The following is a 57,671-nucleotide window of genomic DNA, read 5'->3' as shown; positions in this document are numbered from 1 at the left end:
TTACATTTTAAGCAAACTGGTTTTATTGCTAATAATAACCAAGCTTGTGTTATTTGGGAAAATGAAGGACGTCGTAAAAATAGTGATATTTACAGCAATATGGGCGTGACATTAATCGAAATCATGGGCGATAAAATAACTCTCCTCAGCGATTACTTTAAATTTGAAGTACCTCATTAAGCAGGATATCGCTGTAATAAAAACTTGGTGCTTTTTGGATGTTGTATTTGGTTTAGATATTATCGCTACGCTCTTGTTTTATTAGTCAGCTTCCAAGGAGAAGGTGAAACGGTGGCTATAATAAGCTGTTTCACCTTTAGTAATAGTTGCCATATGTAACGACATGGATGGCAACAACCTGATTACCATATTTAGCAATTTTCCAATAAATTAACTTCTCCATAATACTGACAAGCGTTTCATTCAGTGCTGTCGGCATAAAATCAACCACAAATGGCAGATAAACGTCTTGCAAAGTGCCAATATTCCCTTGATATTTTCCTCAGTTGGTATAAAGAAGCTGATCGCGATTTCTGACATTATTCATTTCCAGAATTAACCTGCTTAACAACCATAAACAGTTGGCTTTCATATAAAATTGCCAATTTTCCCTCAAATTGATATTTATCCACCAGCATTTTTAATCTTCCGATAAATAACTCACCGTGGGCAGCTAAAGCACGTTGCACTTGAGTCGATGAACGACTCATCCCGATAAATGCTTCTCCGGGAATAGGCATACTCCAGCAGGTATTGAGTGTAATATGGAGGGCATTTTCATGCAGGAATGCAGTATTCAATTCCTGCGCATAATCAAAATCCCGATAGTGACGGCTATAGTTAGGGCTTAATTCCTCCAGCAGATTTTCATACTCACTCAAGAATTCACTATGTCGGTAATCTCGGTTATTTTGCAGGATCGCTATGATGCCATTATCTGCCAGACTGTTTCTGACCAGATTTAATACCGTTGTCCGACCCATCCATTGAAAAGATTGTGCTGCCATGACCAGAGCGGGATTACCCACATTGGCGAGATGCTGTTCAGCGCTGCCATGTAACCAACTGACCCACGGCAATTTCTGTTTACCGGTGTCGATCATATCCTGCGAAATATCAATGGCAGTGTAGTGGTGTTGCTGACCAAGCAGATTTGCCAGCCCTTCGAGAGCAATGCCGGTTCCGGCACCAATATCGACAACAGACAATACCCTGTCTTTAGGCAGCCAATGGCAAATTTCACGGAAAAGTGCCTGCGGGTAACGAGGGCGGTAGCGATCATAATCTTTAGCCAAACCATCAAATTTTTCTTTATGCTGTGTCATATTATCCTCTGCTACTTCTCTTTGGCTGATGTGGTTTCGGGCGATTGATTAAAAATGTAATTGAGTCATTCACCTGCGCGGACACCATCCAACATTTGTTCGGATGGTGAATAAAAACCCGCCTGAAAGAGGGAACAGCAACCATAGGTATACCTACAGCTAATAAAGTACTCACCGCCTGTTCCTTTGAACTGCCAATATCAAAAATACCATTACAGACAATGACATCTCCGGGTTGAAGTGTAGAGACAAACTCAGGAAACCGGTTTTCAAACAGATGAAGAACCAGTTGAGCTGGCTCAGTGTACATGTGTTTATAACGTGTAGGAATTGCTGCTACTTCCGCAATATCTTCTAATAGGCTGTTGGTGCAACTACCGATAAGAACATAATCTATCTTCTGCCCTGACAGCGTTTCCTGCGGCACCGCCTGAGCAAGGGAATGTGGCAGTGACACTGCAAATCAATAGCTGATGCCTGACGAACAGCAGAAACCCGCTGTGCATATCGCTGACTATTCAGAATGCCTATCGTGTCTGAAAGACGTAGACGGTCGGCACCAACCAGCTCGACGGTAGCCGCATATTCTTGCAAAAAACTGATTTCTGTCTAACCGGCATCTTCGGCACTGATTGAGACAAAAGCACCGGTCAACACTTTCCGAGAAATCTTTAATCTTGAGTGGCAGGTTCACCCCTGCCACGTTTATTCAGAAACCTAAGCTATCCAGTAAATCATCAACTTGAGCCTGATTAGCGATAACGCCCACACCATTTTGATTCACCTGCGGGCCATTTAGCAAACTGTCAGTCTCTTTCTTGGTTTTTATCACCTGATCAGCCGGCATGTTTTCCATTAATACCATCACCAACTGTTTTTCTATTTCCTGAATAACATCCATCATCCGCTTGATAACCTGACCGGTAAGATCCTGAAAATCTTGCGCCATCATGATCTCCAGCAATTGAGCGTTAGTGAATGCGGTATGTTCAGGTACCGTATTGAGGTAATTCCGGGTATCCATAACCAACGAGCGTGCCACAGGCATCTCAACTGGGTTTTCAAACCACTCATCCCAACGTTTTTTCAGTGATATTGCCGATGACTCTAACTCATTCTGACGAGGTTGCGCCGCTTCAACGCAATTAAGCGCCCTTTCCGCCGCTTGCGCTGTCATCTGCACAACATAGTCCAAACGTTCCCTTGCATCAGGTATTGCCTCAGCCGCCTGAGCAATAGTTTTATCCAATCCCAACTCACGTAAACTATCACGCAACATGCGCGTAAGCTGACCGATACGACTGATAATTTCACTGGCGCTAATGGTCTCATCCCTTGGCATGACTGGATTTACACTCATTATGTCTCCTTAGAGGCCCAGTTTTTCAAATATTTTATTGAGCTTTTCTTCCAGAGTAGCTGCGGTAAAAGGTTTAACAACGTAACCACTGGCCCCAGCTTGTGCGGCAGCAATGATATTTTCTTTCTTCGCTTCTGCTGTCACCATCAAAACCGGTATCTTAGCCAATTGTGCATCTTCTCGAATGACTTTTAGCAACTCTAAACCATCCATATTGGGCATATTCCAATCAGAAATAATAAAGTCAAATTGGGATGAACGAATTTTAGCCAGAGCTTCAGCCCCATCTTGAGCTTCTTCTACATTATTAAAGCCCAATTCTTTTAAAAGGTTACGAACAATGCGACGCATGGTTGAAAAATCATCAACCACCAAAAATTTCAGATCCTTATTCGCCATAAAAACTCCTTGAAATTAGTTACCAGTCAGCACAGAGCCGCTAAAAAAATTAAATTTATCCGACAACCGTTAAATACGGACAGCCTGCCCTAAGCTTATTTTTGCCAGCATTTTCTTACTTATTTTGTGTATGTCCATCACCTCATCCACCGCCCCCATCTGTATCGCGGCTCTTGGCATACCAAATACCACACAACTTGCCTCATCCTGCGCCAATGTGTACGCTCCAGCTTGTTTCATCTCCAGTAAACCTGCTGCGCCATCACTGCCCATGCCAGTCAGCAACACACCGACAGCATTTCTCCCGGCAAATTTAGCCACCGATCGAAATAACACATCTACAGACGGACGATGACGATTAACCGCCGGTGCATCGGTAATCAGAACCTGATAATCAGCGCCATTACGGCACAGTTCCATATGGCGATCACCCGGAGCAATGTAGGCGTGCCCCGGTAAAATCCGTTCACCATTTTCAGCCTCTTTGACGGTAATTTGGCTAAGTTTATTCAGCCGTTCAGCAAAAGAACGAGTAAAACCGGGTGGCATATGTTGAGTAATGAGCAGTGCCGGGCTGGTGACAGGTAACGGTTGCAACAAATTCTTTATTGCTTCCGTTCCGCCAGTAGAAGCCCCTACTGCTATCAGTTTTTCACTGGATAACAAAGGTTTAAAACTTAATGGAGCAGAACTTATCGGCGTAGTTATTGGCACAGACAGTTTAGCCTGTGCTGCTGTCCGTATTTTCTCCGCAATAAGTTCACTGTAAGCCAGCATGCCTTCACGAATACCCAATTGAGGTTTGGTTACAAAATCAACAGCACCAAGTTCCAATGCCCTTAATGTGATTTCAGAGCCTTTGGCTGTCAGAGAAGAGATCATCACCACCGGCATTGGCCGTAAACGCATTAATTTTTCTAGAAAATCAATGCCATCCATACGCGGCATTTCAACATCCAGTGTGAGTACCTGCGGGTTATGCTTTTTAATCAGATCACGTGCCACCAGTGGATCTGGCGCACAAGCCACTACCTCCATATCTGGGTGGCTATTGATGATCTCTCGCATGATTTGACGCATCAGCGCTGAATCATCGACACAAAGAACAGTTATTTTATTCATGACCTCTCCTTGCCCGGCCTACACCGTAAACGGTCTGTCCTTGCAAGTAGAATTCCCGGCTTATTTGAGTGACATTTTCAGAATGCCCTGCAAAGAGCAATCCATCGGGTTTTAACAAAGCAACAAAATGACGCAGTATCCGTTCCTGCGTCTTTTTATCAAAATAAATCATAACATTACGGCAAAAGATGGCATCAAACTTCTCTTCAAACGGCCAATTAGGATCTAACAGGTTTAGATGCTGGAATGTCACCATGTCAGCCAATTGGGGCCGGACACGAGCATAACCTTCATAAGAGCCAATACCTTTAAAAAAGTAACGCTTTCTCTGTTGATCGGTCAGTTGACGCAATTCATCCAATCGATAAACCCCTTTGCGGGCTTTTTCCAGTACATGGGTATCAATATCACTGGCAATAACTTTTACCCGATGAAAACGCTCCCCCAATACATCGCTTAGCGTCATGGCAATCGAATAGGGCTCTTCTCCTGTCGATGCCGCCGCACTCCATACCCGATACGATCCATTCTTCTTACTTGCATGTTTAGCTAACAGAGGAAAATGATGAGCTTCCCTGAAAAAAGCCGTCAGGTTAGTTGTCAACGCATTGACAAATTCCTGCCACTCCTCACTATTCATGTCATTTTCAAGAATGAACAGGTATTGCCCAAAATCACGTATTCCAAGGGTACGCAAACGCCGAATTAAACGGTTGTAAACCATCTCCCGTTTATGTGCAGCCAACACAATACCCGCACGTTGATATATAAGCTGGCAGATACGCTTAAAATGCGCATCTGACATGGTATAACGCTGAATCATGTGATTCAGTGGCGAAGACGGCAAACTACTTGTCGCTGAAACAACTAAATTTGATTTCATCTGGCCTCAGCGAGTCTGACTGACTGCCCCTTCGCTATCCGCAGACCTCAGCGTCAGTGAAAGTTCATTTTCAAGCTTATTTTCTGAATTATCTGGTAACTCAAACTGTGCCACTATTTGCACCAAAATATCTGCCTGGTCTTCAAGTGCCGCCGCTGCCGCGGCTGACTGTTCAACCAATGCAGCGTTCTGCTGAGTAACCTGATCCATCTGTGTAACAGCTTGTGCTACCTGATGAATACCCCGACTTTGTTCATCAGATGCCGCTGCAATTTCAGCCATCAGATCCGTAACCTGGTTTACAGAAACGACCAATTCATTCATGGTTTTTCCTGCATGACTAACCAATTCGGAACCTTGGCTTACCCGTTGAACGGATTCACTAATTAATGTTTTAATCTCTTTCGCTGCTTCGGCACTTCGCTGAGCAAGATCCCTCACTTCGCCAGCAACAACAGAGAAACCTCGGCCTTGTTCGCCTGCTCGTGCAGCTTCTACTGCCGCATTCAGCGCCAGAATGTTGGTCTGAAATGCAATACCATCAATAACGCTGATAATGGCGCTGATTTTCTGTGAGCTATTGGCAATGGCATCCATTGTTTCCACCACATCAACTGTCAATTCACCTCCTTTAGAGGCTGTTTTCGATGCAGATACCGCCAATTCACTAGCCTGGCGAGCATTTTCCGCATTCTGACGCACAGTTGCAGTCAGTTGTTCCATACTGGCGGCCGTTTCTTCTAGTGATGCAGCTTGCTCTTCCGTGCGGGAAGAGAGATCGGTATTACCCTGACTAATTTCCTGAATACCGCTATACATCAAATTAGTATTCTCTTTTACCAAAGTAATGGAATTAACCAGTGAGCGTTGCATTTCACGTAATTTGAAGAATACTTCACCAATTTCATCTTGGGTGAAAACAGAAACTTCTTTATTGAGTTTTCCTTCCGCAACATTCTGGAAGTGACTACGCATATTGGCAAAAGGTCTGAGAAGATTCTTTTTCAACCACCAATGAGCCGCCCAAGCAACAACCAGTACCATTAAGATCGCACCTGCAAACATGGCAACTGAAATTCGGTAATAAAGACGACCATCTTGAACAGCGGTTGTAATCTCCTCTCCGATATACTGCATATAATGATTGAAATCGGACTCAAGTTGCTGCTGATACTTTTCTGTCGGCTGGTTTAAGAATGCATCATAATTACCACTTTCTAAAAACACCGAGAGCTCTCTAAGCGCTCCGATATATTCTTTATAACTGGTTTCTACCGAGGCCAATAATACGCTACTACCATCCTCTTCATTTAATTTAGGTAGCGCAATAAACTCGGCAAAATGCATCTCAGCTCTATCCAAGGTCTCCTTAACATTAGCGATCATGCTCTCAATGTGAGCTTCAGATTGTTGCAGCGTTTTCCCTACAGCGATTCGATTTAGTGTATTACGCGATTGCAGCAAAGCTGCCCAGCTCAACCCTAAGGAATCCCTCTTCTGTGTTCCCAGATCAATTCGTTCAATATAGGATTGATCTGCGTGAATGATTCCAAGTGATAAACCACTTGAGATCATCTGCATTACACAAAACATCATCAGTAACAGATATAAACTGGTTGATATACGAAGCCTGCCTAACATGTAATCACCTCTGTTAACGGCTGCATATGCAGCCGCAGTTATCGCTTAATGTTTTAAAATGTTTCCCAATTAGCTTGTTCTTCCACATTGTTGACTTTCTTCAACGCCGGTGGATTCGGTTTAGCGGGAGGAGTCTTAGCCACAGGCAAATGCTCAATTTTCATTTCGGGTTGAGATTTATCGTCAAGATTCGGTAATTGGAACAGAGAAACCAGTTTCTTCAATCCAGCCGCTTGATCTTCCAGTGCAGCCGCTGCTGTAGCGGATTGCTCAACTAAAGCAGCATTTTGTTGTGTTACACGATCCATTTCGGAGATAGCCAAGCCAACCTGGGTAATCCCTCTGCTTTGTTCATCAGATGCAGATGCAATTTCACCCATAATGTCAGTTACGCGAGTGACTGAACTGACAATGTTATTCATTGTTTCACCGGCGCTCTCAACCAAGACTGAACCGGTATCCGCGCGGCTTACTGAATCTTCTATTAATGTTTTGATCTCTTTTGCCGCCTCAGCGCTACGCTGTGCGAGGTTACGCACTTCGCCTGCCACAACCGCAAAACCTCGCCCATGTTCACCGGCCCGCGCCGCTTCCACGGCGGCATTCAGCGCCAAGATGTTAGTCTGGAACGCAATAGCATCAATAACACTGGTAATATCGGAAATCTTCTGAGAACTGCCGGCAATTTCACGCATGGTCTGTACAACATTCGCCACAACTTTCCCACCCTGGCGGGCAACGTCAGAAGCACTATCAGCCAGGTTACTTGCCTGACGAGCATTTTCTGCGTTTTGACGTACAGTTGCGGTCAATTGCTCCATACTGGCGGCGGTTTCTTCCAAAGAAGCAACCTGTTCCTCAGTACGCGAGGAGAGATCATTATTCCCCGCGGCAATTTCACTGGTTCCGTTATAAATGCTTTCGCTGCTCTGACGAACACTAGTGACGGTAGTGATAAATTCTTTTTGCATATGTTTCAGGCCAACGGCTAAAGTACTCATCTCATTTCTGCCTGAAACAGTAATATTTTGTGTCAAATCACCGGTAGAAAGCGCCTTAATGTTCTCCAATAATTTGTTTAACGGATTAATCAGACTATGTTTGATGCTAACCCAACTAAAAATCATGGCTGAAACCAGAATCAGCATGATAATACCCAACATAATCATCGCATTTCTGTAGGAGATATTTGCATCAAATACAACATCAGAATAGAGATGATCGTTTTGGGTCAAATAGAAGTTATATTCTTCCTCAAAAGCACTCTGATATTTGCCCGTTGGCTGGTTGAAAAATTCTACCGTCCTATCATGTTCAATCAGAACAATGAGTTCATGCAGCGCCGAAATATAAACATCATAGGTTTTTTTAAGACGATTAAGACTTTCTGACTCATGAATAGGCAATTTAGCGGTTTGTTCATATTGTTCAAAGCGCTGTTCTGCTATAGACAAGTTACTTCTGGCATCAGTCAGTAACTGTTCTAATGTGTAGTAATTATCGACACCCTTGACGCCCTCATCTTTTTGCATCATGTAGCGAATGCCAGCACGATTCAAACTGTTACGAGCTTGTAACAAATTAACCCAAGTGTCATTTAAAAATGTCTGCTGTTCACGCATTTTATCCAGTATTTCTAGATTTTCTTTGTTACTTTTCAACTCATGGAAGAAAAGTCCTCCGGATATAAATTGCAAAGCACCAAATAATATGATGACCGCCATCAGTCCGGTCACTATTTTCATTCGGTTAAACATGTTTTCCCTTTTTACAATAGATCAGCATGGCTCTGTTATCGGCAGCACCAAAGGAAACTTTACTGGTTGAATAAAAGAAATTTGAATATTTTTCTGATCTGGACTTAACGGGGGAATATAGACAAAAGTGGCTGCCATCTGTCAATGATGGCAGTCACATTTAATGATCAGTTTTTAGCCACTGAATCTACCAGCGCCATCTCTTCACTATTAAGCAGTTTTTCGATATCCACTAAAATCAGCATGCGATCATCAAGTGAACCCAATCCGGTTAGATATTCAGTAGATAATGTTACTGCAAATTCAGGCGCCGGACAGATTTGCTCAGCTTTGAGCGATAAAACATCCGAAACACCATCAACTACAATACCAACCACCCGGTTTAACAGATTTAAAACAATAACAACGGTATTATCATTATAGGTAATCGTTTCCTGAGCAAATTTAATTCTCAGGTCAATAATAGGCACAATGACGCCACGCAGATTGGTTATCCCTTTAATGAATGCCGGAGTATTGGCAATACGAGTCACCTGATCATAGCCCCGGATCTCCTGTACTTTCAGTATTTCGATACCATATTCTTCATCACCTAGGGTAAAAACCAAATATCCTTCCCCGGCAGTTTCTCCTGACAATTTATTAAACGCTTCTATAGCCGACATGATCTTACCTTTTACTGTGAGATTGACGATTTTCTATGGGGACACTCCCCCATTCAGTGCTTATTTTTTAGCTTTGCTGAGTGCCAATTGGTCATGATTGAGTTGCTGCAAGGCAGAAACATCAATAATCAACGCCACACTGCCATCTCCCATAATTGTGGCAGCAGAGATCCCGGGTACTTTGCGATAGTTACTTTCGATATTTTTCACAACCACCTGATGCTGACCAACTAATTGATCAACCAGTAAGGCATAACGACGGCCGGCACTTTGTACAATCACAACAATCCCTTTTGTCGGATCTGTTTTTGCCTCAGGAATATCAAAAACTCGGTATAACTTAATCAGTGGCAAATATTCTCCTCTGACATGCAGTAATTTTTCATCGCCAGCCAGGGGATAAATATCTTCTTCCTGCGGTTGAAGAGAACTGACTACCGCACTCAATGGCAAAATAAACACTTCGTCATTCACTTTCACTGACATACCATCAAGGATTGCCAGTGTCAGAGGTAACAAAATCCTCGTCACAGTCCCTTTACCGGCCTGGAAGTTAATCTGGATTTGTCCGCCCATTTCCTGAATATTCCGCTTAACCACGTCCATCCCTACACCGCGGCCAGACACATCTGTTACCACTTCAGCAGTGGAAAACCCAGGAGCGAAAATCAACATAGCAACTTCTTCATTGCTCATATTTTCACTAACCGACAATCCTTGTGACATCGCTTTAGCCAGAATCTTTTCGCGATTTAACCCGGCACCGTCATCCACGACTTCAATACAGATATTTCCTCCCTGATGTTCAGCGGAAAGTGTCAGGTTGCCTGTTTCAGGTTTGCCCACAGCAAGCCGAGTTTCTGGTTCTTCAATACCATGATCCAGACTGTTACGGACTAGATGAGTCAGCGGATCAATAATGCGCTCGATTAAGCTCTTATCCAATTCAGTGGAACTGCCAACCAAAGTTAGATCCACTTTTTTATTCAGTTTGCTAGCCAGATCCCTGACTAAACGCGGGTAACGACTGAACACATATTCCATTGGCATCATACGGATAGACATCACAGATTCTTGCAAATCTCTGGAATTTCTCTGCAACTGAACCATGCAATTTAGCAAGTCACCATGTGAAGTCGGTTCAAGAGCGTTACAGTGCTGAGCCAACATAGATTGGGTAATAACCAATTCACCAACCAGGTTTATCAATTGATCAACCTTCTCAACCGCAACCCGAATACTGGAAGATTCTGCCCGTTGACGCGGCGATCCTGCCGGTGGTGCCGGCGCAGGGCGCCCGACAGGTGGCGCTGAACCATTTTCCGACGTGGTTGTTTTAACGACTTTAGCTGTATCTTTATTTTTAACTTTGCTTTTAGGCCCAACTACCGGCAAGAAAGTGATCTGTTCCGGTTCAATAACAAAACAGAGTACCGCGGTGATATCGTCCTCTGTGGCTGATGTTACCAATGATGCTTCAACGCTATCCCTAGTCTGTTCGGCATCATAAACCTCCCCCAGATTACTCAGTTCATCAAGCATCAGAGAAACTTCACGCTCTTTCAAACCAGAAAGGTGAACCCGAACTCTACCTTGCTGGTTTTCAGTCGCAGCAGGCTCCGATTTTAATTCCTGCTCAGATTCAGGCACCTCTGGCGTCACCGCATCTATGATAGACTCAGCCCCGCTTTCATTCTCTTCCTGTACTTCCAATGCAAGCTGGCGCAAAGTCTCACAGATGTAGGTAAACGCACTTTCATCCGGCTCCTGAGAACTTTTATAGGCATCCAACTGTTGCTGCATAATATCTTTCGCTTCTAAAAACAGGTTGATAATATCAGTCGTCAGACTCATTTCATCTCGTCTGGCGCTGTCCAGCAAATTTTCCAGAACATGCGTGGTTTGCTGTAGCTTGATAAAACCAAAAGTCGCAGCGCCACCTTTTATTGAGTGAGCACTACGAAAAATAGCGTTCAATTGCTCCTGATCTGGTTCATCAGGATCGAGCTGCAATAAATGCTGCTCCATATCCTCCAGCAATTCATCTGCTTCATCAAAAAAGGTCTGATAAAACGCGGTAATATCCATTGTTACTTTGTCACCTTAGTCGGTATCACGATTAGGTTCAGCATTTGGTGATGCTGGCTGAACTGACACTGTGATTTCATTGGACTGTTGTGTTGGCCTACTTTCAGCCGAATCCTTTCCAATCACCTCGTGAATTTCCTTACTATCATTAATAATCAAGGAATCGCTGCCGGTGTTTTGCTGTTCAATTCGCTCTTCCGCTTGTTTATTGAGCACTAAAATACTGATGCGACGGTTAACCGGTGCGCTGGCATCTTCCTGCTTCAAACGAACCGTTGAGGCCATGCCAACTACCCGCAATATTTTTCCTTCATCCAGCCCACCTATCAATAGCTCTCTCCTTGATGCATTCGCCCGATCTGCGGAGAGTTCCCAGTTACTGTAACCACGTTCACCATTGGCATATTTCAAGTCATCGGTATGACCGGATAGGCTGATTTTATTGGGAATATCGTTCAGAATTGGTGCAATAGCCCGTAAAATGTCACTCATGTAACTTTCAACTTTTGCACTGCCAACCATAAACATTGGCCGATTTTCCCGATCAATAATCTGGATACGCAGCCCTTCATCCATCATGTCAATTAATAAATGTGGACGTAATGCTTTAAGGCGAGGATCAGTAATGATCAATTGATCAAGTTGCTCACGCAGTCTATTTAATTTGCGGGCCTCATCATTAGCTTCAACGACTTCAACCTGACGCAGAATATCGCCCTCCTGATGAAGCACATCTTCCCCCCCTCCTGGAATAGGATTGGAGCTATCACTACTACGTTCTCCTTTATTGATCGCAACTTGCAACGGGGTACGGAAATATTCTGCAATTCGGGTCAGTTCTTGCGGGCTGGAAATTGCCAGCAGCCACATAACCAGAAAAAATGCCATCATGGCAGTCATGAAGTCAGCATAAGCAATCTTCCATGAACCACCATGATGTTTGATGCCATTTCTTTTACGTCTTTTTACCCTAATGACAGAGACGTTACGCGCCTTCATGCTTGTTCTTCAGTTTCTTGCTGGACAGGTGCTTTTACCCGGCGAACATGTTCTTCCAACTCAGTGAAAGAGGGACGATCTGTGAGGTATAGTGTCTTACGACCAAATTCAACAGCAATTTGCGGAGCATAACCATTCAGACTGGATAACAATGTCACTTTAATGCATTGCATCATTTTAATGTGTTCACCGCTGCGTTGACGTAGCAATGTTGCCAATGGAGAGATAAAACCATAGGCCAGCAAAATACCAAGGAATGTCCCAACCATCGCATGAGCAATCAGTACGCCAAGTTCTCCTGCCGGGCGATCTGCCGAACCCAGAGCATTAACCACCCCCATAACAGCAGCGACAATACCAAAAGCAGGGAGTGAATCTCCAACCATCGTCAAACTGGTTGCCGGGATCTCGCTTTCCTGTTCATAAGTTTCAATTTCTTCATCCATCAAAGCTTCAATTTCATGAGGATTCATATTGCCACTCACAATCAATCGCATGTAGTCAGTGATAAAATCCATCAAATGCTTATCCTTAAGCAAACGTGGATACTGAGTGAAAATATCACTTTGCTGAGGATGTTCGATATCTCGCTCTAATGCTAAAACACCATGCATGCGGGATTTTGCTAGCAACCGGAAAAGCAGCGCCATCAGATCCATATACATCACTTTGTTATATTTAGATCTACGCATTACCTTTGGCAAAACACGCAATGTTGCCTTAATCGCTTTTCCGTTGTTACCAACAATGAAAGCACCGATACCAGCACCAGTGATAATTAAAAATTCAGCGGGTTGATAAAGTGCGCCCAAATGACCACCTACAATCAGGTAACCACCGATTACCGCACCAAAAACTACGATATATCCTAAAAATACTAACACGCGATATCCTTTAGCTAAGTTGGTGAGCGGATGGGAAGTTGAACAGTCTGAATCCAGAATGGTTGTGGTTTCAATACAGGTTACAGGAGAAAAAATTCAAATCTGTAACCTGTAGGAATAATTTCCCATTTAAATTCACACTGCGTGCTGAGCAAGTCCATCCAGCAGTTGTGAATTAGTATCGGCAGATTGAGAGGAAAGTTTACGTTTTTTTACTGCGCGTGATGGCGGTTGGCAAAGGCTGCAAACAAAGCTATTCACAGGTTGATGAGCATGAGTAATAAAAGTTCCACCACAGGTACGGCACTGTGAAGGTTGCAACATGCCACTGTCGACAAAACGTACCAGAGTCCAGGCACGAGTCAACGCCAAAACCGGGGCGTCTCCTTCAACAGGAGGACATTGTTCAAGATAGAGTCGATACGCTTTAACAACAGCTTCTACACCTTCACAATAACCACTCTTGAGTAAAAAACGGTAGGCATTATAGAACATCGATGAATGAATATTCTGTTCCCACGTCATAAACCAATCTGTTGAAAAAGGCAGCATCCCTTTAGGCGGAGGGCTCCCCCTCAATTCTTTATAAAGCTTAATTAGTCGCCCTCTGCTCAATTGCGTTTCACTTTCAAGCATTTGTAACCGTGCCCCCAAAGTGATGAGTTCCATCGCCAACTGTATATCCTTAGCTTCTTGAACTATACTTTTCTCGGCCATCTCTTATGCTCTTTTTTTCACTGACGTATCGTCTTTCGAAGATAACTTCTGAAACAAATGAGTAGATAACAAAATGCCTGTATGTATTTGTTGTAAATCATCCACACGAGATTCCCTAGTAAGCTGCTGAATAGTTTCACTGTCTTCGAACCGGAAATTACAGACTAATTGATTAGTCTCAGCGAGCTTGACCAACTGAGGTAATGTCAATTCAGACAACGTATCAGCCATAGAATCACTAATACCTAAACGGAACATCGCTGATGCTTTTTCATGGTTAATTAATCGCTGAGCTAAAAGCAAATACGATAAATTTATGTCATAAATATGTTTGAGCAATTCAACCGTACTCATTTCTCTATCCCGTCCGATTACATTAAAAAATCAGTTAAGTGTTCGAAAAACCACTCGTGACAAAATTCCTAAAATAGCTTAGGGATTAATAATCTCTTACATAACTAAAATATACAGGCTTAGTCAGAGCAGTAACCATCTTTTGTATTACTTTTGATTCATCCAACTTCAAAAATATTACGGTAGTGAGCTACAAAAGTATTATTGCGTTACCTGATATAACATTTTTCATTGGCGATTAAGAATATTCTTAATACGGAACAACTTTACTCCTGAATCATCAACTTATACAACGGAAAGAGAGCGCAATTTTAAATACTATGTGACATAACTCACAAAAACAAGGGCTTTTAATATGCATTTAATCGATGAATTGCTCATTAACTATTCAAACAATTAAATAAAATCCGAATTCTCAATTTTAATAAGTTAAATTATCTAAATAAAAATATTAGATATATTTTTTGATTTTATACGATCTATTAAACTTATAAATTTAAAATAACGATAAAAAATCCTATCCTGAGTCAAACTAACACCAAAAAAGACAGTTTTATCCTTGAGTAACAAGTGTAAACAATAATCTTATTCTGAGATCCGGTATCGCCATTTGAACGATAAACCAGATTAATTTTATGTAAAATTTGGTTGCAAAAAAGATACTGGTATGATCACTTTTCGTTTAGATTTGTACTTTTTTTAACCAAAAGGCTTAACTAAAAATGCATACCACCACGTACAGATAACACTAACCATACAAAAATAGCATAAAATACAGTAAGATAATGAATAAAAAAACAACTATAACAACATCTTATTGATTGCATAACAATCAATATCCAGCATAGAGATGGCCAGAAAAATCGGTCTATTTCGACTCCTGACAACCCAAATAGCGACAAAAAACATTAGAAAAATTTATCAAAAATCATACCTCATAATATAATAATACGCAAAATCCTTCGATTGATTACTTTATCTTTTTCATCTTGAATCTTCGTGCTTCAAATTAACCATTAATTAAATTTACACATTATCAATATATATATTTTAAAAACATTAGGCATTTTAAACGGACTGAATGTAATTTATTACCCTTAAAATCTGCTTTAAAGCTCCATAAGAGATACAATTCCAACAATAAAGTTTTCAAATTACAAAAATATATAACCTTGCTAAATATTCATCATAAATTAAATTACCACCATTTATATAACACAAGAAATGGATAGTTTACGAATTAATATTTAAATAAAACACACACACCATTTCCGAACTCACATATTCTTATAATACAAACCAAATGAAATATTAAAAGTCATTTCTTCATCTTTCATTATTTCATGTAATATTTACGATCACCATCCCAAAAACATTATTTTCATATATAAAACATAGTTAATGACGTCATTAATGTATATCACAAACGTCATTTTTTTATATAATAATAGATAAAATAATTAACTATTCAGGAAAAAAATAATTAATTGACATTTATTACAAAAATAATTAATAGAAATAAAACCAATATCATTTTCAACCAAGGTAATGAAATTAATAATTACTAGTAACAGAAGTACCCTGATATTTCATGAAAAAATGGAGGAGAGAGGATTTTGATAAGAAATTTATTTAACCATATAAATAGTAGTGATAATTTTCCAAGTCATTATAATTATTCATTAAACATGACAGTTAATGCCACAACCGATTACAACCTAACCTAGTCACAGAAAATACTCTCAGAGTAAAGACACAAAACCCAATAGTTCATCAAACAAAAATGGAATATAGCTATCGAGAATCATTATCAATTATGTAATCAATAACACTGGAAATTTCCCTGTTTTTTGGACAAAACACATCCTTTATGCGAACAATATACGAACAAAAAATATTCGAGAAGATAACAATTCAATACACTAATCTGGCTGAAATAAAACTCGGCAATCAGAGTTTTTAACTAAAAAAACAACAAATATCAATATATATATCCACACAACCAAAAATGACACAAGCTAGCTCCTCCAACACTATAGAATATCCAATATTTTTAATACCTCATTTATAATGTTCTTCTCAGGAACTGTTTAATCCGTTTTAATCCCAATATAAAAAGCTAAGAAATATCATTCGTCAGATCTTGTACTAGTAAGTGAATATTTTTTACCAGAAAGAGTGGAATAAAAGCTCTGCTAATCAACATTGAAAAAACATTACCAAAGTTCAAACTTGCCGTTATATTCAAGCACTTGATAATACTCCCTCTCGCCCTCTTCTCTTAACTCTCCCTTCATTTAACCCCCTTAAGTTCTTACCAAGGCTGGTAATATCTATCGCTTTTTTGCACTATCTGTACCCTTGCTAACAAAAACTCCCACATCAGTGGATCTCAATACCATAGCATCATTAATGTTATCATCAAGAAGCCAACCGTATACCCGTTCTTTTGCAACACAAGATTTTTATGATGCGCAATTTAAATACCAATTTGATTTCATTTCTCAAGATTTCAGTAGCCATCAGTTCTGTTTGTTAGCATGCTAAAATAACTTTGAATCCTAACCCTAAACCACGACAAATCCTGACACTAATGTAGTGTTACCCTTGGTAAGAACTCTTGCTGCCACTCCACTCTCTCTTAATACAGAAATAACAGAGACTACATTCATCTCTACTAACTCAAGGAAAGTTAGTAACTCCTGTAATATCATCACCATAAAGATGACCCGCGTTTTTACTTTATCATCGGATAAATATCGAACTGTTAAATTAATGCTCTAAAATCTTGTCTGGTGATAACCATTAGCTACTTCCATTATTTTTTCACGACATTCTCCATCAAGCAGAATTATTATCTATTTTACTCTTATATAAGAACAAACTTAGATCATTTCTTCTACTTAGCCTTTGAAAGTAATTGATATTTTCATTGAAGATTCTGAACAGTAACGAGCAACTGATGGCAAACCAAATTAAATATCAACTCATCAATTTTTCTGTACCCGCGTATGATACCTATATTAGGTTTACCACAACTAAATTCTGATATGAGAATAGCAATGTTAACAATCAATCCAGCAACAATGACCAAGGCTAAAAATACCGCATCGAACGACTTTTACCTGGTGAAGCCATTAATCAACAATACCATTCAAAATTATTACTGGTAAAAGCAAATTTTTAATCAACCAAGCTTACTCCGTACCAAGATCGGTAAAACTACGCCTAACCTGGAAAACACACCATAGGCAACGCTTGTTTGTTTCTTATGACGAAACATCATTCGCCAATGGTGATTATTTATTAAGCTAATGATTACTGTTTTGTACAAAAGATTTTCAGATCGGTGGTTCAGAAGCAATTTTCCAGTTTATCGAGCTAACGCTCTTTTCCAGACTTATACGACAAACAATTGCTTCTATCTCTTTTTGCTCCGCCAGTGTTGCTAACACTTCAGCACGCACTTCAAATTTTCCAGGTTGAACCCTATCAGCGAAACTCAGTGATTGTAACCTCACAGCTACTCCATTGAGAGCCTGTAATACCAAAGTTCTCACCAGAATTTCGTCATCACTGTCACACACTATGTGAATTTTATAGCACTGTACCTGATCAATAGCCTGCTGCCTGGGTTGTAAATTAATACGTTGAGCCGCTTCACGTAACAATATATTTGCGCAAAGAATAATCGCGGTTGCTATCGCAGCTAGCCAATATTGCCCAAGACCACACAGCACACCAATTCCAGCCGAGCACCATAGGGTTGCTGCGGTATTTAATCCACGAATATTCATGCCTTCCCGCATAATGACACCAGCACCAAGGAAACCAATACCTGAAACAACTTGCGCAGCAATACGACCGGCACTATCGGGTGAAGTTGTTATTGAGCTGAGGATAAAAACTGCCGCACCAGTTGCAACTAATGCATTAGTTCTTAAACCTGCCATACGTTGGCGCCACTGGCGCTCAGCACCAATTAATGCACCAAAACACATTGCCGATAATAAATGAAAGACAAAAGGAGTTATTAACATGACATTCTCCATACAACCAAATGGATAAATAATCATGTGCATTTATTTTGCACACAGAAATGTATGCTGAATGTTTAATTCAGCCCTATTTTCTGCCCATACCAGGAGGTAACAAAGCGTAAATATATAACAGCATAATAAAAACCCAATATACTATCTTGGTTACTTGACTAAGTACCAGATGACGCTATTTTTTGAGTAAGTACAGCTCAGATATTTTGAGTGGTACTGCCCGCTTTATTTGGCAAGCAGCAAATCGGAAGGAAATGAACAGCTTACCGTTTTATTGTCTATTTAACTGAAAACTTTGACTGTCCAATGGCTATCTCTCCAATAAAATTTGCACGAAGTATAATCAGGAGTAATTAATAAGTAAAGAAAGATATGACTCTCAACCAAGAAAAAGCCCACCGCTATAGGAAATAGCGACGGGCTTGAAAATCATCCAAGCAATCAGATAGCGGTTACGTTTGCTGCTGCTGGACCTTTAGCACCATTTTCAATGGTGAATTCTACGTTCTGGCCTTCTGCCAAAGTTTTGAAACCGTTACCCTGAATGGCAGAGAAGTGAACGAATACGTCTTTGCTACCGTCAGCTGGGGTGATGAAACCGAAGCCTTTAGACTCGTTGAACCACTTCACTTGACCTTTCATTTTGTCAGACATTGTGACTTTCCTATATATCAAAAAAATTTTGCCACCATTGGGCATGTATTGGCCAGTTATATCAGCTATTACTTATGGAGGCACTAAGAAGGAAACGCGTCAACAAAGGCTATCTGAGGATAACACTTACACATAACTCATTAACTCAAGATGTCGTACATAAAGTAGGTCTGTTTATCAGGCCGGCTGCATTAACTCATGATAGAAAAGGAATATCAACCTTTTTATGCATTGGTGTTTTAAAAAAAATATTTATGCTCATTATTAAAGCAATAATTTAACAAACAGTGTCATTAGTTATAAATTTTTTTGATTTATTCAACCTTTATCTTAATGAAAGCACTAGAGTTAATCTCAGTCAATAACAGTTGGCAGATTAAAATAAAACAACTGATCTACGTAAGATCACCTTCCCCATGCTAACCTCAAGGACAAATAGTGATGAAAATATTTCATTTTTCCTTTGCTTAATCAGGTCAATATATGAATATTATTAAACAGATACTGATTCAAGATCTTGAACGAATCAACATTGAAGAACAACGTGATGGTAAACCTCGTTTTAACAGCCAGTTTATCAGTAACCACCCTTATCTTTGCTTGGCTATGCTTGTATCCTACCTGTTTCTCGCCGCACTTATCTGGTACGCCCCATATTTTAGTTTACTTTCACTGCTAGCTTTTACAGTACTCTTCATTATTATGTCAGCGGTTTTATTATTCGAAATCAAACCAGTGTATCGGTTTGATGATATCGGCGTACTTGATCTACGGGTATGTTACAACGGCGAATGGTTCGTCAGCGAAAAAATCTCAGATTGTGCAATCAAAGAGCTTTGTTCCCATCCCAATGTTCCATTAGCAATAAAAGATGAAATCAAACGTATTATACAAATGAAAGGTGAAATTCATTTTTATGATGTTTATATCATGACGTTTCCTGAACAATCACATATAGCAACATCGTTACTCATAGATAGCCGCTAATGAACAAAGGTACTCAATTTCAGTAAAATAGCACAATTATAAGCCAATGCGCTCATATGACAAGCAAGTAACAAAATAGTCAGCTTTTTTGCGTTGACAGTGTTTCAATTGATCGCTAGTATTCGCCCCGTTCCCAAGAACGATTCCTCCATAGTTCAGTCGGTAGAACGGCGGACTGTTAATCCGTATGTCACTGGTTCAAGTCCAGTTGGAGGAGCCAAATTTAAGTCTAGAGGTAGGAAAACGGATCTCTAGCGCTCCAGCAGTTAATGCGAATAAAAGCCCAATTTTCATTGGGCTTTTATGCTATTTAAGCAATAACACATTCACAGGCACCAAGCTGATTAATCCAGAGCTACTTTATAAATTTTTTCTTTCGATTTATGCAGTATATTCACTTCACCAATAAATGATATTTCATAATGAATTTTCACCAAGCCATTACCTATATAATTAAAGAAATCAATTCCACCTGGTTGACCATCAGCATTTTTTTCAGGATTAATTACAGCCAATTGGAAAACATTATCTTCACTACCTTGTAAAGAATCTATCTTTAATACCAACTCCCCTGTATCCCGATCATCAGCAGAATATCCTCTGATATGCACTGTCCCTTTTTTCAATTGCTTGTCTTTAAGTTTAATATCGCTGACCAAAATATTGATGTCATACTCAATAATACTTTCACCAATTGGTCGGCCTCTATTTTCATCATACTCTTTAATGTAAGGCACTTCTAAATCACGACGAACCTGAACCGTCTCAGAATCTTTATCAAGTTCCACAAGCACACGTTGAACAGCCGAAAATCTAGCAGTACCGCTTTCACTAATAGTATAATAAAGGCTATCATGTTTACCTTCAGTAAGAAGAGCATTTTTTACAGGCAAACTACGAATATCACTGCTATTTTGTACACCAGGAACAATTTCAACATTGTTATTATCAAAAACAAATTTCAATTCATGTTTATCTGATATATTGGAATCAGTGAAAAGTACTTTAACTCCTGCCTTTATATCGTCACTGCTAATAACATTATCATAATACGCTGGATATACAGGTGCTGCCAATCCTACTGATTTCAATTTAAATCGATCCAGAACCGCTTTCGCTACCACACCACCATTCGCATCCGTTACTTCAGCCTCAAAACCAATTGTAGCGTTAACCTTCTGATCTGTTTTAATTTTTACTAAAATTTCAAATGCTCTACTAACAGGATTGAATACGTTATCGCTACTTACAACTTCGTATTCACCCTCATTCAAACCATTCACTACAATTTTACTTTTGTAAGTATCTAATGGTACAGAACCATCATCATCCTGTAGAACGACAAATAATCGCAATGGAACGTTAAACCAATCTTTATGCGAAACCCAGTTAGCGACATCAGTATTAATTAAAAACTTCATGACTTTTCCTCATCTGTTTTATATAAATCACCTGAAAATTAGCCACTCTTTTCGGGGGGATATTATTTGCTTATTTTATATTTAAAATTACCTTCACCTCCTCACCAACTATTTAATTTAAGATATTTTCTGAAATAGTTTTTATTCATTTCATTACATTTATATGTACATACCAATATATTATTAATTTGAGAGTATCTTAGTGCACTAGCAGTAAATGAGATTTCATTATCAATGACAAACTCTTTAATATTCGATCTGGCGTGGATTAATATCATTCTTGCCAAATCAGAGCTCAGATAACAAATTACTTTTTCAGTTAATAAGTATAGACGAGTAAATCCGCTAATAAATATCAAAATACAATAAGTGATCTGTCAAAACAGATAAAATAGGAAAATTATCATAAAATATAAAAATATCATAAATAACACTAAAATAAAATTATCAAACATATATTTAATTATATTTTTAATTCTCATGATTAATTATTTTCTAAATAGAAAATATAGATGATATTTTCACCATCTAATTATCATAGACAAACATCAGTTAATTCTCATATTTCTTGAACTGAAAAATTTAATCGACTAAAAAATATCATTTTGAACACCAGTTAACCAATCAAACTCAATTTTCACTTTTCCCCTTTGACAAGCCCAAAATACCCAGATATTATTCGCCTCGTTGTCAAGGACAATTCCTCCATAGTTCAGTCGGTAGAACGGCGGACTGTTAATCCGTATGTCACTGGTTCGAGTCCAGTTGGAGGAGCCAAATTCATAAGAAGCCCGCCCAGTGCGGGCTTTTTGCATTCTAAATTCCACCATTTGCTTACAACGTAATATAATAATTCTGATCAAACTACTTCCTATAGCATACATTTCCCAGCAAACACCCCTTATTCGGCATAAAAACAGATCAATAAGTTCAGTTTGCCAGCAAATAAACCATTTTTGTTATTTTCTGCTTTGACAAAGCAAAAACATACCGTTAATATGCACCCCGTTGTTAAGGAGTTCCTCCATAGTTCAGTCGGTAGAACGGCGGACTGTTAATCCGTATGTCACTGGTTCAAGTCCAGTTGGAGGAGCCAAATTATGAGAATCCCGCTTATATGCGGGATTTTTGCTATTCTAACCTTTCTAACTTAAATCCCCCACCACTATTTGCTCGCAGCATAAGCACAATAATTCCATTCAATTCACATAAATAGAATAAAATTCCATCAACCATCAATTAATTAGCATAAAAATGCAACAACAAGTGCATTTTGACAGCAAACAAACTATTTTTATCGTTTTCTACTTTGACAAAGCCGAAACATATCACTAATATACGCCTCGTTGTGAAGGAGTTCCTCCATAGTTCAGTCGGTAGAACGGCGGACTGTTAATCCGTATGTCACTGGTTCGAGTCCAGTTGGAGGAGCCAACTTCATTTCTTTTTTTTACCCTCGTTTTTCATTTTTTCCTTTGTTATAAGAAAATCCACCTCTGATTACCCTAACCTAATTGATTTAGCTGATAATTTTGCTAAAAATTATATTCATTGATAGCTATTCGACCATTTTAGCTTTATCATCCATTCCCGGCCTGAATATGCTGAACTCAGCATCTTTCGTTCCTATCATATATACTGGAGCCGGTTTCTCATGACCACTGAATCATACACAATAAAAATCCGCCGCCCTGATGACTGGCACATTCATTTCCGTGATGGTGAAATGCTAAAAACTGTCGTTCCCTATACCAGTCATTATTTTGGCCGGGCTATCGTCATGCCTAATCTGCTTTCGCCGATTACAGAAGTGGTCAGTGCCAAGGCTTATAGAGACAGAATATTGGCAGCCATTCCCGAAGGGCATAACTTCCAGCCTCTTATGACCTGTTATCTTACTGACACTACTGAAAGCGCTCAGATAGAAATAGGTTATAAAGAAGGCATTTTTACCGCCTGTAAGCTCTACCCTGCCAACGCTACAACCAATTCAAGTCACGGCGTCTCTGATATAAAGAATATTTATCCACTATTAGCAGTGATGGAAAAATTGGGGATGCCTCTGCTCGTCCACGGTGAGGTTACTGCTTCTCACATTGATATTTTTGATCGAGAAGCCCGTTTTATTGAACAAGTTATGGAACCATTACGTAGCCAGTTCCCTGCACTGAAAGTTGTGTTTGAACATATAACAACCAAAGAAGCTGCACAATATGTACTGGAAAGCGATGACAATCTGGCAGCGACATTAACTCCACAGCACCTCATGTTCAATCGCAACCATATGCTGGTTGGCGGGATTCGTCCACACCTGTACTGTCTGCCTGTGCTGAAACGTAATGTGCACCAAGAGGCTTTACGAGCAGCCGTCGCCAGTGGCTGTGATCGCTTCTTCCTGGGCACAGACTCAGCACCACATGCACAACATAAAAAGGAGTCCTCCTGTGGTTGTGCCGGCGTTTTTAACGCCCCATCAGCGTTACCTGCTTATGCCACAGTGTTTGAAGAGATAAATGCATTACAGCATTTTGAAGCCTTCTGTTCACTTAATGGCCCTAAATTTTACGGGCTACCTGTCAATGAAGGCTTTATCGAACTGACTCGCAAACCTTCTACCATCATTGAACACATTGATTGCAATAATGAAAGACTTATTCCATTTTTGGCTGGCGAAGATGCCCGTTGGGATGTGAAAGTAGTAGACTGATATAACATGGGGATAGTCATTATCCCCATTAATTTACATAGTTATCAATACACCAACAAATTGACTCATAATTCCTAACAAAAAACCTTCTTACTTTCATTAAAAAGCATATACTAACTAATGACTCATTCAAGAATGAGGTAGTTTGCTCTTAGTCAATGATATTAATAAATAATGCAGTGATCTGATTAGGAGGTTTTATGGGCAGTAAAGATGAGGTTATTCAAACGCATCCCGTTGTAGGTTGGGATGTGAGTACCGTTGATACATATGATGCAATGATGCTACGCCTTCACTATTTGTCCTCCCAAGATCAAACACCAGAACATGTCATGGTAGATCGAACCTTATGGTTGACAACTGACATTGCAAAGCAATTGATATACATCCTCCAGGCAGGAATTGAAAAGATCGAATCTTCAGAATACAGCGATCTAAACAATACGAAACATTAATAATCTTAAACCCGGACACCCGTATAAATGGGTGTCCGGCTAGGAGACACATCAATTCATCTCAAAGATTTTGTCTGAAATACCATATCACTATATAATAATTTCGGATTAAGTTAACTTAACCATCACAATTGCCGAGTTGACTACTAATAGATGGGGCGTTTATTGTGAGTTTGGCCAAACAGGAACAGGGATGTACAATAATGAAAATCTTAATTGTTGAAGAGTGCTATTATACCCGTTCAGGTATCAGCGAGTTTTTAAAGCAAAACGATAATGCTGAAAACCTTGAAATCGTTGACGCGCCTTCAATTAACGAGGCTATAGATATTGTAACCCATTTTTCTCCTGATATCGTTTTAGCTAACTTGACACATTATTGTCATCATGCCAGTTACTGTTCCGATTTACAGAAATTCATTACTCTTATAGATAACACTCGTATCTATATATACCTTAATAGCGCTTATCCTTATTGTGACAATCATATTACATTGAAGGATAACGCTTTCATTCTGGCAAAGAAAAATCTTACCTATCTGCTTAATAAAATTAGCAAAACTACATTGCAGGAAATTCAGAGACATAAAGCAACAATCGACCAATGTTGTTCTATTTTCAGTCCTCAAGAGCATAAAGTTATCGATTACTGGATGCAAGAAATCCCTAATTACAAGATATCGCAAAAGTTAAAAATCAGTAATAGCACAGTCTATTCTCATAAAAGACACATTACTGAAAAAATAAATGTGCGTAATAGAATTGAGCTCTGCTTTATTTACAATGTATTTAAATATCTCTATTGATGCATCGCGACAGCAAGGGAGAGAATCCCCGAAGCATAGCGAACTATGTGACCGGGATGAGCGAGTACAGCCAATAAAGAGGCAACTTGAAAGACAACGGGTATAAATCAGATAAACTGGCACATTGCTCTCTGTGCCAGTGATTAATCGTATTATTCAACAGACTGTAGTGAAATACTGCTCAAGCCATCCTGTAGACGATGCCGGGATTTATTAAATATTTTAGCTCCATTTTCACGGCCGGCACGGCGAGCACGCTGCTCGGTTTCCGGTAATCTGACTTCTTCTCTGCACACTTCGCTACAACAGCCTTCAAATTTAGTCGCACACTCTTGGCACTGAATAAATAACAAGTGGCACCCTTCATTCTTACAATTAGTATGACTGTCGCAAGACGCGCCACATTGATGGCAATGAGCAATCACCTCATCTGAAATACGCTCTCCCATCCGCTCATCAAAAACAAAGTTTTTACCAATAAAACGTACTGGTAATCCCTGTTCTCTCGCTTTACGAGCATATTCGATAATACCGCCCTCTACGTGATAGACATTTTTAAAGCCATTGTGCAACATATAAGCACTGGCTTTTTCACAACGAATACCACCGGTACAGTACATTACAATATTTTTATCCTTATTATCCTGCAACATTTCCACAGCCATTGGCAGTTGTTCACGGAATGTATCAGAAGGAATTTCAATCGCATTTTCAAAATGCCCAACTTCATATTCATAGTGATTGCGCATATCGACAAATAGCGTATCAGGATCATCCAGCATCTGGTTGACTTGCTCTGCTTTAAGGTACTCGCCGGTTCTTGATGGATCAAAAGTTTCATCTTCAATCCCATCGGCCACTACGCGATCACGTACTTTCATACGCAGAACCCAGAAAGATTTCCCATCATCATCCAAGGCAATATTCAGCCTCAAATTATCCAATGCAGGATCAACGCTATACAATAACGCCTTGAATGCTTCCAAATTATGAGTTGGCAAACTTATCTGTGCATTGATCCCCTCTTTAGCAATATAAACCCGGCCAAATACTGAGAGGTCGGTAAATTGTTGATACAAGCTGTTACGAAAAGCCAGAGGATCTAAGATATTAAAATATTTGTAAAAAGAGATGGTAGTACGAGGTTGGGTCTCCGCCAACATACGTTCTTTCAGCTCTTTATTAGAAATGCGGTTGTGTAACACTGGCATGGTGTACTTTCCTGAATTTCAAGTCATAAAATAGGGATGTATAAGTGATAGCCTCCGCTATCAAGCGTAATATGATAACGAAAATGATTTTCAACGAGTAGTCATTTGTCACGCAGCGATAGGAAATCAGTGGTAAAACGGGAGGCCCCCCTCCCACTAGTTGAGCATGCAGCCCTTTACACACAAACAATAGGATAGATAAGTCAAACAGCCGACAACCCGCAGGTTTAACTGGCGGCAGTAGCTTAATTATTATCAAGGCTGGAACCAATCATCAGCGCTTTCCCATGTCTCCTGTAAAATCTCTTCAACGGCTTTCCTATCATCAAAGGTGCCACCACGAACAGACAGCCCATCATGACTTGCCAACTTCACATTGGTTTTAATATCAGGCCATCGACGTTTAAGACGGTTATCCAGTTCCTCAGCAAGCGCAGGGACAGCACCTTTTGGCAGCTTTTTAGATTTATCGATAGTGACTTCTACATGCATAATTTTCCCCTCCACAAACGATACTGTTTATATAAACAGTAATATTATCTACATGAATTGTAAATAGCACTGTAAAACTATTTTAATTTTTATTTATCAGTAAATTATGAGCTACCCTTCTTTCATCAATGGCAAAACGGGATAACAAATAATCACCCCACTATCGACCAAAATTGAGATCATAAACATTTCATGCTTGAAAACTTCGATATCCCGTTAAAAGATGTCACAATAGAGAGATTGTTTTGTCCATCTTATTGGAACTATAAAAACCCGAGAATCCATGATACAAGCACCTTCTTTTCAACGTTCACTACTTCATCCCCGTCATTGGCCTACCTGGTTTGGTATCAGTCTGCTTTACTTACTGGTTCTGCTCCCCTATCCCGTTATTTACTGGATAGGCACTCGTCTGGGCAGATTTTCTATGCGCTTTCTGAAAAAACGCGCCAATGTTGCCGAAAGAAATCTTGAGCTATGTTTTCCTGATATGTCACAGGAGAAACGCGACGCACTATTAATAAAAAACTTCGAATCCGTCGGAATGGGAATATTTGAAACGGGTATGGCCTGGTTTTGGCCTGACTGGCGGATAGAACGCTGGTTTAAAGTGACTGGGCGAGAAAACATTCAGAAAATTCAAACGACTGGGCAAGGGATTATTGTTATTGGTATTCACTTCCTGACGTTGGAACTCGGCGCCCGCATTCTCGGTTTGCTCAATCCCGGCATTGGCGTTTACCGTCCGAACGATAACCCAGTTATGGATTGGCTACAAACATGGGGACGACTGCGCTCCAACAAATATATGTTGGATAGAAAAGATGTCAAAGGCATGATCCGTTGTCTGAAAAATGGCGAAATTGTCTGGTACGCCCCCGATCATGATTACGGCCCACGAAAAAGTGTATTTGCACCGCTATTTGCCGTTGAACATGCTGCAACCACCACCGGCACTTCAATACTTGTGCGCCTCGCTGATCCGGCAATGATCCCATTTACTCCCCGCCGTTTACCTGATGGAAAAGGTTATGAACTGATTATTCAACCGGCAGTAGTAGGATTTCCAAAAGACGATGAAGTGAAAGCAGCAGCCTTCATGAACAAAGTTGTAGAACAGGAAATTTTACAAGCACCTGATCAATATATGTGGTTGCATCGCCGCTTTAAAACCCGACCTAAGGGAATGCCTTCTCTGTACGGACAAGCTGATAAAGTCCATTAAATTTATTAATGGCTGTTTCTTTATCCAGGAAACAGCCATAATCACTTTCGCATGCAACCCAATAAACCTAATAGTTGATTATTCCATTTTAATGCTGAGGTTATACTTTTTAATTTAATTTCTTTTCAATTTTCATATAAGAAACCAGGACTCATCTAAAATTTCATAATAAATACCAAATTGACAATCAAATCACGTTACCTTTCTTAACCTTCACTATTACCAGCCTTTGAAAAGATGTCTTATATACCTGTCATCTTTCAAGTTGCCTCTTTGTTGGCTGCACTCACCCCGGTAACATAGTTATCTATACTCCCGGGGATTCGCTCCCTTACCGCCGCGAAGCATCTTGAAATCAATAAGATATATATTACCGTTATTACTTAATTTATTATTTTAAAATATTTTCCCCATAAAAAGAGATCAAATATAAATAGAAATAAGTCAATAGGTATTATCTTCATTTTAACCTATCAATTATGAGAAATGAGATTTATGTCGGATTTTGCTCTGAAAAATGGAATATAAGTAAGAGATACCTTACTTGTTAATAAAATTGACCGAAAAATATGTTAAAAATATATTAACAAGACATGACATCATTTAATAAAAACGTGGCTTTTTTGTTTGCTCTAAACCTAAATTTGAAAGAGCTTTTTAAAAGCTTTATTTGTTACACACACTGCACTCCTAAAGTGTAGTCTTATAGGAAAACTTAGATGCATTCTTCCATTAACAATACAAAAACCAGAACTTTCTTTGGGCATCCTTACCCATTAAGTTCTTTGTTCTTCACAGAAATGTGGGAACGTTTCTCTTACTACGGCATTCGTCCACTGCTGATCTTGTTCATGGCGGCAACCATCTATGATGGCGGGATGGGTATTCCCCGTGAACAGGCCGCAGCTATTGTCGGTATCTTTGCAGGTAGTGTTTATCTGACCGCACTACCCGGTGGTTGGCTGGCGGATAACTGGTTAGGCCAACGTCAAGCAGTCTGGTATGGCTCAATCATTATTGCACTAGGGCACCTGTCTATCGCTCTCTCCGGCTTTTTAAGTCATTATTTGTTCTTTATTGGCTTATTACTGATCGTATTAGGTACAGGACTGTTTAAAACCTGTGTCACCGTCATGGTCGGCACGCTGTATAAAAAAGATGATCCACGTCGTGATGGTGGTTTTTCCCTATTTTATATGGGAATTAATATCGGTTCCTTCATTGCTCCTCTGGCTACAGGCTTGCTGGTTCGTGACTATGGCTGGCACTGGGGTTTTGGTATCGGAGGGTTGGGGATGCTGGTTGCCCTATTGATATTCCGTTTCTACACGATCCCTTTGATGCGCCAATATGATAAAGAAGGTGGTTTGGATTCAAGCTGGGACCACCCTACAGTGAAGCGTGAAAACGTCGGCAAATGGGTCTTTACCACTGTTATCGCTATCATTGCTATTATTGCTCTGCTAATCCTTGGTGTAATTCCATTCAATCCGGTAGCCGTAGCCAGCGCAATGGTCTATGTGATTTCATCCTGTGTAACACTTTACTTCGCCTATTTGTTCCTGTTTGCCGGTTTAAGCAGTAGTGACCGTTCGCGCCTGCTGGTCTGTTTTATCCTGCTGGTATCTGCTGCATTCTTTTGGTCTGCATTCGAGCAAACGCCAACGTCATTCAACCTGTTCGCCAATGATTATACTAACCGTATAGTGATGGGGTTTGAGATCCCGACAGTATGGTTCCAATCAATTAATGCACTGTTTATTATCCTGCTGGCCCCTGTATTCAGTTGGTTCTGGCCCAAACTGGCAAAAAACAACATCAATCCGAGCAGTATCAGTAAATTCATTATTGGTCTTCTGTTCGCTGCCGGTGGTTTTGGCGTGATGATTCTGGCTGCGCAAAATGTGCTGGCAACAGGTGAAACCGTTTCTCCTTTCTGGCTGATATCAAGTTCTCTGTTTCTGACACTCGGTGAGCTGTGCCTTAGCCCAATTGGACTCGCGACGGTGACGCTACTGGCCCCGTCGCGAATGCGTGGTCAAATCATGGGCTTGTGGTTTTGTGCAAATGCTTTGGGTAATTTAGCTGCCGGCTTGATTGGTGGACACGTGCGCGCTGACCAACTGGACAATCTACCTGATCTGTTCTCCCGTGTATCTTTGGCTCTGGTTATTTGTGCAGTGGTATTGATGGTGTTAATTGTCCCTATTCGCCGCCTGCTTAATAGTGCTGATAAATCAGAAGCGAAAATTCAATAATACTTATCACTCACGTAAAGCCATCTCATCATAAGATGGCTTTACGTATTTCAACGCATTTATGCTCTTGAAAACAAACACATTAGTGCATTGCCGTTGCAACTGATGGCTCAACTATCTGTTTTACATTCAGTGATTCTGTCTGATAGGCATGATTACGCACATCCCATAGTTCAACAGCGTGTTGAATATTAAGCCAAAACTCCGCTGTGTTCCCCAAAGCCGCCGCCAATTTAATCGCCATAGGAACAGTTAACGAACCTTTATCATGCACAATCCTGCTTAATGTATTACGGTGAACACCCATAGCTTCCGCAAGCACATTAATTTCGATATTCAAAGGTACCAGAAACTCACTCACCAATATTTCACCCACTGTTGCTGGGCGACGTTTTGTATTCCTCATCATTTATTTCCCTCAGTTTAATAGTTATGAGGATCCAGATATGTATCAACCGCAATACCATCAATCCATTGAAAAATAAGCCTATATTGCTTATTCACTCTTATTGAGCACCATCCCCTCAAATAGCCATTCAAGTATTCAAAATGGTTCCCCGGAGGGATTCTTAAATCAGCCTCTTTAACCGAAGCATCCAAAATTTGTAGTTTTCTGTATAACGCACGCTGTAAAGATGCAGGTATGCATTTGTGCGGTAAATCTTGTTCATAAAATCTTTCTAGCCATCTATCCCTGAATTCAACAGCCATAACATCCTCGTTGTTTGTATATTACGCACAATCATATTGTGCATCAAGTCATAAAATGCTGAAAATATCATTTGGCTTTACGCAATCTGGCTGGAGTACAACCATAATGTTGATTAAATGCAAAGGTAAAAGCTGACTGGGAGGCATAACCAGACAGAAAAGCGATGTCAGCCAAAGATCTATCACTGTAAACCAACAGATTATAGGCAAATTCCATCCGGCACGTTTTCAAATAAACCATTGGACTCATTCCTGTTGCAATAAAAAGCTTACGACGCAAGGTACTGGCAGATACTGAGCAAATATCAGCCATATCCATTACCGTCACTTTTTCATGCAGACGCCTAACAAGCCCCTGATGCAGTTTGGCGATCAACGTTGAAGACGAACCTACTTGTGGTAGCTGAGCGAGTAATAAACGGGCAGCATCTGCGTGATTAGCGGGTGGCTGTGGGTAATCATGCAACCACTTAATAAGAGCAAGAGCAGAATCAGGTAATGGTTGCCAGAAAGAATCACTATGTAATTGATTAAACAGTGCCGAAGGCAGCTCCAGCACCAATTGCTGATTTTCACCACCAGCGAAAAAGCTGTGTTTCGCATCCGGTGGGATCATAACAACATTTCCAAAACCAACGGTACTTTGTTGCCCTTCTACGTTTAATTCAAGTTGTCCATTATAGCCAAAAACGAACTGCCATAATCCTTGGTGGCTATGGCTAATAGTTTCAGCAGAATACTGGCGTAAATGTAATGAAGGTAATTGAACAGCCATATTTATTGTCGCTGATTAAAATACACTCCATTTATTCGACAACAAAATAGCGTGGTTTACAATAATTTATGACCATTCGGGACAGGAAGGGTAAATTCTGCGATCACCACCGCATCATTTTCATCCATACAACCGGTTAACAACACCTCTGATTTAACACCAGCAATCCGTTTTGGTGGAAAATTGCATACACAAAGGACCTGACGACCAATTAGTTGTTCAGGTGTGTAATGCACTGTTATCTGGGCGCTTGAACTTTTAACGCCCAACTCGCCAAGATCAATTTGTAATTTATAGGCAGGTTTGCTGGCTTTAGGATTCAATTCTACTGAAATAACTGTGCCAACCCGCATATCAACTTTTTCAAAGTCAGTCCATTCGATCTGTTCCATATATTCTTCTCCTTTAGTGCGAAGTCATTATACCCTCATCTTTCAAGTTGCCTCTTTATTGGCTGCACTCGCGCCCCCCGGTAACACAGTTATCTATGCTCCCGGGGATTCGCTCCCTTGCCGTCGCGATGCTTCTTGAACTCCATAAGGTATATACTCACATGCTAATAGAGAAAATTCTTTCGAGAGAGCGTCAATAATTGTCGACAAACTGCCTATTTTCCCCGACAAGTCATTCACTTCACTATCGAATTGCTTTGAATCACTGTTATTCCCGATCGAAAAAGTTACTTCTGGTCATGCCCCCGTTCTCTTTAATACGAGCATCGCGTTCAAGATCCCGACGGGTTTTATCATAGATTCCATTATTAAACTCGTCACTCCTCCAATTAAGTTCATCTTCTTTCATCTGCCTCGCCAGTTCCCGCTTCTCCGCCGCATTATTATCTGTAATGATTTTATCCACATTCCAAGGTTGAAGGTTAAGATTTTCTCGTTTCTTTAAATACTCTTCAGATGGCTTATTATCAACCGGAATATCACTTTTGTAGTCAAAATTTGAGGCAAATACCTGGCAAGAAATTGCGGATAAAATAACAAAAATATAACGTGATCCCTTAATCATCATATGCTCCATTTTCAAAACCATCACATCGAATAATTATTAAATAATTATTGCCAATAAGAATCAATAGCATTTATGTTCACAAGCCAATTATCAATATCAGGTTTACACTTTATTTAAATTATGCGCTTTGTACTGGCTCAGTAAAGAATTAACCCGCCGGAATCTGCGGGTCAATAGTCATCAGAGGTTCATCGGGAATATAAGGGATTATTTCACAATTAAATCTGGTTTCCTTGCCGATAAGCCAGAGCAACCGCCAAAGATTGCACTAAACACAAAGTAGCAGACTGAGAACGGAATGCATCCACCTGTGCTTCTTTAACGACAAAACAAACATCACTAAAACTGGCAAGCGGACTAATCTGGCTATCCGTAATCACTATCTGTTTTGCCCCGGCTTTCGCCGCCCTCTCACTGACCATCAGAGTTTCTTCTGCATAAGGGGTAAAACTGATGGAAACGACAATATCTTCTTCCCCAATTAGATTAATCTGTTCCCTGAACATTCCCCCCAAACCATCCACGAGTAAAGGGCGACATTCCAAGTGATTCAATGCATAAGAAAGATAAGCCGCCACACTAAAAGAACGGCGCAACCCAATAATGTAAATATTCTTAGCCTGAGCCAATAAGTCTACTGCGTTCCTTAAATCTTCGGGGGCCGTTCTGGCAGCTAGCTGTTGCATAGCCTGCACATTTGAACGAGCAAATTCCTGCAAAATATGCTGAGGGTCTTCCGGTGGCTCCTGTTCGCCATCCAATTCCCTAAATAACCTGGCCCGGTCTGCATAACTGGCGGTTTCTTCCACCATATGCATGCGGAATAGCTGTTTCATTTCATTAAAGCCACTGAAATCAAACGCATTAGCGAAACGAATTAATGTTGATGGAGGAACATCAGCTTCTCTGGCAATCACAGCGACAGTATCAAAAGCGACACTATTGGTATTATCCAGCACATATCGAGCTACTTGTTGCAGGCGTTTACTCAATTCACTATAGCGTGAACGGACTTGTTCTTGAAATTCATTCAGATTCGATGCGACAGACATAAATCCCCCATAAAATTTATCGCCAGCAATTGTAATCGTTTTACCGTATAAGCTGAATCATATTTCATTTTTATAGTTAAAAATGAAACACATAATCCATTCATTGTAATGATTTATTATTATCACTATATTGATTAACATCTAATTAATCATCTAATTATCGGTAATTCATAAAAACCTTACACTGATCACACTAATTGCCTTTTGTTCCAAATAACATTGAAAATAAAACATATATTTCATATATCTATTATCAAAGTTTCTGATTCAGTACTAATATCAAATCCGCAAAAGAGGCTCAGAATGGAACAAGTACAGAATTATGTTAATGGGCAACTCATTCCTAATCATAGCACCCGCTTTTCTCCGGTATTTAATCCAGCGACAGGAAAACAGATACGCCAGGTAACATTAAGCACAGCCCATGAAGTTGAACAGGCAATTGAAGCCGCTCATCAGGCTTACCCTGAATGGTCTAAAATTTCACCTCTAAAACGTGCTCGTGTCATGTTCCAGTTCAAAGCATTGCTAGAAGCCAATATAGACAAACTAGCGCGATTGATTTCAGAAGAGCATGGAAAAATCCATTCAGATGCCATTGGTGAATTAACTCGCGGCCTGGAAGTCGTTGAGTTTGCCTGTGGCATTCCTCATCTACAAAAAGGTGAACATTCCGCTAATACCGGAACAGGCGTAGACAGCCATTCATTAATGCAGCCTTTAGGCGTTTGTGTCGGCATTACCCCTTTCAACTTCCCGGCAATGGTTCCTATGTGGATGTTTCCTATCGCATTAGCGACAGGAAATACTTTCGTATTGAAGCCTTCAGAAAAAGATCCCTCTCTCGCGATTGAATTAGCATTACTGCTTAAACAATCCGGTTTACCCGATGGCGTATTTAATGTTGTCAACGGCGACAAAGAAGCTGTCGACGCACTACTAACAGATCCACGGGTACAAGCCGTCAGCTTTGTTGGTTCAACTCCTGTCGCTGAATATATCTACACTACCGCCTCAGCTCACGGAAAACGCTGTCAGGCTCTTGGTGGCGCAAAAAATCACTGTATTCTGATGCCAGATGCCGACCTTGATATGGCTAGCAATGCTATTGCAGGTGCGTCTTTTGGCGCAGCCGGTGAACGTTGCATGGCATTGTCTGTTGTATTAGCGGTTGGGGACGAAACGGCTGATGCGCTGATTGAAAAATTACGTCAACAGATCAGCAAAATATCTGTCGGTCCCGGTATTGTCGCAACTAAAGAAAACGATATGGGGCCAGTTATCTCCGTCCAACACCAGGCTAAAATCGGTGATTACATCGACAGCGGCGAAAAACAGGGAGCCAGCCTGTTAATTGATGGCCGTCAACTCAAGGTTCCGGGTTATGAAAATGGCTATTTTATTGGCCCGACGCTATTTGATAACGTCACGCCAGAGATGAAAATCTATCAAGAAGAAATCTTCGGCCCCGTTCTATCAATCGTCCGTGTACCTGATTATGCCACCGCGCTAACCTTAATTAACTGCCATCAATATGGTAATGGTACCGCGATATTCACCCGTGACGGAGAAACAGCGCGCCAATTTAGCGAAGATGTACAAGCGGGTATGGTAGGCATCAATATTCCCATTCCAGTGCCAATGGCTTTCCACAGCTTCGGTGGCTGGAAACGCTCGATTTTTGGTCCACTTAACGTTCACGGTAATGATGGCGTTCGCTTCTACACTCGCATGAAAACCGTCACCAGCCGTTGGCCGGCAAGTATCAGATTAGAACATCATTCCAGTAGTTTTGTGATGCCAACAATGGAATAAAATGGAGTTCTGTAATATGAGCAAATCAACAATGACAACGGCTCAAGCATTGGTGAAATTCCTGAACCAGCAATATGTGGAAGCAGACGGAGAACAATATCCATTCATCAGAGGAATCTTTACCATTTTTGGTCACGGTAATGTTGTTGGATTAGGGCAAGCTCTGGAGCAAGATCCCGGCCACTTAACCGTTTACCAAGGATGCAATGAACAAGGTATGGCCCATATCGCCACAGGTTTTGCTAAACAGAAAAAACGCAAACAAATTTTTGCCGTAACTTCATCTGTTGGTCCTGGCTCCGCCAATATGGTAACTGCCGCGGCAACTGCCACCGCAAATCGCATTCCTCTGCTGTTATTACCCGGTGATCTCTTTGCTTGTCGCCAACCAGATCCAGTTTTACAACAGGTTGAACAGTTCCATGACCATACTATCAGCACTAATGACTGTTTTCGTCCTGTTTCTCGTTACTGGGATCGTATCTCCAGACCAGAACAGCTAATGAGCGCCATGATTAATGCAATGCGAGTTCTGACCGATCCCGCCGATACCGGTGCCGTCACAATCTGTTTGCCACAAGATGTTCAAGGCGAGATTTGGGATTTTCCTGACTATTTCTTTCAAAAACGCATTCACCGCATTGAACGCCGCCCTGCTTCTATCGCCATGATTAGCGATGCCGTGGAACTCATCAATCGCAAGAAAAAACCCTTACTTATCTGCGGTGGCGGGGTACGCTATTCAGAAGCACATGACGCTTTTCGTCAGTTCGCAGAATACTTCAATATTCCTTTTGCTGAAACACAGGCAGGTAAAAGCGCCATAATTGCCGACCATCCCCTTAATTGTGGCGGTTTAGGCACAACCGGCTGTCTTGCTGCCAACCTGATAGCCAAAGAAGCCGATTTAATTATTGGCGTTGGCACCCGGTTTACTGATTTCACCACTGCATCCAAATCGCTATTTCAGCATCCAGAAGTTGAATTTCTTACTATCAACGTAGCGGAATTCGATGCCTGTAAACTGGATGCAATCCCCGTTGTATCAGACGCCCAAACAGGGTTAAACGCTATTGCAGAGCAGCTTACTCAATTGCATTATCACAGTGGTTATCAAGATGAGATTCATCAGGCGCGAGAGGCTTGGCGAAAAGAGTTAACTCGTCTGTTCGAAATTGAGTATCAGGGGGATTTCAGCCCAGAAATTCCCGGTCATCTTGATGATAAATTGGAAGAGTACAGCCAGACATTACAAACCCGCCTGCCACAAACCAGAGTATTGGGATTATTAGACAAATATCTTGAGTCCGAAGCGATTATTGTTGGCGCATCAGGTTCCCTTCCTGGCGATTTACAGCGCTTATGGCAACCCAAACAACCGGATACCTATCATCTTGAGTATGGCTATTCCTGTATGGGCTATGAGATAGCCGCTGCTATTGGCGCTAAACTAGCCTGTCCCCACCAACCGGTTTATGCCATAGTCGGTGATGGCGCTTATATGATGCTTCATTCAGAGCTGCAAACCGCAGTACAAGAAAATATCAAGATCACCGTATTGCTGTTTGATAACGCAGGATTTGGCTGTATCAATAATCTACAAATGAGCCAAGGGATGGGCAGTTTCGGAACAGAAAATCGTTACCGGAACCCAGAAAGCGGCAACATGGACGGCAAACTGATTAAAGTCGACTTCGCCAAAAATGCAGAAAGCTACGGCTGCAAAAGTTACCGAGTCCACGATGAGCGACAACTGCTTGACGCATTACAGGAAGCCCAAAAACAGACCATACCGGTACTCATAGATATCAAAGTGCTGCCTAAAACGATGACTCATGATTATGAATCATGGTGGCGAATAGGCACAGCGCAAGTAGCGAAAAATCCCGCTATAGAATCTGCCGCAAAGAAAATAAAGGAGATGGTTGCAACCAAAGTGCGCCAATATTAAAAAGCGATGGCCTGTAAGGCAGCAGGCCATTTTCCCTTCCTTAATTATCTTCAAGGCCGATTTTAGAATTTTTATTCCAAAAATAAATTACTTTTTCTCTTCCCTCACCCTCGATGATTAGGCGTAGTAACCACCTATTAAAATGTACATTATAATTTGTTTTTAAAGGACAAATATACAAATTCATCCAGCATAAATCTTACTTTACGTGATCTAATTAACACAAATTTAATATTATTGTTAACAAAATGCTATGCCACACTCAAAAGTATAATTTCCAAATATTTACAAATTGAAATAAATGTTTTGTTTGATATATTTTAAAGTATCTCATAAGCAGATACCCAGGTATCAAGGAGCATCCATGTTCAACATTGCACTATTTGGCGCCGGACGAATTGGACAAGTACACGCAGTGAATATCACTCATCATAAAGAAACGTCTCTTTACTCTGTTGTCGATCCACATCAGAAAAGTGCTGAACTTTTAGTACAGAAATACCAAACAAAAAGACAAACTATTGAACAAGCAATGTCTGACCCTAAAATAGATGGTGTTCTTATCGCCTCAGCAACAGATACTCATGCAGACCTGATCGAACTCGCAGCAAAACATCATAAAAAAATCTTCTGTGAAAAACCGGTTCATCTTGATATTGAACGTGTTCGTCATTGCCTTGCAACTGTTAAACAGTATCAGGTTCCCTTATTCGTTGGCTTTAACCGTCGTTACGATCCGCAATTCCGCCGAGTAAAAACACTATTTGACGCTGGCACGATAGGAAAAGCCGAATCTCTGCTGATTATTTCTCGTGATCCCTCTCCTCCTTCGGCTGAATATGTCAAAGTTTCTGGAGGTATGTTCCGGGATATGACAATACATGACTTCGATATGGCGCGTTTTATTATTGGCGAGGACCCCTGCTCAATCTACGCTCAAGGCAGTAATCTGGTTGATCCAGCAATTGGGCAAGCGGGTGATATCGATACCGCCTTTATTGTTATGAAATTCCCATCAGGAGCAATGGCAACCATTACCAATAGCCGTCGTTCCGGGTACGGCTATGACCAACGGATTGAATTGCATGGTGAAAAAGGGCTGCTTAGCGCTGGCAACATTAAAGAAAACAGTGTTGAACTCTGGGAAAACAGCGGTTGTTTAACAGCCAAACCAGAGCATTTCTTCCTACAACGTTACCGGGAAGCCTACATTGCTGAATGGGATCATTTTGTCGATGTCATGGCTGGTCGCGCCACACCAGAATGTAGTGGCGCTGATGGCGAACAGGCACTTTATCTGGCTGATAAAGCTCTCGAATCCCTACATTCAGGTAAAGAAATCAGACTATAAAACAGACCTACATCTCTAACTAACTGACTCACATTTATTTTCACCCTAAAAACGGGAAAGGCCGCTTTCCCGTCAGCATATTGCTGCCTGAAGACAGTCAATCAGGCTTGGAGGATAGTATGTTAGCTTTTCTCTCATTTATTGGTTTCACCCTATTAGTGGCTGGCTTCGCTTATTACAAAACCCATAATGCTCGCCTGACAGAATCCACTGAAGGCTATTTCCTTGGCGGACGATCTCTCACAGGTGTTTATATTGGTAGCTCTATGTTATTGATGAACCTGTCCACAGAGCATTTAATCGGTTTAAATGGATTAGCATTCCGAACTGGATTTATCGTTATGGCTTGGGAAGTGATCGCTGCTGTAACAATCGTTCTATTTGCTATTTATTTTCTGCCTAAATATCTGAAACTTGGTATTTCAACCATTCCGGAATATCTTGAACGCCGATTTGATAAAAATACGCTGCTTATTACCTCAATTCTTTTCCTGGCTATGTATATTATTTCACTACTCCCTATTGTGCTGTATACCGGTGCAATTGCATTGGAAAGTCTATTCCAAGTTTCCCATGTATTCAGTATTGATAAAACTACAGCGCTATGGATTATGGTTTGGGGCGTTGGTGGATTAGGCGCCGTCTATGCCATCTTTGGCGGTATTAAAGCCATTGCCGCCGCGGATACCATTAACGGCGTTGGCTTAATCGTTGGCGGATTAATGGTAACTATTTTTGCCCTACTCTATGTTGGCAATGGCAATGCCTGGCAAGGATTAGTTGAAGTTTATCAATCCAATCCTGATAAATTTAACTCCATCGGCAGTGAAGATTCTCTGGTTCCTTTCTCCACGCTATTTACCGGCCTAATTGTTTCCAATATGTTTTTTTGGTGTACCAACCAATCCATTGTTCAAAAAGCCCTTGGTGCAAAAAATCTAGCGGAAGGACAAAAAGGCGTCATGTTGTGTGCTTTACTTAAACTCATTATGCCGTCTATTATTATTCTACCCGGCATTATTGCTTTCCATATTTTCAAAGGACAAATAGATAATCCAGATAACGCCTATCCAGAATTAGTCCATTTAATTCTACCGGAAGTATTGGTTGGTTTCTTTGCCGCTGTGGTCGTTGGCGCCGTATTTTCCACATTCAGCGGAGGACTTAATTCATCTGTAACTCTGTTTATCGTCAATATTTACAAACAGCGAATCAACCAAAATGCCACCGAAACTCAAACAGTCGCTATGAGTAAATATCTGGGGATCGGGTTAGCGTTAATCACGATGATCGTCGCACCGTTAGTCGCTAATGCACCGGATGGTCTGTTCTATCTCATTCAACAATTACAGGGGATTTTTAATGCACCAATTCTCAGTGTGGTATTAGTCGGTCTGATGACTAAACGAGTACCGCCTATTGCCGCTAAACTTGGCCTATTATTCGGTATGTCTGCCTATATTATCTGTAATTTCATTTTAAAAATTAACCTGCACTTTTTTCACCTGGTTGGCATTTTATTTGTTCTTAATGTTATTTTCATGTTGGCTATTGGCTACTTTTTTCCAGCTAAACCATTTGAAGATGTTTATACCGAACAGGTAAATATTACGCCGTGGTCTATGGTGAAACCGGTTGCATGGTTAATTACACTATGCTCAATTTCTATGTATGTATTTCTCGCACATAATGTTCCCAAGGTAATCATGATTATTTATTACCTGTTTGCTGCATTAATACTATTTTATGCGCTATACCAGATAGGTAAGACACTTTTCAGGAAGCTTGTGATTAATCGTAAGCCCAAAAAACCGCATAAAGATAACTAACTGACTTTATTACTCCAACATTATTATCAGCATAACCCACTACCAGGATTTCCCTGCATTCCATATTTGAAAGAGGAAATCCTGGGGGGATAGCGGTTCCTTTTGCTAAAAAATACATTCATATATACCAACCCATACATGAAACAAAAATTCTAATATTCTATTTTTCCTGTTCTTACTTCTGAATAGTACCTAATTCACTAGAAAATTAACCCTATATAACGCGATGTTAGCTAAAAAACCCTTATCAGATCACAACTTGAAATTAATATTTTCATTCACATTGAAAATGAAACAAATGTTTCTTATAACAGGTATACGACAACAACCGAGGTTAACTAGCAAACACTAAAGCAACAACAAACGACTTATCCGCTTTTATTCGGAGAAACAGCTATATGGAAGAAATTCGTATCGGCCTAATCGGTACTGGTTACATCGGACGGACGCATGCCATTGCTTATGCACAAGCGCCTACTGTTTTCCCTCTGGCAGGCAAACTAGTTTGTGAAATGGTAGCGGAAGTTTCTGCTGAACTCGCCGCAAAACGGTCTGAGCAATTAGGTTTCCGGCGCTTTACTGATAATTGGCGCAAATTAGTATCAGATCCCGATATTCATGTTGTTGATATCTGCTCACCAAATTTCCTTCATAAAGAGATGGCTCTCGAAGCGATCAAACATGGCAAGCATGTTTATTGTGAAAAACCACTGGCACTAAACTCAACTGATGCAAAATTAATGGTCGAAGCCGCCAAAAAAGCCGGAGTGAAAACATTAGTTGGTTTTAACTATATGAAAAACCCTACCGCACAACTGGCTAAAGAGATCATTTCAAATGGTGAAATAGGTGAGGTCATTCACTTCTACGGCATGCATAACGAAGATTATATGGCCGATCCATTCACCCCTATCCATTGGCACTGTTTCAAAGATAAAGCTGGATTAGGCGCATTAGGCGATCTTGCTGCTCATATCATCAATATGGCGCAGTACCTGATTGGTGATATCCAAACTGTGTGCGCAGACATGACCACTGTCATCAAACAACGCCCGGAAAAAACCGGCTCTAGCATTATGGTTGCCGTAGAAAACGAAGATCAAGCACATGCTATGGTACGTTTCAGCGGCGGAGCAATGGGTATTATTGAAACCTCCCGTATTGCTTGCGGTCGCAAAATGGGTTTGAGCTACACCATTACAGGAACAAAAGGCGCTTTGAGCTTCACACAAGAAAGAATGGCCGAACTAAAACTTTACCGTCACGATGAACCGGCAAACCGCCAAGGCTTTAAAACTATTCTTATTGGACCGGAACATCCTGACTATGCACCATTCTGTCACGGAGCAGGTCACGGCATCGGCTTCAATGATCAAAAAGCAGTGGAAATCAGAGACTTGATCAATGGCATCGCCAGCAATAAAGAGATATGGCCGGATTTCACCGAAGGATGGAAAGTCTCACGTATTCTGGATGCCATTGCTCGTTCTTATCAAGAACAACGTTGGGTGAATGTCACTGAAATTAATTAATCCCTCTTATCAACGCTCCACTGTCGGAGCTCATCATAGCAACACTTGATGTTTGTACTTATAAGGAATTGTTCAATGGAGCAGCAAAAAAAATTTGATGTCATCTGCATGGGACGAATCGCCGTCGACCTTTACGGCCAACAAATCGGAGCACGTCTGGAAGACATGGGAAGTTTTGCAAAATACCTTGGGGGTTCTTCCGGTAATGTTGCCTATGGCGCCGCTCGGCAGGGGCTTAAATCCTCCATGCTAGCCAGAGTCGGTGATGAGCATATGGGACGTTTCCTTAGAGAAGAGTTGCAAAGTGTTGGTTGTGATACCAGCCATCTAACCATTGATAAAGAACGCCTTACGGCACTAGTGCTGCTAGGAATCAAAGATAAAACAACGTTTCCTCTGATCTTCTATCGTGATAACTGCGCCGATATGGCAATTACCCGTGATGATTTCAGTGAAGAATACATTGCATCAGCCCGTTGTCTGGCAATCACTGGAACGCATCTTTCTCATCCTAACACTCGCGATGCCGTGCTGACGGCCCTCAACTATGCCCGCCGTAACCGTGTGAAAACAGTCATGGATATTGATTATCGCCCGGTACTTTGGGGATTAACTTCTCTGGGAGATGGTGAAACACGTTATATCGCATCGGAACAGGTAACAGCTCAGTTACAGGAAGTATTATCACTATTTGACCTTATTGTCGGCACAGAAGAAGAGTTCCATATTGCCGGTGGTTCCACAGAGACTATCGAAGCACTACGCAACATTCGTAAACTCACGTCTGCTGCATTGGTTTGCAAACGGGGAGCACTGGGATGCTCTGTTTTTACCGCTGAAATCCCTAATGATTTGAATGATAGCATCACGATACAGGGCGTTCCCGTCGATGTGCTTAACGTACTCGGTGCAGGGGATGCTTTTATGTCCGGCCTGTTACGCGGCTATCTCAATAACGAAGGTTGGGAAAAAGCCTGTACCTACGCTAATGCTTGTGGCGCATTAGTCGTTTCTCGTCATGGGTGCGCACCGGCAATGCCAGATAAAACAGAGCTTGATAACTACCTATCACGCGCCAATCAAATACTACGCCCTGATTTGGATGAAACACTTAATCACCTTCACCGTATCAGCACCCGTAAAAATCAATGGGACGAACTGTGCGTCATGGCATTTGATCACCGTATTCAATTTATCGAATTAGCCCGGCAAGCAAATGCCAGCATCAAACGTATCTCATCATTAAAACAACTTCTATTGCGCGCCAGCCGAGAAGTTGCCACAGAAGCCGGGTTACAAGGAAAAATAGGTCTGTTATGTGACAGCACATTTGGTCAGGATGTTTTAAACGAAATTACCGGTCAAGGTTGGTGGATAGGCCGCCCAATTGAGCTACCCGGCTCTCGCCCGCTTTGTCTGGAACATGGCAACATAGGTTCCCAACTTATTGACTGGCCACTGGAACACATCGTCAAATGCCTGGTGTTTTTCCATCCAGAAGATGCTCACCCACTCCGCCTGGAGCAAGAGAAAAAAATTCGGGAGATTTATGCCGCATGCTGTAAATCTGGTCACGAACTTTTACTGGAAGTGATTCTGCCTGTGGAAATGAAACACTCAGATGAATTCTATATTCGTGCGCTCAGACGATTTTATAACCTTGGAGTTAAACCGGATTGGTGGAAACTCCCACCTCTCAGTTCTGAAAGTTGGGACAACATTAACTATCTCATCCAGCAACGAGACCCCTATTGCCGTGGCGTCGTTATTCTTGGCCTCGACGCTTCACAAGAAGAGCTGGAAATAGGTTTCAATGCCGCAGCCGGCAAATCTATCGTCAAAGGTTTTGCAGTCGGAAGAACCCTATTTGGTCAACCATCCCTAAAATGGCTAAAAAACGAGATTGATGATAACCGTTTGATCCAGAAAATAAAAACCAACTATCACAACCTGATTAGCCTATGGCGTCAGCGCGGATAGCAACATAATAAAATTATTTTATTCAACTAGGAGCACCATCATGGCTGTTCAACTTGGTATCAACCCTCTGACCTGGACTAATGATGACTTACCCACTCTCGGCGCGGACACACCACTGGAAACCTGCTTAACAGAAGGCCGCCAAGCAGGTTTTACCGGTTTTGAATTGGGCCATAAATTCCCTCGTCAGGCCAACATATTAGGCCCCATTCTTGCCGCCCATGATCTTAGGCTGGTATCCGGCTGGTACTCTGGCGAATTACTCACCCGTTCGGTAGCGGAAGAGATTAAAGCGGTAGAATCTCACCTGACCCTGCTGCGCGAACTGGGAGCTAATGTCATGGTCTTTGCGGAAGTGACAAACTGCATTCACGGCGATCAAAATAGACCAGTCCATCTTCGTCCTCAATTTCCAGCTAACCGCTGGCAAGAATATGGTGAAAAATTGACTGAATTTGCCCGTTACACCCAAAAACAAGGTGTTCAGATTGCTTATCACCACCATATGGGAACTGTCATCGAAACTGAGAAAGATGTTGATCATCTGATGGAAAATACCGGAGATGAAGTTGGATTGTTGCTGGATACCGGCCATTTGACCTTTGCTGGCGCTGATCCACTAGCTATCGCAAAACGCTGGGCAAAACGCATTAATCATGTTCACTGTAAAGACATCCGCCTTGATGTACTCAACGATATAAAAAACCGTAAAACCAGTTTCCTTGATGCCGTACTGAGTGGTGTATTCACAGTACCGGGAGATGGTTGCGTTGATTATCCGGCAATTTTTCAAGTGTTGAAAAAACAAAATTATGAAGGCTGGCTGGTAGTTGAAGCAGAACAAGATCCTGCTATTGCTCACCCATTCACCTACGCAACGATGGGTTATAACAATTTACGCAAATTTGCCAGAGATGCCGGATTGTTTTAATTAATCACAACCTGATTCATGCAAAAATAGTACTGAGGGTAGATAATATGTCCAAATTATTATCAAAATATCATGCACCGGATCAAAACAAACGAACTCAGCATATCACGCCGGAATCAGCAAACTGGAAGTATGTCCATTTTGATGTTTATGAGTTGGCTTCGGGTGAAAAAATCACCTTACCCGCATCAGAAAATGAAACCTGTCTGGTTTTGGTGGCAGGCAAAGCCACAGTGACTACGCCACATCAACGGTTTGAGCATATTGGCGATCGCATGCAGCCATTTGAACGCAAAAAACCTTATGCTGTTTACATCACTGCGGGGGAATCTATTGAAATTATTGCCGATACCGCACTTGAACTCGCGGTATGCCAAGCGCCAGGTAAAGGAAGCTACCCGACTCGCCTGATTACGCCACAGGATATTGGTGCAGAACAACGTGGAAATGGCTACAACCGACGCTATGTTCACAACATCCTACCGGATAATAAACCTGCTGATAGCTTGTTGGTGGTTGAAGTCTTTACCGATGAAGGCTGTACCAGTTCCTACCCTAGCCATAAACACGATACCGACAATGCGCCACAGGAAACCTATTTGGAAGAAACCTATTACCATCGCCTGAACCCTTCTCAAGGGTTTTGCATGCAACGCGTCTATACCGATGACCGTTCACTGGATGAATCAATGGCTGTTTACAACAAAGATGTGGTAATGGTGCCCAAAGGCTACCACCCAGTGGCAACCATTGCCGGTTACGACAACTATTATCTCAACGTAATGGCAGGACCAACTCGCAAATGGCTATTTACCTGGGAAAAAGACCACCAATGGGTTAATAGTGAAGAATATGCACAAAAGCATATCAATTGATGCATATCGAGAAGAAAATAGATTGCTTTTTTAGCGCACTCAATCGAGTGCGCTGCTGCCTGTACGGCAGTGAACGAACAGCTGTTGCAATAATTGCGGTTTCTAAACTACTTGCACAGCAGTAAACAAATGTTAGGAAATAATTATAACTTCCTGATTAATAAAGAGTATAGTTATAAAAAGCAGAAAAACCCTTTTTATTAGCAGCGGCTAATCCCTTAAATAAATCAATAAGTTATAATTAGCCGCTAAAAAAGGGTCAAAACCAAGGGATGGTAGCTGATGAACTTAATCCATACGAGCTAAAAACTCCCGGTATTGGTTTGTCTTGTATTGGCCCTTGTTTGACAAACAACAGAAAACTTTGTCCTGATGACAAGCTCTTAAGGTACAGAAACGGTAAATGAGTGCGTTGTTCCTTGCTGATAGGAATGCGTTGCAAGGCTTGTTCCTCCGTTAACCATCCTTTTTTAATCGAACGACGGCGAATCCTATCAACATTGCTTTTTACCTGCACTCGGCTAACACGACGATATCGAGCATCCTTAGGTACCAGCTTGATATCAATCACCTCAGTATAATCCCTGAGTCCTTTTAACCAAGATAATGTTTGCAAGTCATTCAGCGCTTCGCTTGAACCGTGAATTCTCAGCGTATCCCCCAGTGTTTTTCTCGCACACGGAAAACTGACCCCAATACGTCCGTTACCTACTTGCCCCAAAGCCCGATGCAGTTTAGCAAATAACGCTTCCAACAGTCTTTGCTGGCTAAATTCAGGATCGGGAAGAACACGGATTTCAAAGTAATAATCCATCTGATCCCCTTATTCACCTTTTTCACCAAAAACACCGCCACGAATTAGCGTCGCCATAACATAGTGTTGTTGCTCTACTTCTGGCGTTTTTCCTTTAACAACCCAGTTATCTAACAAAGTATAAAAATCCATTTTTACTTTAGGCTGACGATAAGCCTTACCACGACTGGTGACAGAACCATAGGGTTCAACCGCTATTGGGCCAAGACCTAATTCCGTAGCGTCTGGGTACCATGTGTCAATGGTGCGGAGCGCATTACCCACTTTCTGCGAATGCAATGCAGCGATCTCATTGACCTGATACAACACTTTGCTTTTTTTACTGTTACTGTCGAGAACCAACTCTTGAGAAGGGAAAATTTCCTGCCCATGCCCCAAACGAACAAAAGCCTCAACATTGAATAATGTTGATCTATCGCCTGCTAATCCTTCTTCAATTTCGGCGGCAAGTTCAGCTAAATCACCTTCTACCTTACCAAATTCACGTAAGCTGAAATTTTCGCAATCAAACTCCCACCATTTGCCACTCTTACCACTTACGCGAACCTTAATTTCTTCTGCTCCAACTCGGTTACGCCACAAAAACCGTCCATTAGCCAAGTTTTCTGCATAACGTGCTGCAAGCGTTTTGAAACCATGTTCAGCGATATAACCGTTAATCACGTTTGCCAATTCAGCTTGATAATCCTGATCATTACATACTGATGGTGTTGAAAGATTGCCTAAGACCCGTAATGTAAAACTGACTTTTAGGGTATCAGCATCAAAAGGCAATGCGGCAACATCGACACGTTGCAGGTTTGCTTTTTGAATCTCCGCATCCAGTTTGGCTGGATCGCTGGTTAATGCGTTTTTCAAGCGGTTAGAAATCGTACCTCTGACTGCTTTTTCCTGAATAGCAATAGGCTTCCATTCGCCACTGATCTGTTCCCAATTTCCAGCAAACATTAAAGCATCTGAGTTAGAAAGTTTACGTTCAAATGCTAGTACAGAAGCCGTTTTAATAGTTGATTTAGACATGTAGATATCCTTCTTTTAATTAATCAGTCGATTATTCTTACTTTCTTATTGGGTTTGGATTGACGGGAAATAGACTGTTGATTACCACACCTGTATACACCCTCTCCCTCTTGATAGTCATAACACCAGAGTAACTGGCGAATATCATCAATACGGTGCGGGCTTTTCCATTCACCTACCCCATAGATTGCTTCAACAAAACGAAATGGAGTATTAGGATCACGGGTTTTATCTACTTTCCCGGCTGAATATAATGGTGATATCGCTTGATAACCTGTCATCAAGGGGACTAAATATCCCGAAGCAGGTTTAGGAATATATTCCCAAGATGCAGGATCACCAATTTCAGGTTGCTTATCATCCTGAGTAGGAATAGCCCGCATTTTAATAGTAGAAAAATCAAGCCAGGCATCAATCATTTCTACCTGAGGATTATCCTGTTTTAATTCTTCGTAGTGTTTAGCTAACAATTCAGAGCGATCTAACAAGGCAAAACCCGGCAATAAACGACGCATTAACTTACGGGTATCCTGTCCTTCTTGCGGAAAAGCAATAACATCCACTTTAGCAATTTCAGTGATAGTACCGCCTGCTAGCCTCTGAGTTGGACATATTTCTAGTAAATATTGTTCCAATTCGTCAGCCCCTGCATCGCCAGCAATTTCACCAGAACATTCTATTAATAAAGAAACCGTCATATGCATACGACCTTCTTCATTAAAAGAAGCTGTCTTTTCTTCTCTGGTTAATGGATTGCGGGTTAAAGCAAAGACTTTATCCCTAATAGGATCAGACTGATGAGCATGTAGTTGGTGGTTATGACAAATAACGCCACAATTTTCTAATCTTAAATCATGGCCTTGCTGTAACTTACGTGAAAGTGCATGAGTAAAACCAAGAAAATGAGTGATTGCCGGAAAACCATAGGTTAAGCCAGTAATCGCATTAGCATTCTCTACTCGAATGTGACGTAAAACAATTAAATAGCTCATAACGGTACCTCTGGCAATTCATCCTCAAATTCACGTAGGCGTTTTTTAAACACAGAGGCCCACTCATTACGTTCAGTCAATCCAAATTCTAACCGTTCATGACGCAATTCGTTGTTCAACCAAAGACCAAAATCGTCAGCAATTTCTTTTTTCCAGTCTCCACCTTCACGTTCAAATTTGAATATTTCATCCTGTTGACAACGATAGGGATCAAGCCAAAGCTGCTGAGAACGTTTTAATTTACAATTCGCACTCCAACCTTTAAATTCAACCTGATCCTGTACACTAGCGACATAGTTAAATAAAATATCAATAATTTCATCAATATATGCCTGACGATTCTGTCGAATTTCTTCCGTACGTTTTTGTGCACGAAATAGATATTGTCGCATCAATCTGACAGTACGATAAGATAACCGAACAAACTGACTACGCTGTTCAAAAATGGATCTGTGCCGTTCCGGCAGCTTGATATTACTTTGCCAGTTAGGAGCAGAACAAGATAAAAGCCAAGCTCGTCCACCTCGTACGCTATTAAGGTAAGAAATATTCTGCGGCTTAGTTCCACCTATATTCTGCACAGCCGTATTGGGATAAATTACTCTAGTTTCAGGATGCCAACGTTCTTCTTTCTTTGCCTTATTAATTTCTTTCGATGATTCACCAAAACGGGCTTCAGCGATACGCTGATACATCGCATGAGCCAGAGATGACGAAAATAATGGACTTAATAAATGATACTCACCACTCTCATTATTTATCGGGAAATAAAGTTGCTTTGCCAGCTTATGTGAGGAAAGCGTTTCATCTGATAGAGCTTGCCGGAACCCATTCACCCAACGTTCAAGTTGCTGTTCATTTTCCGCCAATTCAGCTAATGCTGAATAATCTCCCCGATTTAAACACGCCACCAATGAATCTTCTTGGTATTCTGTTTGCAATAATTTTGCAACATCAAGCGCAGCAGCATTACCAACTGAATCGATTACAGGTTTATACAAAGTTGCAGTAGAAAGATATTTAATATTTTCGGTTGTATTTGATGATGTCGCAAAAATACTGCTACCTCTGGCATCACTATGAGTAAATTTCAGAGCATGTGTCACTAAACTGATTTGCTTTGCCCTGTTAGCGGCATCATCTAACCAATTCCTGACTTCATAATGTTCTTCCAACGCTTTATGCTGTTCAGCGATCTCTTGCTGAACCAGTGTGATATCCTCCGAAGATGTTAACTTTGCCAGTCTCTTTTCCGCCTCTTTATCAAAAGCCTCCAGCTTTGGCTGTTTACGGCTTCCAATATAATCAGTAATAAATCGACTTAACCCATTTTCATTCATAACCTCTATTTCACCTTATCAATAATGGTTATCAGAATACGCTATCTCTCAAACAGAGAGATAACGCTATGCTTATTAGTCAATCAATCTACTAGTTAGCAGAACCTTGACTGATAGTAACAGATATTGTGATTGCTTTTTGACCTTGAACAAGACTTGACTCCTTATGGAAATCAGTCACGGAAGGCAAATATATAAGTAACATGATAACCATACTCAGCAGATTTCCTGCCTTCCCTTGTTTTCTATTCGGCTTTCTTTTCATAGCTATTTCCTAAATGAACGATTTACAGCTATACCTTACACGACACCGACAAATCATTCAACCCATGTATCTTTAATTCTTTAGTAGATAATTTAATGTGGAAATCAATTTTTAAAAATACTTAACTATGCGGGAACTGCTGTGTAAGCAGCTTAGAAACATGTTTCTTTAGTCTTAAGTAGAAACCAACTGCCGTACAGGCAGCTTAGAAATATCTAGATGTCCATTATACCTTAAGACAAAAATCAACTACCGCACAGACAGCGTCCCCCAGTGGCGCTGCTATGCATATCCATTACAACCTACTAACATCCTTATAAAACCACTCTCGATAGCGACAAAACATGTACACCCTCTCCCTCCCTTTTATCCCCTTCATCCCACACCTCATTTTTCAAATGTACTCATGACCCGAAACACAACTGGTTAATTTTCACCCAACACAAACTCACTATCACAATTAATCAATATACCACCCAAAAAATCAATTACATTAAATCACTTCTCGCTCGGCTAGGTGGTTCAACGGCATCATACGTTTGTGCTGCACACCGAACACAACTAATTGCTGCTCATGCACTACGTAATAAATGACATGGCTGACATAGGGAAAGCTCAAAATATCCAGTCCAATATCAGCCCTAAACTTGCCCAAGGAAGGAGTATCAGCGAGCAGACGAATGATTCTCCGTAGTTCCAACAGATATTTTTGTGATTGAGCCGTCCCCATTGTTTCATGATAAATCGGCGGATTTCGATCAGATCTCTTTGGGCATACGGTGTTAAACAATAGAAGAGCAACATTAGTCGTACTTGCCTGTCTCTAGTTCATCAAAAAACGATTCACCATCAACTAGGTTGCCTGCTTCAATATCAGCTTCGGCTTGAATTGCTCTGGATTTCAAAAACTGAATCTTAAGTGCTTCGATGTTTTCATATTCATCCATTGATGGAATAACAATAATGTCTCTAAACACCCCTAAAAACGGGTGGTAACACCATGCTTCTCCGTCATCTTTCTTCCTAAGACGAATCTCACCAAAATGCTGGCTTACGTCTTTTAACTCCATTTCATGAATATCAGCCAAATTCTGATAAATCGTCTCAGTATCAAGTCCAATCCAAGCACTCACACCAAGTGCGAACTCTAATTCTGGCACATAGTCAAACGCTCCGCTTTCTTTTATCCCTGCCTGGCCGCTGTCCAGAGCCATAAACTTCGCTTCTTCACCCTCTTCTTCAAGCCACAAATAATGTAGTTCGTCAGGTTCTGATTGACGAAACGGTTTATGACGTTGGAGTTCCGCACACCATGAGGCTTGTTTACGCCACCAAAGTGCTGAGCAATAACCATGTTCATTATCAGAATCACCTTGAAGTTCATCCCACAAACGTTGATGCTCAAGATCAACTAAGTTCTGAAAAGGTGAACGTTCCCCTGCGTCATCTCGTTCCCTAATCCTAGGTAATGCACTAATTAGTTCATATTGATCAGGCTCCAGTAATTCATGTAAATCATGACTGGCAAGGAGGTAATCTTTCGACTCAAATCCTGGCCGACAATAAACTGGATATTCTAAATCAGTCGCTTTAAGTGCTTTATAATTTTTCATCAGAATATGCAGATTAGGTATCTTTGGCTCTTTTTGCCGATGGCGTTGGATACGCCCAGCAAGTTGTATCAATGAACGCATTGAACTGGGTTCAGCAATGGACCAGTCGTAATCATGATCCCGACCAACTTCAGCTACAGATGTAGCAAGTGAGACAAAAATATGATGCTTCTCTGGCATCTCCTCTAATGCTTTGCGAATTTCCGCCACCTGCCACAACTCTTCTTCATCGTATCGTGTTAATGTGGAATCCAACCGATGTTCAAGATGAGAACGTATCGCCAAAGGATGCTGGCTGTGATAGACACAATAATGGATGCGTACATTTTTAGGAGATGGTATCCGTAATAACCGCTGTGCAACAGCAACCAGTGGATCAATATTTGCCATACGGATTAAACCAATAGAAACGGTTTTACCTGATGAATGAGTTTGATGATGCTCCTCACGCAATTTCAATATAGAGTGATGCATCACTTCGGCGATAGTATTAATAACACCATTAACTTTACGACTTTCAGAAATAATCGGTACAAGTTCAGCTTTACGCAATGGCACCGTTTCTTTAAGCCTGCTAATACGCTTATTAACGAAAATGTTATGCTGTTCCTGAAACTGATATGCATCGACCACATCCTGTTGAGTTGTTTCATATTCATCAAACCAAGCACAACAGATATTCACCGGGGCACCTGGTTGACCACATGCTAATTGATAATCTTGGCGTCCAGCCCGATAAGCATTGAACAATGCCTGAATCAACGCAGGAGGTAATGTGGCCGATGAAAGCAATACCCGTGAACCTAATAATCCTGCCCAGTTTACTAACCTACATAAAGCCGACAAGTCGTTAATATCAAAATCATCAGGTTCATCTAACACTAAATCAGAAGTAAGCAATCTCAACATAGGTGCAATTTGCTTCCCACCACGAATACCCTCAGTAGCGGGAATTAAATGGTCGATGGTTGCCACCAATACAGGGGCGCTAAGCAGCTTATTAAGTTTATTATCTTTACGTAACCAATGACTCAGACGCCCATCATCTAAGCTACCGTCATAACTAACATACTGGTGTTCAGCAAATAACTCTTCCGCGGATATACTACCCACATCAGGCTCAAGCGCCCTTTGGCGGAGTTGATGTAATTCTTTCACTGCCTGAGAACCAATAAGCACCGCCAGATCGTCTTCTTCCAAATGCAATCTTTTACGTAATGCATCACCGGTTTGTAACGTTAACGTTCTTAACCCCAAAGCGATAGAGAAACGGCATCCTTGTTTTTCATCAGCTAATCCATACATGATGCGTGCATTAGCAAAAGTTTTACCACAACCAGTAGAAGCCATATTAATGCCAAAAAAACCTTGTTCTACTGAACGCTCACGCAAAGCACACGCCGCATCAAATGCCTGATCTTGCCAGCGATATTTTTCGTCTTTACTACGTTGTTTAAATCCTTTGTGACGAGTAATTGCAGGTAGCGTTTTGCGGATATGTGGCAAGCTTCTCCCTAATAATAAAGCATTCTGCCCAACACCAATATTATGTTCATCTAATCGCTGCTTGCACTTACCGGTGGTTCTATCAGTATTGGCAAACACATCATAGTTAACATCCTGCCAACCCAAAGTTGCAGGCAACGATGAATAATGATGATCGGCCAGCATTAAAACCAGTCGAGACATATGACTGGTGAAACGCTGGTTCAGATTGCCATATTGCGATAATGACGTTGATTGCAGCGCTCTTCGCGCAAATTTTTGTGCTTTCTGACGCCAAGTCTGACTGCGGATAGGTGTACCATTTGGGAATGTCCAGACATCACGTTTATCCTGATTACTCCAGTCCTTATTATCCATGTTGACTGAGTTCCATGACGGTTCTAAGTGCTTAGTCAACCAATTATCAATGTATTCCAGTTGCGGTTCGTTTGAATAATTGGAAGGATAAACAGGAAGACGATGATGAGAGAGGATTAGCCAAGCAACAGTGGTTGCCAATGGCGGTAAATCAGTAAAAGGGTTCGTATATTTTTTAGCAATACCATCCTTAACCAAACGGGAAAGAATCTTATCCTCATCACTAGGCTCAATCTGACTTAACGAAGTCAACCACTCCTTATCATCTTGCTTATCAACAAATGCCTGAAAAAGCCGCAAAGATACCCATTCATGTCGGTACGGTTGAAAGCACCCATTACCCTGTAAACCTTGCTGGAACAATGCATTAGCTTTACCAAAATCATGAAATAACCCGGCAATCGCCGCCAATAAGCTGATAGCTTCTACACTATGCCAGTGATTTTCATCCTGACTTTTCAGCACATCACGTTGTGTCGTATTAGTGGGTACAACTCCCCGTGAGTTAAAACGTCGCAAATTCCCGACTATCCATAACAGCTCAGTTTGACCACCACTTTTTATCCAATGGCAAGCAACCGCCGTATTACGACGTGCCGTTTTACGCAATAGCTTACGCAAAGTATTTAAACCTTCCAGTGTGATAGCCGTTTGCCAAGTTCTATCACCTTTACGCTCAGCAAATTGATCCAAAATTCGGCGGGTTTCTGTTAGCGCGCGTTTATTACATTGAGAGACTAAAAGAATATTCATCGTGCCACCTGACTCAGTTGTTGAGCAATTGTTTGCAAGGCATCAATCATAGTGTCCAATGCCTCAGCTTTTTGAAACCCACTAATACAGCGTTGACGAAACTCCTGTTCATCTTCTCCAACCATTGCGGCAATAAATGCTTGTGGCAATACCAACGCATCTTTAATCAGATCAGCAACATCAAAAACCAAACCACCACGACGGGTTTTACCATGCAACACCGCCAGACCATGTGGTAAACCAATGACCCAAGTTGCAACAGCCGCCAATCCATAAGCCAGATAATTACCATGATCAAGAAAACGGTTTGCTAAATCAACACCACCGCCGCGTTTTGCCCGAACAAAGTCGCCGTAACTCACTGCATTTGCCGCCAGTTTGTATAACGCTTTAGTCATCACAGCTTCTTGAGCCAATAAATCTTTATTATCACGACAATTTGCAAGATTCTGCTCATAACGTGTGAGTAATGACAATAAACTCTCACGATTAATCATAAAAGAGTTATCTCGCAACATTCGACTACTTAGCCAATGTTCACGAATTTGTGCAATACGAATTTTTTGAAAAGCAATCGCTGCCGCTAATCGTTTTTCGTCATCAAACCAGAAACTCACCCAATCTTGTAAATACTCCGTAGGGCGATATTCACTTTGTGGCGTCAGCCAAGATACATCAACTTCAACCTCATTAGCCGCAAATAGCGGTGTGCCTCCACCACCACAAAAACCAACTAAAACACCCGCCTTAGCGAATTCACGCATTGCTGCCTGAGTAATAGAAGTACCCGTTCCCAACATAATAACGGTGGTATTTGCAATTGGGATATTCCAATACAGGGATTGCTTTCCTTCATCAGTGACATACTCAACACGGCCACCATTCACTAATACTCGACAATATTGGAGGTAATAAATATTCGAGCGTTTGGAATGCAAAATAGTTTTAAGGTCACTCGGAGAAAAGTTGTTATCCATAATGTAGAATTACCTAATTAATTTCACTTATGGCAAATATTATGCATAAATTTCACACAAGTAAAACATCTCAAAGATAAATTAAAAAAATTTACAATTCTTTACTAATTAACAGCATATACCCTATGGATTTCAAGATGCATCGCGACGGCAAGGGAGTGAATCCCCGGGAGCATAGATAACTATGTGACTGGGGTGAGCGAATGCAGCCAACAAAGAGGCAACTTGAAAGATGACAGGTATAGTACCTTCCCTAAACAGGAATAATTATACTCTAAGCTATCTGTGTAGCAGCACACTCGATAGGAGAAGAGGAAAACCTTCTGTTTTTAAGCTGCCTGTACGGCAGTGCACTCAGCGTCTTTTGCTGCCCTCAGTATTTCTTTTTTCCAAGCTGCCTGTACGGCAGTGCACCCTGAATTGTCCGGCCTTCTGATTTACCAGACTTTCTAAACTGCCTGTACGGCAGTGCACGTATGTGAACTTCCGGCCAACATTTGCAGTTCTTTCTAAGCTGCCTGTACGGCAGTGCACGTTCTCGATTACATATCGAGAAGTCAGGACCGTTTCTAAGCTGCCTGTACGGCAGTGCACTGACAGCTTCTTGTTTTTTTCTTTCAAGAACATTTCTAAGCTGCCTGTACGGCAGTGCACTCAGCGCCTTAAATCTGACTGGCATAAATGCCTTTCTAAGCTGCCTGTACGGCAGTGCACGAGAAGGCTGGTAGTAAGGACGGGGCGGATATTTTCTAAGCTGCCTGTACGGCAGTGCACCGTACTCATCATCGTTTTCCCCATACCAGGACTTTCTAAGCTGCCTGTACGGCAGTGCACTGTATGGACAGTTGAGTCAGCGGGTGCCATACTTTCTAAGCTGCCTGTACGGCAGTGCACGGTGTTATATGTCAATCAATTGCTTGCTGCGTTTTCTAAGCTGCCTGTACGGCAGTGCACTGTTACATATTAACTTTAACGTGCTGATTTTTAAAGAGCATAGCTACTAAAAAGTGAAAAAACCCTTTTTATAAGTGATAATTAATTTATCCATAAAATCAATCAATTACAACTCCCTTCAAAAAAAGGGTAAAAATAAGGTAGCAGCAAAAATATCATCACATACTTAAGTCGTCTGTCCTAAGATCTGTGCAGTAAGTGAGAATTGTTGCCTATAAAGCTTCAACGATGATGAAGCCAATTCACTGAACTCGATTATCAACAAAAATCAGTACCTCTTAATCTCGCAGCCTTTTTCAATAGTGACATCATCCAATATTCCAACAGTTGTATTAATTTCACCATGTACTTAAATATTGAAAAATTCAATGTTATCCAATTTACCAAGTCTCCAATTCATATTTTCAGCAACATAATTATCTTGACTAAAGATATAATTTATATTGCATGTTATTATGAAACCAAATATAAACATTACAGGTAAAAAGTGATTATTTACTGCCACCATTTAAATTAAACCCCTCTACTCATGAATTATTTTATTTTCATTCACCTATTTTATTAGCTAATGATCCTATAATGATTCACCTCCAGAATATACCACCACCATATCAATATCTTATATAAACCATTTTCAGCAATCACTCCCATCATTAAATAAAAATATCAGGCGGATTCGACTAATAAGCGCAATTTTTCAGAAAGGCGGTCAGTTGCTATAGTAGGCATCTTTCCCGCCACAGGAGAATGCGCTATGGCCTATACACAACTGACCGAGACAGAAAGATATCAGATT

Annotated in this window: 49 protein-coding genes, 4 tRNA genes, 1 pseudogene and 1 CRISPR repeat array (1 of these 55 running past the window's edge); of the genes and pseudogenes, 19 read left to right on the top strand and 35 right to left on the bottom strand. The window is 41.0% G+C overall.

Features of this window, described 5'->3' with window-relative positions:
* On the top strand, nucleotides 1-180 hold the 3' portion of the coding sequence (locus tag EAE90_RS08405) for a nuclear transport factor 2 family protein (protein WP_036775771.1). It extends 180 nt beyond the left edge of the window; only the last 180 of its 360 coding nucleotides appear in the window; the start codon falls outside the window, past its left edge; its stop codon occupies nucleotides 178-180.
* A 136-nt stretch (nucleotides 181-316) separates the two neighbouring features.
* On the opposite strand, the gene EAE90_RS08400 is transcribed toward EAE90_RS08405, so the two are convergent.
* The 18 genes from EAE90_RS08400 to cspE all read right to left on the bottom strand — a co-directional run bounded on the left by EAE90_RS08400 (nucleotide 317) and on the right by cspE (nucleotide 18,900).
* Nucleotides 317-475, bottom strand: a complete 159-nt coding sequence (locus EAE90_RS08400) for a hypothetical protein (RefSeq protein ID WP_214053120.1) — start codon at nucleotides 473-475, stop codon at nucleotides 317-319.
* A gap of 64 nt (nucleotides 476-539) precedes the next feature.
* Entirely contained in the window at nucleotides 540-1,325 is a 786-nt protein-coding gene (locus EAE90_RS08395; protein ID WP_214053119.1) for a class I SAM-dependent methyltransferase, read from the bottom strand.
* A gap of 1 nt (nucleotide 1,326) precedes the next feature.
* Complete coding sequence (locus EAE90_RS08390) at nucleotides 1,327-1,782, bottom strand: 3-isopropylmalate dehydratase small subunit (protein ID WP_214053118.1); 456 nt, start codon at nucleotides 1,780-1,782, stop codon at nucleotides 1,327-1,329.
* Nucleotides 1,719-1,919, bottom strand: coding sequence for a hypothetical protein (locus tag EAE90_RS08385; RefSeq protein ID WP_246550514.1), 201 nt, complete (start codon nucleotides 1,917-1,919; stop codon nucleotides 1,719-1,721). The genes EAE90_RS08390 and EAE90_RS08385 overlap by 64 nt, the downstream gene beginning before the upstream one ends.
* 115 nt (nucleotides 1,920-2,034) lie before the next feature.
* Complete coding sequence (gene cheZ / locus EAE90_RS08380) at nucleotides 2,035-2,685, bottom strand: protein phosphatase CheZ (RefSeq protein ID WP_036775773.1); 651 nt, start codon at nucleotides 2,683-2,685, stop codon at nucleotides 2,035-2,037.
* A gap of 9 nt (nucleotides 2,686-2,694) precedes the next feature.
* Nucleotides 2,695-3,084, bottom strand: coding sequence for a chemotaxis response regulator CheY (gene cheY, locus EAE90_RS08375; RefSeq protein WP_036775774.1), 390 nt, complete (start codon nucleotides 3,082-3,084; stop codon nucleotides 2,695-2,697).
* Between the two features lie 69 nt (nucleotides 3,085-3,153).
* The gene (locus tag EAE90_RS08370; protein WP_214053117.1) at nucleotides 3,154-4,206 is read right to left on the bottom strand and encodes a protein-glutamate methylesterase/protein-glutamine glutaminase; all 1,053 of its coding nucleotides are present in this window, start codon (nucleotides 4,204-4,206) and stop codon (nucleotides 3,154-3,156) included.
* Nucleotides 4,199-5,089 (bottom strand): protein-glutamate O-methyltransferase CheR, encoded by an 891-nt coding sequence (gene cheR / locus EAE90_RS08365; RefSeq protein ID WP_214053116.1) that lies wholly within the window; start codon nucleotides 5,087-5,089, stop codon nucleotides 4,199-4,201. Before cheR ends, EAE90_RS08370 begins: the two co-directional genes overlap by 8 nt.
* A gap of 6 nt (nucleotides 5,090-5,095) precedes the next feature.
* Entirely contained in the window at nucleotides 5,096-6,730 is a 1,635-nt protein-coding gene (locus EAE90_RS08360; RefSeq protein ID WP_214053115.1) for a methyl-accepting chemotaxis protein, read from the bottom strand.
* 53 nt (nucleotides 6,731-6,783) lie between these two features.
* Nucleotides 6,784-8,487 (bottom strand): methyl-accepting chemotaxis protein, encoded by a 1,704-nt coding sequence (locus EAE90_RS08355; protein ID WP_214053114.1) that lies wholly within the window; start codon nucleotides 8,485-8,487, stop codon nucleotides 6,784-6,786.
* A gap of 167 nt (nucleotides 8,488-8,654) precedes the next feature.
* Complete coding sequence (cheW, locus tag EAE90_RS08350) at nucleotides 8,655-9,152, bottom strand: chemotaxis protein CheW (RefSeq protein WP_049582065.1); 498 nt, start codon at nucleotides 9,150-9,152, stop codon at nucleotides 8,655-8,657.
* Nucleotides 9,153-9,212: 60 nt separating this feature from the next.
* Nucleotides 9,213-11,240, bottom strand: a complete 2,028-nt coding sequence (gene cheA / locus EAE90_RS08345) for a chemotaxis protein CheA (RefSeq protein WP_214053113.1) — start codon at nucleotides 11,238-11,240, stop codon at nucleotides 9,213-9,215.
* Nucleotides 11,241-11,255: 15 nt separating this feature from the next.
* Nucleotides 11,256-12,239, bottom strand: a complete 984-nt coding sequence (gene motB / locus EAE90_RS08340; RefSeq protein ID WP_214053112.1) for a flagellar motor protein MotB — start codon at nucleotides 12,237-12,239, stop codon at nucleotides 11,256-11,258.
* Nucleotides 12,236-13,123 (bottom strand): flagellar motor stator protein MotA, encoded by an 888-nt coding sequence (gene motA / locus EAE90_RS08335; RefSeq protein ID WP_036807312.1) that lies wholly within the window; start codon nucleotides 13,121-13,123, stop codon nucleotides 12,236-12,238. The genes motB and motA overlap by 4 nt, the downstream gene beginning before the upstream one ends.
* Before the next feature lie 135 nt (nucleotides 13,124-13,258).
* Nucleotides 13,259-13,840: a flagellar transcriptional regulator FlhC gene (gene flhC, locus EAE90_RS08330; protein ID WP_036807309.1), complete on the bottom strand. Its 582-nt coding sequence runs from the start codon at nucleotides 13,838-13,840 to the stop codon at nucleotides 13,259-13,261.
* A gap of 3 nt (nucleotides 13,841-13,843) precedes the next feature.
* A complete protein-coding gene (gene flhD, locus EAE90_RS08325; RefSeq protein ID WP_036775787.1) occupies nucleotides 13,844-14,194 on the bottom strand; it encodes a flagellar transcriptional regulator FlhD in 351 nt (116 codons plus the stop codon).
* 3,341 nt (nucleotides 14,195-17,535) lie between these two features.
* Nucleotides 17,536-18,234 carry an MgtC family protein gene (locus EAE90_RS08320; protein ID WP_065390664.1) on the bottom strand — a complete coding sequence of 233 codons (699 nt, stop codon included), beginning with the start codon at nucleotides 18,232-18,234 and terminating at the stop codon, nucleotides 17,536-17,538.
* Between the two features lie 453 nt (nucleotides 18,235-18,687).
* The gene (cspE, locus tag EAE90_RS08315; protein WP_010847246.1) at nucleotides 18,688-18,900 is read right to left on the bottom strand and encodes a transcription antiterminator/RNA stability regulator CspE; all 213 of its coding nucleotides are present in this window, start codon (nucleotides 18,898-18,900) and stop codon (nucleotides 18,688-18,690) included.
* A gap of 483 nt (nucleotides 18,901-19,383) precedes the next feature.
* Here cspE and EAE90_RS08310 point away from each other — a divergent pair, with 483 nt between their 5' ends.
* Nucleotides 19,384-19,887 (top strand): YlaC family protein, encoded by a 504-nt coding sequence (locus tag EAE90_RS08310; protein ID WP_214053111.1) that lies wholly within the window; start codon nucleotides 19,384-19,386, stop codon nucleotides 19,885-19,887.
* Between the two features lie 144 nt (nucleotides 19,888-20,031).
* Nucleotides 20,032-20,107 (top strand) — tRNA-Asn (locus EAE90_RS08305).
* Nucleotides 20,108-20,231: 124 nt separating this feature from the next.
* On the opposite strand, the gene EAE90_RS08300 is transcribed toward EAE90_RS08305, so the two are convergent.
* Nucleotides 20,232-21,308, bottom strand: a complete 1,077-nt coding sequence (locus EAE90_RS08300; protein WP_214053110.1) for a hypothetical protein — start codon at nucleotides 21,306-21,308, stop codon at nucleotides 20,232-20,234.
* Between the two features lie 701 nt (nucleotides 21,309-22,009).
* Between EAE90_RS08300 and EAE90_RS08295 the strand changes: the two genes are divergently transcribed.
* The 6 genes from EAE90_RS08295 (at nucleotide 22,010) to EAE90_RS08270 (ending at nucleotide 25,276) form a co-directional block, all read left to right on the top strand.
* Nucleotides 22,010-22,085: transfer RNA gene (locus tag EAE90_RS08295), tRNA-Asn, on the top strand.
* Nucleotides 22,086-22,328: 243 nt separating this feature from the next.
* A tRNA-Asn gene (locus tag EAE90_RS08290) sits at nucleotides 22,329-22,404 on the top strand.
* Nucleotides 22,405-22,666: 262 nt separating this feature from the next.
* Nucleotides 22,667-22,742 (top strand) — tRNA-Asn (locus EAE90_RS08285).
* A 220-nt stretch (nucleotides 22,743-22,962) separates the two neighbouring features.
* The gene (gene pyrC / locus EAE90_RS08280; RefSeq protein WP_214053109.1) at nucleotides 22,963-24,015 is read left to right on the top strand and encodes a dihydroorotase; all 1,053 of its coding nucleotides are present in this window, start codon (nucleotides 22,963-22,965) and stop codon (nucleotides 24,013-24,015) included.
* A gap of 200 nt (nucleotides 24,016-24,215) precedes the next feature.
* On the top strand, nucleotides 24,216-24,470 hold the full coding sequence (bssS, locus tag EAE90_RS08275) for a biofilm formation regulator BssS (RefSeq protein WP_214053108.1): 255 nt from the start codon (nucleotides 24,216-24,218) through the stop codon (nucleotides 24,468-24,470).
* 203 nt (nucleotides 24,471-24,673) lie between these two features.
* On the top strand, nucleotides 24,674-25,276 hold the full coding sequence (locus EAE90_RS08270; RefSeq protein WP_214053107.1) for a response regulator transcription factor: 603 nt from the start codon (nucleotides 24,674-24,676) through the stop codon (nucleotides 25,274-25,276).
* A 152-nt stretch (nucleotides 25,277-25,428) separates the two neighbouring features.
* Here EAE90_RS08270 and trhO read toward each other — a convergent pair whose 3' ends face one another.
* Both trhO and EAE90_RS08260 read right to left on the bottom strand, forming a co-directional pair.
* Nucleotides 25,429-26,487 (bottom strand): oxygen-dependent tRNA uridine(34) hydroxylase TrhO, encoded by a 1,059-nt coding sequence (trhO, locus tag EAE90_RS08265; protein ID WP_214053106.1) that lies wholly within the window; start codon nucleotides 26,485-26,487, stop codon nucleotides 25,429-25,431.
* 255 nt (nucleotides 26,488-26,742) lie between these two features.
* A complete protein-coding gene (locus tag EAE90_RS08260) occupies nucleotides 26,743-26,979 on the bottom strand; it encodes a DinI family protein (RefSeq protein ID WP_214053105.1) in 237 nt (78 codons plus the stop codon).
* Nucleotides 26,980-27,262: 283 nt separating this feature from the next.
* Between EAE90_RS08260 and EAE90_RS08255 the strand changes: the two genes are divergently transcribed.
* The gene (locus EAE90_RS08255) at nucleotides 27,263-28,204 is read left to right on the top strand and encodes a Kdo(2)-lipid IV(A) acyltransferase (RefSeq protein ID WP_214053104.1); all 942 of its coding nucleotides are present in this window, start codon (nucleotides 27,263-27,265) and stop codon (nucleotides 28,202-28,204) included.
* A gap of 719 nt (nucleotides 28,205-28,923) precedes the next feature.
* Nucleotides 28,924-30,462 carry a peptide MFS transporter gene (locus EAE90_RS08250; RefSeq protein WP_214053103.1) on the top strand — a complete coding sequence of 513 codons (1,539 nt, stop codon included), beginning with the start codon at nucleotides 28,924-28,926 and terminating at the stop codon, nucleotides 30,460-30,462.
* Nucleotides 30,463-30,544: 82 nt separating this feature from the next.
* Here EAE90_RS08250 and EAE90_RS08245 read toward each other — a convergent pair whose 3' ends face one another.
* The 6 genes from EAE90_RS08245 to EAE90_RS08220 all read right to left on the bottom strand — a co-directional run bounded on the left by EAE90_RS08245 (nucleotide 30,545) and on the right by EAE90_RS08220 (nucleotide 34,020).
* A complete protein-coding gene (locus EAE90_RS08245) occupies nucleotides 30,545-30,871 on the bottom strand; it encodes a HigA family addiction module antitoxin (RefSeq protein ID WP_214053102.1) in 327 nt (108 codons plus the stop codon).
* Between the two features lie 14 nt (nucleotides 30,872-30,885).
* Nucleotides 30,886-31,173 (bottom strand): type II toxin-antitoxin system RelE/ParE family toxin, encoded by a 288-nt coding sequence (locus EAE90_RS08240; RefSeq protein WP_036775804.1) that lies wholly within the window; start codon nucleotides 31,171-31,173, stop codon nucleotides 30,886-30,888.
* A gap of 67 nt (nucleotides 31,174-31,240) precedes the next feature.
* Complete coding sequence (locus tag EAE90_RS08235) at nucleotides 31,241-31,948, bottom strand: helix-turn-helix domain-containing protein (RefSeq protein ID WP_214053101.1); 708 nt, start codon at nucleotides 31,946-31,948, stop codon at nucleotides 31,241-31,243.
* Between the two features lie 56 nt (nucleotides 31,949-32,004).
* Nucleotides 32,005-32,340, bottom strand: a complete 336-nt coding sequence (locus tag EAE90_RS08230; RefSeq protein ID WP_214053100.1) for a tRNA-binding protein — start codon at nucleotides 32,338-32,340, stop codon at nucleotides 32,005-32,007.
* 268 nt (nucleotides 32,341-32,608) lie between these two features.
* Nucleotides 32,609-32,968, bottom strand: a complete 360-nt coding sequence (locus tag EAE90_RS08225; protein ID WP_214053099.1) for a hypothetical protein — start codon at nucleotides 32,966-32,968, stop codon at nucleotides 32,609-32,611.
* Nucleotides 32,969-33,186: 218 nt separating this feature from the next.
* Nucleotides 33,187-34,020, bottom strand: coding sequence for a MurR/RpiR family transcriptional regulator (locus EAE90_RS08220; RefSeq protein WP_214053098.1), 834 nt, complete (start codon nucleotides 34,018-34,020; stop codon nucleotides 33,187-33,189).
* A 303-nt stretch (nucleotides 34,021-34,323) separates the two neighbouring features.
* On the opposite strand from EAE90_RS08220, the gene EAE90_RS08215 reads away from it, so the two are divergent.
* The 8 genes from EAE90_RS08215 to iolB all read left to right on the top strand — a co-directional run bounded on the left by EAE90_RS08215 (nucleotide 34,324) and on the right by iolB (nucleotide 46,284).
* On the top strand, nucleotides 34,324-35,835 hold the full coding sequence (locus EAE90_RS08215) for a CoA-acylating methylmalonate-semialdehyde dehydrogenase (RefSeq protein WP_214053097.1): 1,512 nt from the start codon (nucleotides 34,324-34,326) through the stop codon (nucleotides 35,833-35,835).
* A gap of 16 nt (nucleotides 35,836-35,851) precedes the next feature.
* Nucleotides 35,852-37,786 carry a 3D-(3,5/4)-trihydroxycyclohexane-1,2-dione acylhydrolase (decyclizing) gene (iolD, locus tag EAE90_RS08210; protein ID WP_246550511.1) on the top strand — a complete coding sequence of 645 codons (1,935 nt, stop codon included), beginning with the start codon at nucleotides 35,852-35,854 and terminating at the stop codon, nucleotides 37,784-37,786.
* Between the two features lie 364 nt (nucleotides 37,787-38,150).
* Complete coding sequence (gene iolG / locus EAE90_RS08205; RefSeq protein ID WP_214053095.1) at nucleotides 38,151-39,137, top strand: inositol 2-dehydrogenase; 987 nt, start codon at nucleotides 38,151-38,153, stop codon at nucleotides 39,135-39,137.
* 119 nt (nucleotides 39,138-39,256) lie between these two features.
* Nucleotides 39,257-40,966 (top strand): solute:sodium symporter family transporter, encoded by a 1,710-nt coding sequence (locus EAE90_RS08200; RefSeq protein ID WP_214053094.1) that lies wholly within the window; start codon nucleotides 39,257-39,259, stop codon nucleotides 40,964-40,966.
* Nucleotides 40,967-41,364: 398 nt separating this feature from the next.
* On the top strand, nucleotides 41,365-42,498 hold the full coding sequence (locus EAE90_RS08195) for a Gfo/Idh/MocA family protein (protein WP_214053093.1): 1,134 nt from the start codon (nucleotides 41,365-41,367) through the stop codon (nucleotides 42,496-42,498).
* Between the two features lie 75 nt (nucleotides 42,499-42,573).
* Nucleotides 42,574-44,478: a bifunctional 5-dehydro-2-deoxygluconokinase/5-dehydro-2-deoxyphosphogluconate aldolase gene (locus EAE90_RS08190; RefSeq protein ID WP_214053092.1), complete on the top strand. Its 1,905-nt coding sequence runs from the start codon at nucleotides 42,574-42,576 to the stop codon at nucleotides 44,476-44,478.
* 40 nt (nucleotides 44,479-44,518) lie between these two features.
* Nucleotides 44,519-45,409, top strand: coding sequence for a myo-inosose-2 dehydratase (gene iolE / locus EAE90_RS08185; RefSeq protein ID WP_214053091.1), 891 nt, complete (start codon nucleotides 44,519-44,521; stop codon nucleotides 45,407-45,409).
* Between the two features lie 47 nt (nucleotides 45,410-45,456).
* Nucleotides 45,457-46,284, top strand: coding sequence for a 5-deoxy-glucuronate isomerase (gene iolB / locus EAE90_RS08180; protein WP_214053090.1), 828 nt, complete (start codon nucleotides 45,457-45,459; stop codon nucleotides 46,282-46,284).
* Nucleotides 46,285-46,543: 259 nt separating this feature from the next.
* Here the strand turns inward: iolB and cas6f are convergent, their stop codons facing one another.
* The 8 genes and pseudogenes from cas6f to cas1f form a co-directional block, all read right to left on the bottom strand.
* Nucleotides 46,544-47,098: a type I-F CRISPR-associated endoribonuclease Cas6/Csy4 gene (cas6f, locus tag EAE90_RS08175; RefSeq protein WP_214053089.1), complete on the bottom strand. Its 555-nt coding sequence runs from the start codon at nucleotides 47,096-47,098 to the stop codon at nucleotides 46,544-46,546.
* Nucleotides 47,099-47,107: 9 nt separating this feature from the next.
* On the bottom strand, nucleotides 47,108-48,118 hold the full coding sequence (gene csy3 / locus EAE90_RS08170; protein WP_214053088.1) for a type I-F CRISPR-associated protein Csy3: 1,011 nt from the start codon (nucleotides 48,116-48,118) through the stop codon (nucleotides 47,108-47,110).
* A 23-nt stretch (nucleotides 48,119-48,141) separates the two neighbouring features.
* On the bottom strand, nucleotides 48,142-49,110 hold the full coding sequence (gene csy2 / locus EAE90_RS08165) for a type I-F CRISPR-associated protein Csy2 (RefSeq protein WP_214053087.1): 969 nt from the start codon (nucleotides 49,108-49,110) through the stop codon (nucleotides 48,142-48,144).
* Entirely contained in the window at nucleotides 49,107-50,450 is a 1,344-nt protein-coding gene (csy1, locus tag EAE90_RS08160) for a type I-F CRISPR-associated protein Csy1 (protein ID WP_214053086.1), read from the bottom strand. The genes csy2 and csy1 overlap by 4 nt, the downstream gene beginning before the upstream one ends.
* Nucleotides 50,451-50,541: 91 nt before the next feature.
* Nucleotides 50,542-50,715 carry a hypothetical protein gene (locus tag EAE90_RS08155; RefSeq protein WP_214053085.1) on the bottom strand — a complete coding sequence of 58 codons (174 nt, stop codon included), beginning with the start codon at nucleotides 50,713-50,715 and terminating at the stop codon, nucleotides 50,542-50,544.
* 493 nt (nucleotides 50,716-51,208) lie between these two features.
* A complete protein-coding gene (locus tag EAE90_RS08150) occupies nucleotides 51,209-51,445 on the bottom strand; it encodes a type II toxin-antitoxin system RelE/ParE family toxin (protein WP_246550509.1) in 237 nt (78 codons plus the stop codon).
* Between the two features lie 241 nt (nucleotides 51,446-51,686).
* Nucleotides 51,687-54,944 (bottom strand): annotated as a pseudogene (cas3f, locus tag EAE90_RS08145) (type I-F CRISPR-associated helicase Cas3f); the annotation flags it as partial.
* Nucleotides 54,941-55,921: a type I-F CRISPR-associated endonuclease Cas1f gene (gene cas1f, locus EAE90_RS08140; RefSeq protein ID WP_214053084.1), complete on the bottom strand. Its 981-nt coding sequence runs from the start codon at nucleotides 55,919-55,921 to the stop codon at nucleotides 54,941-54,943. The pseudogene cas3f and the gene cas1f, both read right to left, overlap by 4 nt.
* 326 nt (nucleotides 55,922-56,247) lie before the next feature.
* Nucleotides 56,248-56,875: a CRISPR direct-repeat array (repeat unit 28 nt; unit sequence TTTCTAAGCTGCCTGTACGGCAGTGCAC).
* Between the last annotated feature and the right edge of the window lie 796 nt (nucleotides 56,876-57,671).

This window comes from Photorhabdus caribbeanensis, assembly GCF_018448885.1.
Classification (GTDB): domain Bacteria; phylum Pseudomonadota; class Gammaproteobacteria; order Enterobacterales; family Enterobacteriaceae; genus Photorhabdus; species Photorhabdus caribbeanensis.
This window is presented reverse-complemented; position numbering and strand designations above follow the sequence as displayed.

Bases quoted from the DNA above. Each gene is read 5' to 3' on its own strand.
- EAE90_RS08245 (WP_214053102.1), bottom strand. From the start codon at position 30,871: ATGATGAGGAATACAAAACGTCGCCCAGCAACAGTGGGTGAAATATTG.
- EAE90_RS08190 (WP_214053092.1), top strand. From the start codon at position 42,574: ATGGAGCAGCAAAAAAAATTTGATGTCATCTGCATGGGACGAATCGCC.
- EAE90_RS08260 (WP_214053105.1), bottom strand. From the start codon at position 26,979: ATGCATGTAGAAGTCACTATCGATAAATCTAAAAAGCTGCCAAAAGGT.
- iolG (WP_214053095.1), top strand. From the start codon at position 38,151: ATGTTCAACATTGCACTATTTGGCGCCGGACGAATTGGACAAGTACAC.
- flhC (WP_036807309.1), bottom strand. From the start codon at position 13,840: ATGGCCGAGAAAAGTATAGTTCAAGAAGCTAAGGATATACAGTTGGCG.
- EAE90_RS08220 (WP_214053098.1), bottom strand. From the start codon at position 34,020: ATGTCTGTCGCATCGAATCTGAATGAATTTCAAGAACAAGTCCGTTCA.
- motB (WP_214053112.1), bottom strand. From the start codon at position 12,239: ATGAAGGCGCGTAACGTCTCTGTCATTAGGGTAAAAAGACGTAAAAGA.
- cheA (WP_214053113.1), bottom strand. From the start codon at position 11,240: ATGGATATTACCGCGTTTTATCAGACCTTTTTTGATGAAGCAGATGAA.
- cheY (WP_036775774.1), bottom strand. From the start codon at position 3,084: ATGGCGAATAAGGATCTGAAATTTTTGGTGGTTGATGATTTTTCAACC.
- csy1 (WP_214053086.1), bottom strand. From the start codon at position 50,450: ATGAATGAAAATGGGTTAAGTCGATTTATTACTGATTATATTGGAAGC.
- trhO (WP_214053106.1), bottom strand. From the start codon at position 26,487: ATGCCAGTGTTACACAACCGCATTTCTAATAAAGAGCTGAAAGAACGT.
- cspE (WP_010847246.1), bottom strand. From the start codon at position 18,900: ATGTCTGACAAAATGAAAGGTCAAGTGAAGTGGTTCAACGAGTCTAAA.
- EAE90_RS08255 (WP_214053104.1), top strand. From the start codon at position 27,263: ATGATACAAGCACCTTCTTTTCAACGTTCACTACTTCATCCCCGTCAT.
- flhD (WP_036775787.1), bottom strand. From the start codon at position 14,194: ATGAGTACGGTTGAATTGCTCAAACATATTTATGACATAAATTTATCG.
- EAE90_RS08150 (WP_246550509.1), bottom strand. From the start codon at position 51,445: ATGGGGACGGCTCAATCACAAAAATATCTGTTGGAACTACGGAGAATC.
- cas6f (WP_214053089.1), bottom strand. From the start codon at position 47,098: ATGGATTATTACTTTGAAATCCGTGTTCTTCCCGATCCTGAATTTAGC.
- EAE90_RS08370 (WP_214053117.1), bottom strand. From the start codon at position 4,206: ATGAATAAAATAACTGTTCTTTGTGTCGATGATTCAGCGCTGATGCGT.
- cheZ (WP_036775773.1), bottom strand. From the start codon at position 2,685: ATGAGTGTAAATCCAGTCATGCCAAGGGATGAGACCATTAGCGCCAGT.
- cas1f (WP_214053084.1), bottom strand. From the start codon at position 55,921: ATGGATAACAACTTTTCTCCGAGTGACCTTAAAACTATTTTGCATTCC.
- EAE90_RS08360 (WP_214053115.1), bottom strand. From the start codon at position 6,730: ATGTTAGGCAGGCTTCGTATATCAACCAGTTTATATCTGTTACTGATG.
- EAE90_RS08155 (WP_214053085.1), bottom strand. From the start codon at position 50,715: ATGAAAAGAAAGCCGAATAGAAAACAAGGGAAGGCAGGAAATCTGCTG.
- EAE90_RS08235 (WP_214053101.1), bottom strand. From the start codon at position 31,948: ATGGCTGTTCAATTACCTTCATTACATTTACGCCAGTATTCTGCTGAA.
- pyrC (WP_214053109.1), top strand. From the start codon at position 22,963: ATGACCACTGAATCATACACAATAAAAATCCGCCGCCCTGATGACTGG.
- cheW (WP_049582065.1), bottom strand. From the start codon at position 9,152: ATGTCGGCTATAGAAGCGTTTAATAAATTGTCAGGAGAAACTGCCGGG.
- EAE90_RS08270 (WP_214053107.1), top strand. From the start codon at position 24,674: ATGAAAATCTTAATTGTTGAAGAGTGCTATTATACCCGTTCAGGTATC.
- csy3 (WP_214053088.1), bottom strand. From the start codon at position 48,118: ATGTCTAAATCAACTATTAAAACGGCTTCTGTACTAGCATTTGAACGT.
- EAE90_RS08195 (WP_214053093.1), top strand. From the start codon at position 41,365: ATGGAAGAAATTCGTATCGGCCTAATCGGTACTGGTTACATCGGACGG.
- cheR (WP_214053116.1), bottom strand. From the start codon at position 5,089: ATGAAATCAAATTTAGTTGTTTCAGCGACAAGTAGTTTGCCGTCTTCG.
- EAE90_RS08250 (WP_214053103.1), top strand. From the start codon at position 28,924: ATGCATTCTTCCATTAACAATACAAAAACCAGAACTTTCTTTGGGCAT.
- EAE90_RS08300 (WP_214053110.1), bottom strand. From the start codon at position 21,308: ATGAAGTTTTTAATTAATACTGATGTCGCTAACTGGGTTTCGCATAAA.
- EAE90_RS08310 (WP_214053111.1), top strand. From the start codon at position 19,384: ATGAATATTATTAAACAGATACTGATTCAAGATCTTGAACGAATCAAC.
- EAE90_RS08200 (WP_214053094.1), top strand. From the start codon at position 39,257: ATGTTAGCTTTTCTCTCATTTATTGGTTTCACCCTATTAGTGGCTGGC.
- iolD (WP_246550511.1), top strand. From the start codon at position 35,852: ATGAGCAAATCAACAATGACAACGGCTCAAGCATTGGTGAAATTCCTG.
- EAE90_RS08395 (WP_214053119.1), bottom strand. From the start codon at position 1,325: ATGACACAGCATAAAGAAAAATTTGATGGTTTGGCTAAAGATTATGAT.
- bssS (WP_214053108.1), top strand. From the start codon at position 24,216: ATGGGCAGTAAAGATGAGGTTATTCAAACGCATCCCGTTGTAGGTTGG.
- iolB (WP_214053090.1), top strand. From the start codon at position 45,457: ATGTCCAAATTATTATCAAAATATCATGCACCGGATCAAAACAAACGA.
- EAE90_RS08215 (WP_214053097.1), top strand. From the start codon at position 34,324: ATGGAACAAGTACAGAATTATGTTAATGGGCAACTCATTCCTAATCAT.
- iolE (WP_214053091.1), top strand. From the start codon at position 44,519: ATGGCTGTTCAACTTGGTATCAACCCTCTGACCTGGACTAATGATGAC.
- csy2 (WP_214053087.1), bottom strand. From the start codon at position 49,110: ATGAGCTATTTAATTGTTTTACGTCACATTCGAGTAGAGAATGCTAAT.
- EAE90_RS08240 (WP_036775804.1), bottom strand. From the start codon at position 31,173: ATGGCTGTTGAATTCAGGGATAGATGGCTAGAAAGATTTTATGAACAA.
- EAE90_RS08225 (WP_214053099.1), bottom strand. From the start codon at position 32,968: ATGATGATTAAGGGATCACGTTATATTTTTGTTATTTTATCCGCAATT.
- EAE90_RS08320 (WP_065390664.1), bottom strand. From the start codon at position 18,234: ATGTTAATAACTCCTTTTGTCTTTCATTTATTATCGGCAATGTGTTTT.
- EAE90_RS08355 (WP_214053114.1), bottom strand. From the start codon at position 8,487: ATGTTTAACCGAATGAAAATAGTGACCGGACTGATGGCGGTCATCATA.
- EAE90_RS08230 (WP_214053100.1), bottom strand. From the start codon at position 32,340: ATGGAACAGATCGAATGGACTGACTTTGAAAAAGTTGATATGCGGGTT.